Genomic DNA, 57402 nt, shown 5'->3' with positions numbered 1-57402 from the left:
ACCGGTCCGGGGATCAGAAAACTCACCAGCACGGTAATCGACAGCAGCCGCACCAGGTGCACAACGATGACTTTGCTCGACGCGCGCTCCGATTCGAGCAAGTCGAACACTGCCGCGAGGGCACCGGGGTAGACCGCGATCAGCGAGTCCTTGGCGTTCCAGCCCGAGACCTTGAACAGCCACAAACCGGCGAGGCTGATTTGCGCCATCAGGCACACAAACAGAAAACCCAGGCTGGGCAACAGCGCGGTGGCGGTCTGGCTGTCCCACGATTTGAACATCAGCCCCGTGGCGATCCCCAGCACGATTTGTACGTAGCCGAGGCTCAAGGGCAGGGTCGGCGAGAAGCGCAAATTGCTGGCGATCAGCGCGGTGCTGAGGATCGAGCCGAGCAGCAGCCCGTGGGGCAGGCCCTCGTACTGCAACGTGGCGCCGACCGCAATGGCGATCAGCAAACACAATAATGTCTTCATGAGTCGTCCTTGATCCGGGGGCAATCGGTAGCTTGCTTCCATTCTCGCCAGCACGTTCTCCCACTTATCGGCATTAAGCGTCAAGCGCCGTGTGCGTGCCGCGCAACAAAAAGCCCCGGCGCTTGAAGGGCGGCGGGGCTTTGACGGCTGGTCAAACCTTGTGGCGACTAACCAGAGAGTGCTTAGACGGTAGGTGCCGCATCGGCTTTTTCGGCCGGCGACGGAAAGTGCATTTCCTCGCTCTCGCCGATGGTGCTGTATTGCTCGCGCAGTGCACGCAATTCCTTGGTGCCCATTTTGTCGAGGCACAGCAAGGCGTTTTGCGCTTCCTGGCTGGCGCGCAGCAATTCGTCGATCTTCAAATGCAAAATGTCGTTGTCGCGGTTCTGGGTGTTCTGAATCAGGAAGACCATCAGGAACGTGATGATCGTGGTCGAGGTGTTGATGATCAGTTGCCACGTGTCGTTGTAATGAAAGAACGGCCCGGTGCTTGCCCAGACGACGATCAGCACGATGGCGAGAATGAAGGTTTTCGAACTGCCGGCCCAATTGGACAAAGATTGGCAGAATTTTGCAAAAGTCATAACGGTGAAATCCTGAAGAATGTCAGTCATGGACCGCAGGAGATTCTTGAAATTCTTTTTTACATTTTAAAAGTCCGACGAAAAGTCGTTTCTCGGCTTGAGCGCTCTATCTCGGCAGTCCCGGCCTCTGTAGGAGCGAGGCTTGCCCGCGAAGGCGTCGTCATGGTCAACATCTCCGGTGACTGATCTGTCGCTTTCGCGAGCAAGCTCAGCTCCTACAGGGGTTGGGTTGGGGGAGGTTGGGTTGGATTGGGTTAGACGTGGTTGGACGAGAATTACAAAGCGCCACCGATCAATCGCAGATACTCGGGGCTCTCGGAAATGGAGTTGTGGCCGACGCCGTTGATCACCCGCAGCGATGCCACGCCCGGCACAAAATGCCCAAGCAAGCGCTGCGTGCTCGCACGCGGAATCACCTCGTCATCCTGCGCCGCGATCAACAACGTCGGCACCCGAATGTGCGCGGCGTATTGCGCAGAATTGAAGGTGTCCTTCAACAACCACTTGATCGGGAAAATCGGATATTGCCGGGCGCCGAGTTCCAGCAGGCTGTTATACGGCGTGATCAAAATCAGCCGCGCCGCCGGGCGTTGACTGGCGAGGCGGATGGCGACGCCGGTGCCGAGGCTGCGACCTATCACCGCAACTTCTGAATGTTCGGCATAAACCCGGTCAAACAGATCCAGCGCATCGCGCGCAATCGCCTCTTCGGAAGGGGCGCCAGAGCTGCCGCCAAAGCCACGGTAGTGCAGCAAATACAAGGCGTGCTCCGGGAAAGCTGCGGCGAACGAAGGCAGATTCTGCGAGACGTCCTCGGCATTCCCGCCGAAATAAATCAGCGCTTTCGGACCCTCGCGCTGCCGCACGGACACCTGCAAATCCGCATCGGCGACGGCCAGCTTCAGCACGTTCTTGGCGGCACCTGGCGCACTCGGTTGCGGGAAATAAATCAGCGAGCGTTGAAACACGAACAACGCCAGGCAGATCAGCAAATACAGCGCTGCAATCGCGACAAGGACGTACACCAGAATGCGTGGCATGCGGCTGATTTTTCCTGAAGACATGGTTAACCGAGACCCTCAATCCACCCATCGCGGTTCACTGTGGGAGCAAGGTTTGCCCGCGATGACGGACGCAAGATCCCATTGGGGGCAAGCCATGCGCCTACAGATAACGCCTGAACCAGGCAATCGTCCGGTCCCACGCCAGATTCGCCGCCGCCTCATCAAACCGCGGCGTCGAATCGTTGTGGAAGCCATGATTGACCCCCGGATAAATGTACGCCTCATAGGTCTTGCCCGCCGCTTTCAACGCCTGCTCATAGGCCGGCCAGCCTTCGTTGATGCGCGTGTCCAGTTCGGCGAAATGCAGCAGCAGCGGTGCCTTGATTCGCGGCACGTCCTTGCTGTCGGCCTGGCGCCCGTAAAACGAAACGCCGGCGCCCAGTTCCGGATAGGCCACGGCCGCTGCGTTGACCACACCACCGCCATAGCAGAACCCGGTTATACCGACCTTGCCGGTGCCCGCGTCATCCTTCATCAGCCACTCGATGGCGGCGAAGAAGTCGTTCATGAGTTTTTCCGGGTCGACGGTCATTTGCAGCTCGCGGCCCTTGTCGTCATTGCCGGGATAGCCGCCCACCGAGGTCAAGCCATCGGGGGCGAGGGCGATGAAACCGGCCTTGGCCACGCGCCGCGCGACGTCTTCGATATACGGGTTGAGCCCACGGTTTTCATGCACCACCACCACCGCCGGCAGCTTGCCCGTGGCTTTTGCCGGGCGCACCCGATAACCGCGCACTTGCCCGTGGCCCTTGGGCGACGGATAGGTGATGTATTCGGCGATGATTTGCGGGTCGGTGAACGCGACTTGCTCGGCCATCGCGTAATTGGGGTTCAGCGAAGCGAGCAGGGCGGACGCGGTCAGGCCGCCCAAGGTGAACAACGCCGCGCGATCAAGAAACTCACGGCGGTTGATCTGGCCGTGCACGTAATAGTCGTAGAGTTCCAGCAACTCGGGGGCGAAGTCTTTTGCGGTCAAACGGGTCATTAGTCTTCCTTTTGATCAGTTTCAAGCATTCGAAACCTTGGCCGTGCGGATGAACAGCGCGCGGACCTTGTCCCAGAAGTTGCCGCCCAACACGAAAAAGCTGCCAACCAGCATCACGTCGCCGAGCAGTTGCAGTTGCCACAGGTTCGGGCGCAGTCCTGGCCAGAAGCTGTCGACATAGGGTTCGAGAAACGCCGAAATCAGCGGCAGACAAAACATTACCAGGCCGATCCGGTGCCGCAGCGGGCCGACTTCGGCATCCGCGCTGGGCGCCAGCGACGTCACGTAGCCAAACACGTTGCGCTTCAATTGCTGGAAACCGGCCTTGCCCATCACCGCGATCACCAGCAACAACAACACCTTGTTGCTGATAAACAGCACACCGGTCAGCGCCGCCACTTTGGAACCCGGCACTCCGATGACGGCGGCCAGCGGCACCATCAACCATGACCCCAGCATCACGCAGAGAATGATAATGCCCAGTTTGAAACGCCAGCCGGCGGAGTGGGATTGAGTGGTCATGTCGCTCGCACCTGTGTTGATGGAGAACCTTAATGGAGAGCCTTGATGAAGAGCCTTGATGAATTGCAAAGCGTAGCAGTTGCCGGATAAAAGCGAGCCGTTGCGGGTTTTGCCTGGCGGCGTCCCGGTTTGCTTCGGGCGGCTATGCTCCAGTCATCTTCCTTGGCCGGGAAATCGTTCATGCCCGCACGCGCCGCCATGCTCCTGTTTCTGCTGCCGCTGCTCGGCCTCTGCGGCTGCACGCGCGTTGGTCCGGACTTCCAGCCGCCCGGCGAGGAATGGGTCAAACACTGGAGCACGCCGGCGCTGCAACAATCCAGCGAACGCGGCGCGAGCCCGGATCTGCGCCAGTGGTGGCAGGTGTTCAATGACCCGGTGCTCGACCAGTTGATCAGCGCTGCCGACGCGCACAATTCGAGCCTGAAAATCGCCGGCCTGCGGGTGCTCGAAGCGCGCGCACAACTCGCCATCGCCCGCGCCGGGCGTCTTCCGCAATTCCAGCAGGCCAGCGTCGATTTGCTGCACGTCGAGCGGCGCCAGTACAAAGGCGACAACCCGCAGAACAGCCGTTTCTGGCAATTCAGCGAGGGGTTCGACATCGGTTGGGAACTGGATTTCTGGGGCCGTTTCAGCCGCGCCATCGAGTCTTCGGACGCCAGTTATTTCGCCGCCCAGGCCAATTACGAAGACGTGCTGGTACTGCTGCGCGCGCAAGTCGCCGACAGTTATTTTTCCCTGCGCACCACCGAAGCACGGCTGCGCGTTGCCCGCGACAACACCCGCCAACAACAGCGCAGCCTCGACATCACCCGCAAGCTGTTCAACAGCGGCCAGACCGCCGAGCTCGATCTGCAGCAGGCCAACACGCAATACCTTGGCACGCTCGCGAGCATTCCCAGCCTTGAGGATCAATTGCACCGCACCCGCAATGCCCTCGCGGTGCTGACCGGGCAGGCGCCGGGCGATTTGCCGCAAGTCACGGTCAACGAGGAACTGATCCCGCTGGTGGACCGCGCCGTGCTGCAGGAGGTGCCGGCCAATCTGCTGCTGCGCCGCCCCGATGTGCGCGCCGCCGAACTGAATGTCGCCGCGCAGTCGGCGTTGATCGGCGTAGCGCTGAGTGATCTGTATCCGTCGCTGAGCTTGCTCGGCAGCATCGTCTGGAGCGCCAATTCGCTGGGCGGCAGTTCCAACACGCTGGAGATTGTCGGTGGCCCGAGCCTGCGCTGGAACCTGTTCGATCACGGCCAGATCAGCAACAACGTGCGGGTTCAGGATGCGCGTTTGCAGCAACTGATCGAGGTCTATCGCGACACCGTGCGCCAAGCCGCCCGCGAGGCCGACGATGCCGCCAATGGTTTGAACAAAGCCCTTGAACGCGAGCGCATCCTCGCCCGGGCCGAAGTCGCCGCCCAGCGTTCGCTGGTGCTGGCGCGCGCGCAATACACCGAGGGTTTTTCCGACTTTCAGCGAGTGCTGGATGCGCAACGGGCACTGCTCGAATTGCAGGACAGCTACCTGATCAGCCGCAGCACGGCGGTGAGCAATCTGGTGGCGTTGTACAAGGCGCTCGGCGGTGGCTGGTATGCGGCGCAACCGCTGCTTGACCAGCCGACACGCAAGCAAATGGACAACCGCACCGACTGGGGCGGCCTGCTCGACGCCTCGGCGGACAGCCAAGCCGCTTTTCCGCAACCCTTGAAGGTGAATGACGATGAGTGAAGCCGTCCCGCCACCAATTGCCGAACCTGCGGCGGCCCCGGAGAAGAAGGCGATCAAGTGGGTGTTGCTGGTGATCCTGATCAGCCTCGCCTGGTATCTGCTCGCGGACCGCTTCACGCCTTACACGCAGCAGGCGCGGGTCGGCGCGTTTGTGATTCCGGTGGCGGCGGAAGTGGCGGGCCGGGTGGTGCGGGTCAATGTGCGCAATAACCAGGACGTGCGCGCCGGCGATATTCTGTTTGAAATCGATCCGCAGCCATATCAGATCGCTGTGGACCGCGCCCGCGCCGACCTCGAATCGACCCGTCGGCAGATCGGCGCCAGCACCGCCGGCATCGCTTCCGCGCAAGCCTCGTTGCGCGCGGCGCAGGCCAACGAAAACCGCATGCGCCAGGACAATCAGCGTCTCGAAAGTTTGTACCGCGCCGACCGGGGCACGGTGTCCGTGCGTTTGCTGGAAGTGTCGCGGGCCAATCTCGAACAAGCCTCCAGCCAGGTCGCCGCCGCCGAGGCCGAAGTGCTGCGGGCGAAAGAGCAGGAGGGCGGCAGCGAGGCGGAAAATGCCTTGCTGCGCAGCGCGGCGACGGCGTTGGCGAAAGCTCAACTGGACCTCGCCAACACCCGCATCGGCGCGCGTTCGGCCGGGTTGATTACCGACCTGCGCACCGACGTCGGCCAGTTTGCCGGCGCCGGCAGCCCGGTGATGACCCTGATTGCGATCCACGATGTGTGGGTCATTGCCGACATGACCGAAAACAATCTGGGCCTGATCCAGGCGCAGACGCCGGTCGCGATTGTGCTCGATGCGTTGCCGGGCGAGGTGTTTCAGGGCCGCGTGCGCAGCGTCGGTTATGGCGTCAGTGTCGGTCAGACGCCAGCGCCCGGGACCTTGCCGAGCGTGCAGAACAGCCGCGACTGGTTGCGCCCGGCGCAGCGTTTCCCGGTGGTGATCGAGTTTGATGAAGATGCGGCGAACCGCCTGCGCGACAGTCGGGCGATTCGTGCCGGCGGGCAGGCTGAAGTCATGGCGTTCCCCAGCCACGGCCATCCGCTGAACCCGCTCGGCCGGGTGTTTTTGCGGCTGATGAGCTGGATGTCGTATGCCTACTGAGCGCGATCATCGGGCGCAACGTTGTTTGCGTCTGGCCAGTGGCACCGCGCTGTGCCTGGCGGCGAGTTTCGGGCTCGATTTGCCATTGCCGTTTCTCGGCCCGGTATTGGCGCTGCTGTTGCTCGCCACGCGCAATCAGCCGTTGCCGCTCAAGGCTGGCGTGGTGTTAGCGCTGGTGGCGCTGCTGACCACGGGCATCGGCTTGCTGTTGATTCCGTTGCTAAGGTATTACCCGCTGAGCGGTTTGCTGCTGATCGCGCTCGGATTGTTGCTGGTGTTTCGTTTTGGATTGCGCGGCGGCAATAACCTGATCGTGACGTTTCTGGTGATCGGCCTGACGATGATTTCCGCCGCCGGCACCGCCAGTTTTGAATTGGCGCTGATGGTGATGGGGGCGCTGGTCAAGGGCTTGCTGCTGGCGGTAATCGTGGTTGCCGTCAGTCATGGGGTCTTCCCCGAACCGCTGAATGCGCCGCCATCAACGGTCGCTCCGAAACTCGCGGCGCAGGATGTTGACCGCGTGGCGTTGCGGGCGACGCTGATTGTGCTGCCGGCATTCCTGTTGGCGCTGATCGATCCGGCAAGTTATCTGCCGATCATCCTCAAAGCGGTCAGCCTTGGTCAGCAGAGTTCCACGCGCAACGCACGCGATGCTGGATTCGAACTGCTGGGGTCGACGCTGCTTGGCGGGTTGTTGGCGGTGGTGTTCTGGTGTGCGCTGAGTGTGTTTGTGCACTTGTGGATGTTCTTTTTGTGGATGCTGCTGTTCGCCCTGTTGCTCGGGCGCAAGCTCTATGCGCTGAGCCCGACGCGGTGCAGTCCGGGGTTTTGGCTGAATACGCTGGTCACGCTGCTGATTTTGCTGGGGCAGTCGGTGCAGGACAGCGTAGCGGGCAAGGATGTCTATAGCGCGTTTGCGGTGCGCATGGGGTTGTTTATTGCGGTGACGGTGTATGCGTGGGTGATGGTGTTGGTGCTTGATCGACCGCGCAAAACCGTTCACCTATAACCGGACTGCAAACAGTAAACCCTTGTGGCAAGCCCCCTCGCCACAGGGGCTGTGTCCGCTTTGGGCTGGAGGGGCTGGAGGGCCTGGTCAGTCGGCTTTCGCCCGGCGCAGTTCTTCAATGGCGTCGATCAGCGCGTCATACGACACCGGTTTTCCGAGATGTCGGTCGAAGCCGGATTTGCGCGATTTCTCGACGTCGCTTTCAGCGCCATAACCGGTCAGCGCAATCGCCGGGATCGGGCGAATGTGCGGCAGAGCCCGCAGCGCGCGCATCAGTTCATGGCCGCTCATGCCCGGCATGCCGACGTCGGAAACCACCACGTCGAATTTCCCGGTTTGCGCCGCCGCCAGCGCCTGGCGCGGTTCGGCGAAGGCGATGACATCGGCATCTTCCATTTCCAGAAGCATCTTCAGCGTCTCCAGCACCTCGCGCGAATCATCCACCAACAACACCGTCAAACCGGCGAGGCGTCCAGACTGTTCGCCTGCCTTGGCCGGCGGTGTGACCTGGTCGTCCGGTTGGCTCAATGGCAGCACCACAGTGAACGTGCAACCCAAGCCCAGCCCGGCAGATTTGACGTGGACGCTACCGCCATGGGCCTCGGTCAACTGGCGCACCAGCGACAGGCCGATGCCCAAGCCTTCGCGGTGATGCGTCGCGTGCTGATTGGCGGCCTGACCGAACAGGTCGAACACTTCGTGCAGGCTATCCGCACTCAGCCCCAGGCCGCTGTCCTGCACATCAAGCCGCGCCATCTCGCCTTCGCGCGAGGCGATCAAACGGATCTGGCCACCAATCGGGGTGAACTTCAGCGCGTTGTTCACAAGGTTCCAGACGATCTGCTCAACACGGGTCGAGTCGGCGTCAATCACCAATGCTTCGGGCAATTCAAGCTTCACATCGACGTTCGGATGAGCGTTGATTACCACTTGATAAACGTCCTGGAGCATCCGGTTCAAATCCACAGTGCTGCGCTTGAGCCGCAGCTTGCCGGTGCGCACGCGGGCGACGTCGAGCAAGTCATCGATGATCCGCGCCTGACTGCTCACGGCGTCGCAAATGGTGTTGACGGCTTTTTCCGCCGGCGCGGTGGATTTGATCAGCGGCAGACGCCGCAGCAATTCGGCGTTGAGCTGGATCAGGTTCAGCGGATGCTTGAGCTCGTGGGACATCACCGCGAAAAACTCATCCTTCAAATGGCTGTTGCTCTGGGTGTCGGCCAATTGCTGGTTTTGCTCTTCGTGCAGGCGCTTGTGGCCGGTCAGGTCACGAGCGATTTTCACGTAGCCTTGCAAATTGTCGCCGCGCAGGAGGGTGACTTCGCCGCTGCAATAAAAACGGCTGCCATCCTTGTGCAGGTGCCAGCGTTCGTCTTCGTTGCGACCGTGAATGCGCACCCGCGACAGCTCGTTTTCCGGGATGCCGGCGGCGCGGTCCTCGGCCGAGAAAATGAAGTCGTAATACGCGCCTTCGGCCTCGGCTTTGCTGTAGCCGAAAATTAGCTCCGCACCTTTGTTCCACGTGGTGATGATGCCCAATTCGTCGAGCGTGATGATCGCGTAGTCGCGGGTGCTTTCGGCGACCAGGCGCATGCGTTCTTCGCCCTGGCGCAACTCTTCTTCAGCGGCGTGGCGCTTGGTGATGTCGATGAACGTCAGCACGGTGCCGTCGATGTGATCGGCGCTGGAGCGGTAGGGCAACAGGCGCGCGATATACCAGCGATTGTCGGTGCTGCTGACTTCGCGCTCGATCATGTTCAGCGACTCGAATACCTGCGTGGCGTCGCCGGCGAGGTCGTCGTAATTGAGCCGGTGGGTGATGTCGAGCAACGAGCGCCCGGTGTCCACCGGCAGCATGCTGAAGATATCGGTGGCGCGCGGGGTAAACCATTTGATGCGCATGCTGCTGTCGACAAACACCGTGGCGATGTCGGTGGAGGCGATCAGGTTGGTCAGGTAATCGTTGATCTTGTCGGTTTCTTCGACTTTGGTTTTCAGTTCGAAGTTGACCGTCAGCAGCTCTTCGTTGATCGACTGCAACTCTTCCTTGCTGGTCTCCAGCTCTTCGGTGGCCGAGCGCAGTTCTTCGTTGATCGCCTGCATTTCTTCGTTGGAAGCCTTGAGCTCTTCGCTGGAGACTTCCGACTGTTCAATGGTGTCCTGCAACTGCAACTTGGTGCGCTGCAACTCGCGCTCGAGGTTGGACAGCACCTGATTTTCAGTTTGCAGCACGGTCGAGTTCGAGGCCTCGGACGGGTCGACTTCGACTTCGTCGAACATCAACAGGACCAGTTCGCTGTCGGTTTCCTCGTCGCGATACGGGTGGGCGATCAGGTCGACGCGGTAGCTTTGATCGTCGCGTTTGATCGCCACCGTGCGCGACTTGACCACCTGACTGCCCTGTTGCGCCTGGAACAGCGTGGTGCGCACTTCAAGGCGCAGGTCGGGGACAATCAGCGTCAGCAAATTACGCGATAACTCGCCACCGACATGGCGCAAATAGCGCCCGGCACTTTCGCTCATGTGCAGGATGTCGGCGTTGGTATCGACGATCATGCTCGGCGGCGCCGAGTGTTCTATTGCACGTTGGTGAATGTCGGCGAATGACAACTTGCGCGGCTTGTTGCTGGGCGGGACCTGGCGGGTAATGTCGGTGCGCACATAGCCTCCACGTGGCATGGTCGGCGCACGGCGGCTGCTGCCGGCGCCGGTTTTGGCGCGGAAGATCCGGTTGCGTTTGTCGACCGGGGCAAACAGGTCGTGGCAGGCGTCGGCACTTTCGGAGGTGCCCAGAAACAGGAAGCCGCCGGGACGCAAGGCAAAGTGGAACATCTGCAGGATTTCACGTTGCACTTCGCGATCCAGATAGATCAGCAGATTGCGGCAAACGATCAAGTCCATGTGCGAGAACGGTGGGTCGGACAACAGGCTGTGCTTGGCGAACAAAACCTTTTCGCGCAGCTCTTTGCGAATCCGGTAATGCTGGTTTTCCTTGCTGAAGTAATGCCGCAAGCGGGTCGGTGGCACGTCGGTGACGATGGCTTGCGGATACAAACCGCCACGCCCGACGCTGATTGCGCGTTCGTCGATATCGGTGGCAAACAGCTGCAACGCAGCCTGGCTGGCGTCGAGTTGCATCTGGTCGTTGAGCAACATCGCGAGGCTGTAGACTTCTTCGCCGGTCGAGCAACCGGCTGACCAGACGCGAATTTCTTCTTTCTCGGGGTGCGCCGAAACGGCGGCGGCAACCAGTTGCGGGATCACGTCGCGCTCCAGCGCTTCGAAGGCTTCGCGGTCGCGGAAAAAATTGGTCACGCCGATCAGCATGTCGGCGAGCAACGCTTTGGTTTCCTCCGGACTGGTCAGCAGGAAACGGTAATAAGCCGCGAGGTCGGGCTGCGCGGTGACTTGCATGCGCCGTTCGATGCGGCGCAGCACCGTGGCGCGTTTGTAGTGCTTGAAGTCGTGACCGGTGCCAGCGCGCAGTTGCACCAGAATGTCGCGCAGCAACTGTTCGGCAGCCACCGATTCGCGTTCGGCGACGGAGGCGATGGTTTGCAGGTCGGGATCATTGACCGGCGGCAGGCTGATTGCCTTGGCGTTGCGCCACAATTCGAGCAATTTTTGCGGCATCTCGACCACCGGCAACACCAGATCGACCATCTGCGTTTCAATCGCCGCGCGCGGCATGCCGTCGAACTCGGCGTCTTCCGGCGCCTGGGCCAGCGTCACGCCGCCCTGTTCCTTGATGCGCGACAAACCCACCGCGCCGTCCGAACCGGTGCCGGACAACACCAGGCAAAACGCGCGCTCGCGGTGCACGTCCGCGAGGTCGCGGAAGAACAGGTCGATGGCCGAGGTCCGGCCCAGGCGTGGGTCGGCAGGGCTGACTTCAAGCCTGCCGTCGTTCATTGCCAAGCGGTGCGCGGGGGAAATGACATAGACGTGATTGCGTTCGATCGCCACCGATTCGGTGACTTGCAGGACCGGCATCTTGGTCGATTCCTGGATGATCTTGTCGGCGATGCTTTCGTGGTCCGGCGACAGGTGCAGGATGATCACGAACGCCATGCCGTTGTCCTGCGGCATGTTCTCGAAAAACAGTTTGATCGCTTGCAAACCCCCGGCGGACGCGCCAATACCGACGACACCAAAGTCGAGTTGGTGCTGCGGTTGTTGCTTGGGTTGCGCAACGTTGGTTGATGCGTCAGGAGAAGTGGTCATGCCGGTGCCTTGGGAAGGCGACGTGCTACGCCGCGACAAAATTTATCAGGCTTGCGCCCGCCTCGAGAAACCATCGAAAGCGCCGTTTTATTACTGCAGCCGCGACCCGATAGATCCATCCGCCGGTGCTACGCAGCGGCGGTGAAAATCAGCATTCTAATCGTAAAACGGGTGGAGGTTTAAACGAGGAACCGAGTCGACTATTCAACGCGCCCTGGCGTACTGACTCAGTTGTTTAAGCTTAGTCGATTATCAAGTGATGAGTTGCGACGGGGAAGGTTCCCTGTCGCCCCGAAAACATGCTCGAAAATGCTCCCTGATGGCGAGCGAGCGTGCTCGCTCGCCACAGTTCCACAGCGGGGCGCGCCGTTGGTCTGAGCGGGTGTCAAGGCCCGCCGACCACCATGCTGCTGAACGGCGCTACATACGCCTGCAATGTCACCAGCCCGCCGACCAGAATCGCCAGCACAATCGAATGGAAGAACACGTAGCGCAGAATTTCGCCTTCATGCCCATACCAGCGCGTGGCGGTGGAGGCGACCACGATGGACTGTGCGTCGACCATTTTGCCCATCACACCCCCGGAACTGTTGGCCGCTGCCATCAACACCGGGCTGATCCCCAGTTGCTCGGCCGTGACCCGCTGCAAGCCGCCGAACAGCACGTTTGACGCGGTGTCGGAGCCGGTCAACGCCACGCCGAGCCAGCCGAGCAGGGTGCCGAACATCGGGTAGAAAATCCCTGTCGCGGCAAATGCCAGGCCCATGGTCGCGTCCAATCCGGAATAGCGCGTCAGGTACCCCAGCGCCAGCATCGCAACAATGGTGATCAGCGAATAACGCACCACCCACAACGTTTTCAGGTACTGGCGTGCCAATTGCGGGATCGAATAACCCATCAGCAATCCACCAAAAATCGCCGCGAAAAAAATCCCGCTGCCGGTCGCGGTGAACCAGGTGAATTTGTAGATCGCTTCTTCGGTTTTCGGCTGCGGCACCACCGGCGGCACTTTCTCGATTTGCTGGTGCAACGTGGTGAAGGTCAGGGCCGGGGCGAAGATCGGATTGGCTTCGCGCACTGGTTTGCCTTGCGGGTCGAGCCGCTGCGACTGGGTTTGCGGATCCACCACGGCGCGGGTATCGAACATGTTTTTGAAACCCTGCGTGCCCCAGGCAAACACGAACACTGTGAGGATGATCCACGGCATCCACGCGCGCATCACCGCAGGTTTGGCGTCCCCGGCAAACGTGCCGCTGGTCTCGGTTTTCTGCTCGTGTTCGGGGTCGATTTTCGAGTTGTCGACGCGTCCCGAGAGTGCCGCCGAGGTGTGGATGGTCGCTGGTTTCCAGACCTTGAGGAAACCGGTCAGGCACGCCATGGAGATCAGTGCGGCGATCACGTCCACCAGCATCGGCCCGTGGTAGTTCGAGACGACAAATTGCGGTATGGCAAAACTGACCCCGGCGATCAGAATCGCCGGCCAGATTTCGAGCATCTTGCGCCACCCGGCAAACGCCCAGATCAGCCAGAACGGCACCAGCACCGAGAAGAACGGCAGTTGCCGACCGACCATCATCGACAGCTCCATTTCATCCAGGCCGGTGACCTTGGCCAGCGTGATGATCGGTGTACCGAGGGCGCCAAACGCGACCGGCGCGGTGTTGGCGATCAGCGCCAGGCCCGAGGCGGCCAGTGGCGAGAAACCCAGGCCGATCAAAATCGCCCCGGTCACTGCCACCGGCGTGCCGAACCCGGCCGCACCTTCGAAGAACGCGCCAAAACAGAACGCGATCAGCAGCAGTTGCAGGCGCCGGTCGTCGGTGATTCGTGCGAGGGAATCCTGCAACACCTTGAACGAGCCGTTCTCGGTGGTCAGACGGTGCAGGAAAATGATGTTGAGGACGATCCAGCCAATCGGCAGCAAGCCGTTGGCCGCGCCGAACAATGCCGCCGAACCGGCCATGTCAGCCGGCATGCCGAAGGCAAAAATCGCGATCAACAGCGCCGAAGCCAAGGCCATTAACGCCGCCAGATGCGCCTTCACGTGGAAAAATGCCAGTGAAGCGAGCATCACCACCACCGGCACGGCGGCCATGAAGGTCGATAACAACGGATTGCCGAACGGGTCATAGATTTGCTGCCAGACCATGTTCCACCTCTGCTTTTTATTGTTGGAGGCGCAGATCCTTTGCGGGTTGACTGGGTGGAGTATAGGTGGCAATCCGCCGCTGTCCTGTTGCAGGTGATTTCGCGGGCAAATGAGGGATTTCGCGGCATATCGCTGGTCTGCATAGAAGCTACATTGAATAGCTACCAACGGTTTGAAACGTCAACGACACGAGGAGTAGGGCAATGACCGAGCGCCATTTGGTCCACACGGAAACCCTGTCGAACGGGTGCAGGATTGAAGTCAAAGCGAGGATTCTGCGCGATGGCTCGCTGCAGATGTTTATCGGCGTCTACCGGCCGGACGGTACGGTAATCAGTGAAGACCATGAGCCCAAGCCGCATCTGCTCGACATGGAGGATGCGTTTGAATGGGCCATCGAACAGGCGCGCACCCTCGGCAACTCGCAGCAGACGCTTTAGGCGTTGCTGCCAATGCCGCCGATCAGAAGGTGAACTGGCGCGACGACAGTTGGGCCAGCTCGGCGTCGAGCAGGTGTTCGACGAGTACGTCATTGAGAAAGCGGAATTGATCGTTGAGCCCGACCACTTCGTTGCTGAAGTGATTGGCGGCGGCGGGCATCAGCAAGGCTTCGAACTGTTTGTCGAACACCAGCGCGAGGTCTTTGCGCGAGACCACATGCTGCGAATAGTAGTTGCTGCCGAATACCGGGAAACTCACGGCCAGGTTGACGATGTGGATCATGACGAGTGCTCCTCGGTTTGACCGATGTCCAGGAAAAAACGGGCAAACAGGGTCAGGGTGACGGCGCTGAGGGCCAGGCAGGTCAGCAGATGAATCAACATGATGTGCCCCTCCGATGCGGGGATGCGTTGGCGATGGGGCTGATGGTGCATCGGGCGGTTTTTTTGCGGAAGGCGCGCGTGGCGATGGTGGTTATCGACGTGAGTGATGGTTGAGTAATGAGGGGTAGCGGCTGATCGCAAAACCTCTGAACGACGCCAATCCCTGTAGGAGTGAGCCTGCTCGCGATGCTGCTCCATTGCCCCATCAACCTCCACCCACCAGACGAACGGCAAAAACCCTCAACCTATACTCAACTCAATACCTTTATGAGCACCGGGCAGTCCGCCCGGCGTCGCCTGCAGGACACCGCGATCTTGGACCTGCGTTCGCTGATCGTCGCCGTGTTGTTGGTCTTGGCCGGATGCGCCACGCCTGCGCGCGCGCCGGTGGTTGCCCCGGCGGTTTTCGTCGCGCCCGCCACTTGGCAGCAGGTTGATCGGGAGATCGTCGCCGCGTCGCAATCGGCCACCGAACAGACCAAAATCTACGCCCGTGGCGCCATGGATTATTGGCGCACGCGGGTTTACCAATTGACCGAAGAAAACTTCATTCCCTGGTTCAGCAGCTATTGGACCCAGGAATGGCTGTCGATGAAGGTCAGTTGGTATTCGATCAGTTCGCAGGGTGAGCAGGATGCGTCGGCCAAGCGTTTGGCCGCGTATTTGCTGGAGCAATATCAGCAGCGGGTCTTGGCGCCGGCAGCCGTGGAAATTGATCCCGAGGCGATTCTCGGTTTGGCCACGGCGTTCTACGTCGACATCCTGCAGGAAGAATTGCAGCGCATTTCCCAGCGCCACGGCGTGCCGATGGCGCAACTCAATGGGCGCTTGCAGAAAGTCCCGGCGATTGCCCTCGGGCCGCCGCCGGCGCGCAATGCTTCGCTGTATCAGTTGATGCAAGCCGAGCCGTTGAACACGTTGCCGGCGTATGCGGCGCTGATCGACAAGATCCACAAGGCCGGTGGCGACAAAGGTGTGGATTCCACCGATACGGCGATGGCGCCAGTAGCCAAGCGCGCCAGCCAACGCATGGAAGCCGAAATGGCCCCGCGCGGCGCGGCGAGCGCGGTGGCAGCAGCGGCGGGGCGCTTTGCCGGCGGTTTGATTACGGTTGGCGTGGCGGGGATCCGCGCGATTCTTCAGGCCAATGACCGACCCGACAGTGAAGCGCTGATTCGCAGCAGTCTGGGCAATACCTTCGATAAAGCCTGGACCAAACTGGTGCAAAACCCGACCACCGGGGTAATGGCGGGGACGCTGTACATCGCCGGGCAGGTCGAGGGCAGCCTCGGCGGACGCGCTGAAGTATCGTCGGTCAGCTCAAACAGTGGCGCTGTCGATTGGAACCCGCCGCAAGCGACCAGTGAGCAGATGTCACCGTGATTGATGGCATTCATGGTTGAACCGACTTGTGAGGTGAGGCAGCTAATCTGAGCTGAGACAGGTTTGTGGGGTGAGTCAGCACCTGTTGGGTGAACCAGCTCCTGTTGGCTGAACCAGATTTCGTGAGGTGAACCAGATTATGAGGGGTGAACCAGATTCCTGTGGCGAGCGAGCTTGCTCGCGTTGGGCTGCGCAGCGGCCCCTGTTTGTTGGCCCTGAAAGAAGGGGAGTGCTGCGCACTCCAACGCGAGCAAGCTCGCTCGCCACAGGATTTGTTGTTGGCCAGAAACCGTGGTTTTGTCCTGGATCGTGAAGCAGATTATGTGAGGTAAACCAGATTATGTGGGGTGAACCAGATCCCTGTGGCGAGCGAGCTTGCTCGCGTTGGGCTGCGCAGCGGCCCCTGTTTGTTGGCCCTGAAAGATGGGGAGTGCTGCGCACTCCAACGCGAGCGAGCTCGCTCGCCACAGGTTTTGTTGTTGGCCAGAGACGGTGGTTATTTCCGGAATCGTCTGGCCAGACACAACCACCCGCGTCAATCCGCTGCTGTCCGATGGTGAACGGCTGATCTCTGGCGGGATCACTCCGCCGACGGGGTGATCCGGCAACTTTTGCGGTTGCGGATTTCGCTATCCGTCGGCCGCTCCCGCACAAACTCGAAACGCGGCTCACCTTCGCTATAGTGAACCAGCCAGCCCCAATCCAGCTCGGCTTCATCCTGGCCGGGTTGCGGCGGCATCGCCCACCACGGCTCTTTGCTGATGATCTGTCGCATGGCGCCCTCCGGTTGATGCGGTTGGTTCAACTATAACGTGCATGTCCGGAGGTGCCAGGCGTGAGCGACGAATCCCATGAGCCGAGCAAGCGGCTGTTCTTCGCCCTGAGCTGCGCGCCCGAGCAGCGCCGGGCGATTGCGCAGTGGCGCAGCGCCTTGCAACTGCGTCACGGACGCCCTGTGCCGGCAGAAAACTTTCACCTGACGCTGTTGTTTCTGGGCGACGTGGGGCTGGCGCAGATTGCTGATATTTGCAGCGCCGCAGCGAAGGTCCGCGTGCCGGGCGTGGCGTTGCGCGTCGCGCTGGATCGTCTGGATGCCTGGCGCAAATCCGCAGTGCTGGTGCTGGCCTCGGAGCAGGCGCCGCCGCCGCTGTTGCGGTTGGTGTATGCGCTGGAGCAGGCGATGTTGCCGTTTGGTTTTGCCGTTTTGCCGAAGGAGTTTCGCCCGCATTTGACCTTGATGCGCGACTATCGATTGCCGTTGCCTGAGGTTGCGGCGCCGCCGGAGTTCGTCCTGCGCGCCGAGCATTTCACCCTGTTCGAATCGCACAAGGGCCGCTATCGAGCGCTGGCCGAATGGCCGCTGCTGTCCTGAATATCCAGCAGGAATTTGATCGTTCCCACGCTCCGTGTGGGAATGCAGCCCGGGACGCGCCGCGTTCCATCCACTCCCGAACGCCGAGCGCGGAAACGATCAGTGAGGTGATTACTTGCCGAGTTTTACCCGCGTCCAGCCACGCGTCATGACGCGTTGCACGCCAATTGGCATGTCGGGAATTGCGTACAGCGTCGCCATCACTGCTAGCGACGGATACGAGCCCGGATCGTCGCGAATCGCTTCATCCACCAACGGCGTCGCGGCGGCATTGGCGTTGCTGTAGCCGATGTTGTTGGTGATCTCGGCGATGATGTCCGGGCGCATCAGGAAGTTCATGAACAGGTAGGCGTTGTCGACGTTCGCCGCGTCCCGTGGGATCGCGACCATGTCATAGAAGCTGCCGGCGCCTTCCTTCGGAATGCTGTAATCGATCTTCACTTTGTCGCCAGCCTCCTTGGCGCGCGCCTTGGCTTGCAACACATCGCCGGAATAACCGACCGCCACGCAGATGTTGCCGTTGGCCAAATCAGAGATGTACTTCGAGGAATGGAAGTACGCCACCGACGGCCGAATCTTCATGAACAGCGCTTCGGCTTCGGCGATTTGCGTTTTGTCCTGCGAGTTCACCGGGTAACCCAGATAGTGCAGCGCGGCCGGCAGCATCTCGGTCGGCGAATCAAGGAAACTGATGCCGCAAGCTTTGAGTTTTTCCGCGTTCTGCGGTTTGAACAGCAAGTCCCAGGAGTTGGTTGGCGCATCGGCCCCGAGCACTTCCTTGACCTTGGCCGGGTTGAAACCGATACCGATCGAGCCCCACATGTACGGGAAGGCGTGCGCATTGTCCGGGTCGCTGGCCGAGGCGTTTTTCAGCAGCACCGGATTAAGGTTTTTCCAGTTCGGCAGCTTCGATTTGTCCAGTTCCTGATAGACGCCAGCCTTGATCTGCTTGGCCAGGAAGCTGTTCGACGGCACGACGATGTCGTACCCGGATTTACCCGCGAGCAGGCGTGCCTCGAGGGTTTCATTGCTGTCGAACACGTCGTAGGTGACGCGGATACCGGTCTCGTCTTCGAACTTTTGCAGCGTGTCCGGGGCGATGTAATCCGACCAGTTATAAACGCGCAAAACCTTGTCGTTGGCCTGGGCAACCGTCGCCATGGCGCCCAATAAGGACAGTGTCAGCAGAGCCCTGCCAAACATTTTCATCGGTACAACTCCATTCTTTTTTATTCAAAACACAAGCGTGTGGCGAGTGAGCTTTCTGTGGCGAGGGGGCTTGACCCCGTTCGGCTGCGAAGCAGTCGTAAAACCAGTGAGCGCGGTGTACCTGATACACCTCGGTTGCAGGTTTTGGGGGCGCTTCGCGACCCAACGGGGGCAAGCCCCCTCGCCACAGGGTTGGTGTTCACTTGACCGATCAGCAGCAACCTCAGGCCGTCGCTCCGGCTCTTTGGCTGTTGGGTTGTGTCCACGATTCATTGGCCGTCTGGTCCATCGCTTCCTGGATCGCACGTTTGCGGTTGGCTTCGGCGCGGCGGCTGAAGTACCAGACCATGAACGTAACGATCGACACCGCCAACAGAATCAGGCTCGCCACCGCGTTGATCTCAGGTTTCACGCCCAGACGCACCGCCGAAAACACCTCCATCGGCAGCGTCGTCGAACCCGGCCCGGAAACAAAACTTGCCAACACCAGGTCATCCAGCGACAGCGCAAACGACATCATGCCGCCCGCCGCCAGTGACGGCGCGATCATCGGAATGGTGATTAAAAAAAACACCTTCAACGGCCGCGCGCCGAGGTCCATCGCCGCTTCTTCAATCGACAGATCCAGCTCACGCAAACGCGCCGAGACCACCACCGCCACATACGCTGCACAGAACGTGGTGTGGGCAATCCAGATAGTGACGATGCCGCGTTCCATCGGCCAGCCGATCATCTGCGCCATCGCCACAAACAGCAGCAACAGCGACAGACCGGTGATCACCTCCGGCATTACCAGCGGCGCCGTCACCAACCCGCCGAACAGCGTGCGACCTTTGAACCGCGTAACCCGCGTCAGCACGAACGCCGCCAGCGTGCCCAGCGCCACCGCCGCAATCGCGGTGTAAAAGGCAATTTCCAGCGAGCGCACGACCGAGCCCATCAGCTGCGTGTTGTCGAGCAAACCGACGTACCACTTCACCGACCAGCCGCCCCAAACCGTCACCAGTTTCGAGGCGTTGAACGAGTAGATCACCAGAATCAGCATCGGCAGGTAGATAAACGACAGGCCGAAAACCAGCATGAACTTAGAAAATCCGAAGCGTTTCATCCCCGTGCCTCCATCTCTTTGGCCTGGCTGCGGTTGAACAGCAGAATCGGCACAATCAGGATCAACAGCATCACCACCGCCAGCGCGGACGCTACCGGCCAATCGCGGTTATTGAAGAACTCTTGCCACAGCACACGCCCGATCATCAGCGTCTCCGGGCCGCCCAGCAGTTCTGGAATCACGAACTCGCCGACCACCGGAATGAACACCAGCATGCAACCGGCGATGATGCCGTTCTTGGCCAGCGGCACGGTGATTTTCCAGAAATTGTTGAAGTTGCTCGAACCCAGGTCCGACGCGGCTTCCAGCAGGCTGTTGTCGTGCTTGACGAGGTTGGCGTAGAGCGGCAACACCATGAACGGCAGGTAGGCGTAAACCACGCCGATGTACACCGCCGTGTTGGTGTTGAGGATCTCGATCGGTGCCGAGGTCAACCCGCTCCACATCAGGAATGCGTTGAGCAAACCGTTGTTGCTGAGGATGCCCATCCACGCATACACGCGGATCAGGATCGCGGTCCAGGTCGGCATCATGATCAACAGCAGCAGGACGTTTTGCGTTTCCTTGCTCGCTTTGGTGATCGCGTAGGCCATCGGAAAACCGATCACCAGGCACATCAAAGTACTCAGCAGCGCGACTTTCAACGAGCCGAGGTACGCCGAAACGTACAGCTCATCCTGGGTCAGCAGGCTGTAGTTGCCGAGGTTGAGCAGCAGTTCGAATTTCTGCTCGGCAAAGGTGTAGATCTCCGAGTACGGCGGGATCGCCAGCGCCGCTTCCGAAAAGCTGATTTTCATCACCAGAAAGAACGGCAGCATGAAGAACAGGAACAGCCAGATGAACGGAATCCCGATCACCACTTTGCGCCCGCTGGGGACCAGTCTGAGGAATTGCTGATTGAAGGTTTTCATGAGCGCAGTACCACGCCGCTGTCGTCTTCCCACCACACGTAGACCTGATCGTCCCAGGTCGGACGTGCGCCCCGGCGTTCGGCGTTGGCCATGAACGACTGCACGACTTTGCCGCCCGGCAGTTCAACGTAGAACACCGAGTGGCCGCCGAGGTAGGCAATGTCGTGGACTTTGCCGCGGGACCAGTTGTAGCGAAATTCCGGTTGGGTGGTGCTGACGAGCATTTTTTCCGGGCGGATGGCGTAGGTGATCGACTTGTCCTGCACCGAGGTGCTGACGCCGTGACCGACGTAAATCTTCTGTTCCAGATCCGGGCTGTGGATGATCGCGTGACCTTCCAGGTCCTCGACCACGGTGCCGTCGAAGGCGTTCACGTTGCCGATGAATTCGCAGACCATGCGGCTGACCGGCGCTTCGTAAATGTCCACCGGGCTGCCGATCTGGGCGATCCAGCCGAGGTGCATGATCGCGATGCGCTCGGCCATGGTCATGGCTTCTTCCTGGTCGTGCGTAACCATTACGCAGGTCACGCCGACCCGCTCGATGATCTGCACCAACTCAAGTTGCATCTGCGAACGGAGTTTTTTATCCAGCGCGCCCATCGGTTCGTCGAGCAGCAGCAACTTCGGCCGTTTCGCCAGCGAGCGGGCGAGGGCGACGCGCTGACGCTGGCCGCCGGACAACTGATGGGGTTTGCGTTTGGCGTATTGGGTCATGTGCACCAGACGCAGCATTTCTTCGACGCGAGCGTCGATTTCGCTGGCGGACAAACGATCCTGCTTGAGGCCGAAGGCAATGTTCTGCGCCACCGTCATGTGCGGGAACAGCGCGTAAGACTGGAACATCATGTTGATCGGCCGCTCGTACGGCGGCATGTCGGTGATGTCGACGCCGTCGAGCAGAATCCGCCCTTCGGTTGGCCGCTCGAAGCCTGCGAGCATGCGCAGCAGGGTCGATTTGCCCGAGCCGGAACCACCGAGCAGGGCGAAGATTTCGCCGTGATGGATTTCCAGGGACACGTCGTCCACGGCCACGGTTTCGTCGAACTTTTTGGTCACGCGATCGATTTTCACCAAGACCTTTTTCGGTGCCTGATGACCTTCAAGAGCCTTCCTGTAAGTGCTGGAGGCGTTTGCCATTTGAAACTCCCAACAGGTTTCAGTCGTCGGGCCAACGCGGCCTGACTTAATAGTTGATTGCAAGCCCTGCCGGTACGGATGTCCCTTGTAGGAGCAAAGCCTGCTCGCGATGAGGGCCTGGCAATCGACATCAATGTTGAATGTTCGACCGCCATCGCGAGCAAGCTTTGCTTCTACAGGGGTAATCCATACCGCTCGGGCTTATTCGGCGCCGCCATCCTGGCTGCCTGGTGGTGCTTGTTGTTGTCGTGTTGCGTTTTTTACGCGTGAAGAAGCAGCGCGCGTCGGCGCACCCGCCCGTTCACCGGGGCAGTTAAATCGATAGATGAGGGTTTAAGTCGTCAGCGTTTTTTACGCAGCGCCGCGCGTTGCCGGCACGCGTCGCCAAACGCCTGGAAAATTCTCAAATAAGCAGGGTTGTCCAGCACCTGCCATTCCGGGTGCCATTGCACGCCGAGCGCAAAAGCCTGGCTGTCCACGACCGAAATCGCCTCGATCAAACCGTCCGGCGCCACTGCCTCGCAGCGCAGGCCCGGTGCCAGTCGATCAATGCCTTGGCTGTGAATCGAGTTGACCTGAAACTCGGCCGGCAACTCCAGCGCTTCGAACACGCCGCCGGGCTGCACCGCCACCGCGTGGGCCGGTGCGTATTGCACCGCCAACTCGGGACTGTCCGCCTCGCGGTGATCGAGCATGCCGGGCAGCTCATGGACCTTCTGATGCAGGCTGCCGCCGAGCGCCACGTTCATTTCCTGAAAGCCACGGCAAATGCCCAGCACCGGAACACCGGCGGCAATCGCTGCGCGCAATAAAGGAAGAGTTGTGGCGTCCCGCGCCGGGTCGTGATCCGTGCCCGGAGCACTGGCGGGGCCTTGATAGTGGATGGGTTCAACATTGGACGGGGAGCCGGTCAGCAACAGACCGTCGAGCTGCGCGAGCAGGTCGTCGATTTCCGTCACTTGGCCCAGGGAAGGAATGACCACGGGCAACCCCAAAGCCGCGACGCTGACAGCACGCAAGTACTTGTCGCCGCTGACGTGGTAGGGGTGCGGGCCAATCTGTTTGACGCACGCTGTAACGCCGATCAATGGCTTGAATGCCATTTTTATCACCTCGAAGTTTCACACTTGAACGAGCTTTTCCGGAGCTTAGCCTTGTTGATTTTAATTAACAACTCTCATGTAAAAAATTCTAAACGCCGACCGTCCGATGCTCAGGATCTGCGCGGGTCTGGCGCCTTGATTGGCACTCTCGTGCCCATAAAAGGCCCGGGAATAAAGGTTGAAAGGCCAAGTGTTCGCTATTGACTTCACTTTGCCGTTCGGGTTGACTGGCCTCGCTACACCGTAGTGAACATAATAATTAACAGCTAATAGGTGCATCATGTCGGTCCCTCTGCGTACCGTTCAACTCAACGAAGCAAACGCATTCCTTAAGAAATATCCTGAGGTTTTGTACGTCGACCTTCTGATTGCGGATATGAACGGTGTGGTGCGCGGCAAGCGCATCGAACGCACCAGTCTTCATAAGGTTTACGAAAAAGGCATCAACCTCCCGGCGTCGCTGTTTGCTCTGGATATCAACGGTTCTACGGTGGAAAGCACCGGCCTGGGTCTGGACATCGGCGACTCAGACCGAATCTGCTACCCCATCCCCGACACCCTGAGCATCGAGCCTTGGCAGAAGCGCCCAACCGCGCAATTGCTGATGACCATGCACGAACTTGAAGGCCAGCCGTTTTTCGCCGACCCGCGTGAAGTTCTCGCGAATGTGGTGCGCAAATTCGATGAAATGGGCCTGACCATCTGTGCGGCGTTCGAGCTTGAGTTCTATTTGATCGATCAGGACAACGTCAACGGTCGTCCGCAATCGCCGCGCTCGCCGGTGTCGGGCAAGCGTCCGGTGTCGACTCAGGTGTATCTGATCGATGACCTCGACGAGTATGTCGATTGCCTGCAAGACATTCTCGAAGGCGCGAAAGAGCAGGGCATTCCTGCCGACGCGATCGTCAAGGAAAGCGCCCCGGCGCAGTTCGAAGTCAACCTGCATCACGTCAACGACCCGATCCAAGCCTGCGACTACGCGGTGTTGCTCAAGCGTCTGGTGAAGAACATCGCCTACGACCACGAGATGGACACCACGTTTATGGCCAAGCCGTATCCGGGCCAGGCGGGCAATGGTTTGCACGTGCACATTTCGATTCTCGACAAGGAAGGCAACAACATCTTTGCCAGCGAGGATCCCGAGCAGAACGCCGCACTGCGTCACGCGATCGGCGGTGTGCTCGAGACCCTGCCGGCGCAAATGGCTTTCCTCTGCCCGAACGTCAACTCGTACCGCCGTTTCGGCGCGCAGTTTTACGTGCCGAACTCGCCGAGTTGGGGCATCGACAACCGTACCGTGGCGGTGCGCGTGCCGACCGGCTCGCCGGACTCGGTGCGCATCGAGCACCGCGTGGCGGGTGCAGATGCCAACCCGTACTTGTTGATGGCGTCGGTGCTGGCCGGGATTCACCACGGCTTGACCAACAAGATCGAGCCCGGCGCCCCGGTTGAAGGCAACAGCTACGAGCAGAACGAGCAGAGCCTGCCGAACAACCTGCGCGACGCACTGCGCGAGCTCGACGACAGCGAAGTCATGGCCAAATACATCGACCCGCTGTACATCGACGTATTCGTCGCGTGCAAGGAAAGCGAGCTGGCCGAGTTCGAGAACTCCATCTCCGACCTTGAGTACAACTGGTATCTGCACACGGTTTAACGGGGTGGGCTGTTGGGTTTGATGTTGGATGTGATGGCCTCATCGCGAGCAAGCTTTGCTCCTACAGTTTTGCGACGTGCACAATTTCTGTGCCCGACACAAACCCGTAGGAGCAAAGCTTGCCCGCGATGACGGCCGCGCTATCACCACTGCAATCACCTGACACGCCATGTCCCAACGATCACTCATTCCCCCGCGTCGAGTCACAACAATGACAAACACTCGCAGTGACTGGGAGCAACGCTTTCAGTCCTTATCCATCGAAGGTCGGGCTTTCATCGACGGCCAATACCGCGATGCACTCAGCGGTGACAATTTCGAATGCATCAGCCCGGTTGACGGCCGTTTTCTGGCCAATGTCGCCAGCACCGACGAAGCCGACGCCAACGCCGCCGTCGCCGTCGCGCGGCGGACCTTCGAGTCCGGCGTCTGGGCGCGCCTCGCACCCGCCGAGCGCAAAACAATCCTCATTCGATTCGCCGATCTGATCCTCGCCAACCAGCAAGAATTGGCGCTGCTCGAAACCCTCGACATGGGCAAACCAATCAGCGATTCGATGAACATCGACATCCCGGCGACCGCCAATGCGATCCGCTGGAGCGCCGAGGCCATCGACAAAATCTACGACGAAGTCGCCGCCACGCCGCACGACCAACTCGGCCTCATCACCCGTGAACCTGCGGGCGTGGTCGCCGCCATCGTGCCGTGGAACTTCCCGTTGATCATGGCCAGTTGGAAGTTCGCCCCGGCGCTCGCGGCGGGCAACTCGTTCATCCTCAAACCGTCGGAAAAATCCCCGCTGACCGCGATCCGCATCGCGCAGTTGGCACTCGACGCAGGCATTCCGAAAGGCGTGTTCAACGTCCTGCCAGGTTACGGCCACACCGTCGGCAAGGCGTTGGCGTTGCACATGGACGTCGACGTGCTGGCCTTCACCGGCTCGACCGCGATTGCCAAGCAACTGCTGATCTACGCAGGGCAAAGCAACATGAAACGCGTATGGCTCGAAGCAGGGGGGAAGAGTCCAAACGTGGTGTTCGCCGACGCGCCGGATTTGCGCGCGGCAGCACAAGCAGCGGCGGGCGCGATTGCTTTCAACCAGGGCGAAGTGTGCACCGCCGGTTCGCGGTTGCTGGTCGAGCGTTCGATCCGCGAGCAGTTCATTCCGCTGCTGGTCGAAGCGCTGCAAGCGTGGAAACCGGGGCACGCACTCGACCCGGAAACCACCGTCGGCGCGGTCGTCGATCAGCGCCAATTGGACAACGTTTTGCGCTACATCCAGGTTGGCAAGGACCAAGGCGCGCAACTGATCGCGGGCGGCAGCCGCACCCTCGAAAGCACCGGTGGCCTCTACGTGGAACCGGCGATTTTCGACGGTGTGACCAACGCCATGACCATCGCCCAGGAAGAAATCTTCGGCCCGGTGCTGTCGCTGATCACCTTCGACACCTTCGATGAAGCGCTGGCGATTGCCAACGACAGCATCTTCGGTCTGGCGGCGGGCGTGTGGACCAGCAACCTGAGCAAGGCCCACACCTTCGCCCGTGGTTTGCGCGCCGGCAGCGTCTGGGTCAATCAGTACGACGGCGGCGACATGACCGCGCCGTTTGGCGGGTTCAAGCAGTCGGGTAATGGTCGGGACAAATCGCTGCATGCGTTCGACAAATACACCGAACTCAAAGCGACCTGGATCAAGCTCTGACACCTCTACAACGGCGGCCGCCGGCGATTGCCGACGGCCATCGGAGAACTTTATGAAGCACACCACACATGTAAACAGCTACTACGCCGCCACCCGCAATTTCACCGGCGATTTTCCGGTGCTCGAACAAGCGGTGGACTGCGACGTCTGCGTGATCGGCGCGGGTTACACCGGTTTGTCCTCGGCACTGTTCCTCGCCGAAGCGGGCTACAGCGTGACCGTGCTCGAAGCCGCCAAAGTCGGCTTCGGCGCCAGCGGTCGCAACGGCGGGCAACTGGTCAACTCGTACAGCCGCGACGTCGACGTGATCGAAGAACGTTACGGCGACAAGACCGCCGAAGTCCTCGGCAGCATGATCTTCGAAGGCGCCGACATCATCCGTTCGCGCATTCAGCACTACGACATCCAGTGCGACTACAAGCCCGGTGGCATTTTCGCCGCGCTGAACAAAAAGCAACTCAAAGGCCTGGCCGAGCAGAAAAACAGTTGGGAGCGCTACGGCAACAAGAACCTGCGAATGCTCGACGCGGCGGATATCCAGCGCGAAGTCGGTTGCGACAACTACGTCGGCGGTTTGCTCGACATGCAGGGCGGCCATATTCATCCGCTGAACCTGGCGCTCGGTGAAGCCTCGGCGATCATCGGCCTGGGCGGCAAAATCTACGAACAGTCGGCAGCGGTGGAAATCACCTACGGCGAGCCGATCACCGTGCGCACCGCCAAAGGCCTGGTCCGCGCCAAGTATTTGCTGATCGCCGGCAACGCCTATTTGCCGCAAGACCTCGACAACCGCGTGACACGTAAAAGCATGCCCTGCGGCTCGCAAATCGTCGTCACCGAACCGCTGTCCGAGCGAGTCGCGCGCAGCCTGATCAAAAACGATTACTGCGTTGAAGACTGCAATTACTTGCTCGATTACTACCGCCTCACTGCCGACAACCGATTGCTGTACGGCGGCGGCGTGGTCTACGGCGCGCGTGAGCCGGACGACATCGAGCAGTTGATCAAGCCGAAAATCCTCAAGACCTTCCCGCAGTTGAAGGACGTGAAAATCGACTACCGCTGGACCGGCAACTTCCTGCTGACCATGTCACGCATGCCGCAATTCGGCCGCATCGAGAAAAACGCCTACTACATGCAGGGCTACAGCGGCCACGGGGTGACGTGCTCACACCTGGCCGGAAAACTGATCAGCGAAATGATCCGCGGCGACGCTGAACGCTTCGATGCTTTCGCGTCTCTACCGCACATGCCGATGCTCGGCGGCCGCACCTTCCAGGCCCCACTCACCGCCATGGGCGCCGCCTACTACGCCCTGCGCGACCGCTTCGGCATCTGACCACGCAATATCTGTAGGAGCTGGGCTTGCTCGCGAAGACGTCGGTACGGTCAGAATTGCTGTCTCCTGACCCACCGCCATCGCGAGCAAGCTCAGCTCCCACAGAATCTCCATGCCAAACAAAAAACTGCGCCCAACCACGGTCAATCTGTGGGAGCTGAGCTTGCTCGCGAAGACGTCGGTACAGTCAGAGTTGCTGTCACCTGACCCACCGCTTTCGCGAGCAAGCTCAGCTCCTACAGAATCTCCATGCCAAACAAAAAACTGCACTCAGCCACGGTCAAACTGTAGGAGCGAAGCTTGCTCGCGAAGACGGCGGTACAGTCAGAACTGCTGTCACCTGACACACCGCCATCGCGAGCAAGCTCAGCTCCCACAGGATCTCCATGCCAAACAAAAAACTGCACCCAACCACGGTCAATCTGTGGGAGCTGAGCTTGCTCGCGATGAGGCCCTGTCAGTCACCATCAATCCCGCTAGAGCCGCCAAAATCGCAACCTGACTCAACCCCGCCAGGCTTTTTTACCCCCCACCCATCGAACCTGCTGAGCAACACCCGCAAACGTGATTTAATACCCGCCTTTCACGTTTCTGGGACAGGGAAGCGGCGTACCTCGCGGCCAAAAGTCGCCCGCCATCCACCCCCATAACCCCTTAAGTCGTTCACACATAAGGCTGTCATGGACACGGGCTCACGACTCAAATTAGTACGCGAAAGCTACAAACTGTCCCAGCGCGAGCTGGCCCGGCGTAGCGGCGTCACCAATGCCACCATCTCCCTGATCGAACAGAATCGCGTCAGCCCCTCCGTCAGCTCACTGAAAAAACTGCTCGAAGGCATCCCCATGTCCCTCGCAGACTTCTTCACCTTCGACCAGCCGCCGCGCGAGCACCAATACGTATTCCGCGCCAATGAACAACCGGATCTCGGCCGTCATGGCCTGCGATTGCTGCTGATCGGCGCTTCCGTGCCGAGTCGGCAGATGCGCTTGCTGCGCGAGCAATACGCGCCGGGTGCGAGCTCGGGTGAGGAACCCATCGTGCACGCTGAAGGCGAGGAGTGCGGGCTGGTGACGCGCGGGACGGTTGAGTTGACCGTGGATGGGCAGATCAGCGTGTTGAACGCGGGCGATGGGTATTACTTCCCGACCACGCTGCCGCACCGGTTTCGCAATATTGGCCAGGATGAAGCGGAAATTATCAGCGCGAATACGCCGGCTAACTTCTGATATGTATTTGATGTAATGCCCCAAGGCCCCGCCAGCAATGGACGGGGCTTTTTAGTTCTCCGTCCACGGATGGTAAATGGAGATTGAGATGTTCGACATCAGACGTGCCGTTCACAGCGATGCTCAAGTCGCGTTCGACATACGCCTTCGCGCGATCCGCCATCAATGTATCGGTGCGTACACCGCAGAACAGATGCTGGCCTGGACGGCTGGCGCTGCCGAGGATGGTTACGACGTTTTGATGGATAAGTATTTTTATCTGGGATGTGTGAAGGGTGAGCCGGTGGCGACCGGGATGCTGGATTTGGAGGGCAGGGAGATTGGGGCAATCTTCGTATCGCCGGAGTTCATGGGGCGCGGGATCGGCCTGAAAATCCTCAATCATTTGGAAGCACTGGCGCGGGATCTGGGACTAGCCGAAGTGAAACTGGACGCAACTTTAAATGCAGCGGATTTCTATCGCAGATGCGGGTACGTTGGCCAGGAAGTGTCTATTTACCATTCGCCTTCTGGGCTTCGGTTAGCTTGTGTGCCAATGGTGAAAGAGCTCGTAGGTTAAGTTGATGCGAAAAGTTTATAGGTCGATTTGAATGTACTGATCTGTCGCTTTTTTTGGTGGTTAATACTTTAAAAAGCGAAATATCTTACATACATCTCCTTTTGGTGGCATGGGCATGTGCGATTAGCAGGATAATTCTGTAAGACCATTCTGATATTGCAGAGATAAGGGTTTTTTCTGCATTACACAAATCAATTGAGGTTAAAATTCAGCGGCATAGCGAGATGTTGCGTCCAGAGTTTGTATTTTGCTTGTCGGAAATATTAATTTCAATAGTGTGAGAATAAATTCGTGCGTATCAAAAATACTGTGGATGCAGTTGTTATATTTTCCTTGTCGCTTATCCTCTGTTGGGTTTATACAATTTTCTTTATCTGGTTGCTCAGAAAACTTGTACCTCTCGAAGGAATGATTCTGCAAGCCATGACAGTCTTGATGTTTCTGATATTCGGAGTTATGCATTATTTTTATTATGCGCCAGCGCTAAAGGCTCATTTGACAGGGCTTTCAGGGCCTCCTAAAAAGTCACCGTTGTTTGTTATATGTTTTGACATGGTGGGTGGTTCGATGCTGTCTACATTTTTCATTATGGCATTTGTTGAAGAATTTTTTTTCTTGGATGAGGCCATGCATATAGTTGTAACCTATTCGGTATTCGTCGTTTTAATATCAACTTTATTTATGAGATTCAAAATGAAGCTTGGGCCCCCTCGTCGGCGATGAGCTAAAACGTTGAGTGTGTTCGCTTCTGTCGGGAAGTGATCTGCTCTTTCTGATAGCTCTGATTGGTTGACGCTTAGAGGTAATTAAATCCACTATCGTCCATGCTTGGTCCTCTCTATGAAATTACGGAATATCGGCAATTATATTAGAATGCTCCCGTTGATATTATTGTGCACAGGTTTCTGCACGATGGTGATCATGTCGTTGATACGCAAGTTGGTGCATCTAGAGAATTTTTACCTAGTGATTACTTGGGTGATAATTCATATGGTTTTAATTGCTTTCGCATTTGCCTACGATGTTCCAAAGATGCATCACCTTTGGTTCGGTGGATCCGGAAAAATTAAGAGAACAAGCACCTTTGCGTCTTGGGTTGGAATTTTTTTTGGTTCGGCAATGCTTACACTGGTCTTTATTTCGCTAGTGGAAGATATGGCTTTATTATTCGGAATTCCGTTCTACTTGTTTGTTTGTGGTGCGTTTCTCATTTTCCTAGGTTTCATGATCGTCGTCAGTTTTGGTCTGTTGAATCGAATACGCAAATAGTTAGATATGCTCAATGTTCGCTAGCTTGCTGACGAGGCTGCGCGGATTTGCTTTCATCTATTAACGTTTTGATTGTCAATGAGTCTACCAAACCTTCGAACGCCAAAGTCAGCTTTCCCAATTGCTTGTAGGCGTGCTTATAGTTTAGTGGGTCATGGGTGAATAATTCAGTTGAATCTCGTCTGCGGACTAGTTTTAGCATGCCATGCATGGACAGTATTAGATCGGCAGAGTAGTAAGCGATGTTGCCGTTTTGAATGCTCCCGAATTGCATCTGATAAAATTTCCGGACAGGCCCAACTGCATTAGGTGCATCAGGACCGTGGTAGATATTTCCCGCGCCCTCGTAAACGTTATTGACGCCGTGGGCAATGTACGGGATGCCAAACATCGCGCTGGCCCCTCTGGAAGTGCCTATGATTGAGAGGCCTGATTGAACTTGCATGGCCCCTGCAGCAACGGTCACGCTGTTTTGAGCATAAAATGTTGCCTTCGCTGACAACTCCGCGCATTCCAAGCTGATTTCTTGTAAGGCCTCCTGCGCACTGATAATTCCTTCGTCTACCGCGGCGATGATTTCATTCGCGTAAGAAGAAACAATCGAACTGAATTGAATCTGCATAAAGCTATCGAAAAACTGAGTCGCGCCCAGTGTGCAACCGAACGCGACCAGGTCTGACGCGGCTCTTGTTACGTCATGTATGTCGCACGTTGACTCATTCACTCTGGTTGCCCCAAGTGCTGTAAGCGCTTGTGCCTGCCTGAATGTGTGTCCAGCTGATATCGCGGTATCTGATGGAGACCACTTCTTGAGGTTGGGCTTCATTCATATGGAGGGCGTGGGGGACTTGCAGGGTGATGTGGGCAATTCGTGCGCCGGTCAGTTTGATTGCATAGTATTTATCCTGGCCGCCGGCCGGGGAGGTTCTGTAGAGGTTGATGGTGCAGTCGACTTCTTCTTGTTCGTGCAAGGCGGTTGCCAACAGTGGTGAGGCTTTATCAATGTTTTTGGTGATTATGATGGGCATGTGTTGACCCCGCCCATTTGAGGTGCCGCCATCGTTGCCCGCGATCATGTTGTGCGAGTAGGCCAGCACCATTATTTCGTCTTCATGGCCGATTTGGCATTTGTTGCCAATGGAACTGACGCTGGAACAACCGGCGGAAATCAGACCTTGTCTGTTACCCGTTATGCTCATGTAACTAATGCTCGCCACGAATATATCCTTTTAGTAAGTGACCATCGTGCATCAGGAGATGCTCGGAGACAGGAGCTTATGGGGTTTATCTGTTGAGTTGGCTGTTGAGATGGAAATCAGAACCGTCTTACGGTCACTCGGATAATCCGACTACAGAAGTTGCCCATGGATAAACCCATGCACGCAAAAAACCCGCAAAGCTGCGGGTTTTGTATGACTTGAATGTCCGATGATTAGGTTAATTCTGTAAGACCATTCCCATGTTACAGGCATGAGTATTTTTTCTGTTTTAAATAGCTTAATAAGGGTTAAAATCCAGCGCCGCAGCGATACCCGTTTCGTCCTGCTGCCAATTTTTTTTGATAGTTGCAACTATTGACGGGTGGGAGGTTGATCATGATGAAAACGAAAGATATTCGATATTACATATGGGTGTGCTCCATGGTATTTGGATGTGCGGGATTTTATATGGTGATAATCGTCGGAGGCGTGAAACAATTCATTTCGGTGGATAGCAGTTTGTTTCAGATGATCCAAATAGTCGCATTCCTGATAATGAGCGTTTGCGGATTGTTTTTCTATATCCCCAGGCTACGCAATGTATGGTTAGGCGGGACAATGGAGGAAAAATATCTAAGCCTTCCGGGATCCTGGATTGGGATCGTGCTTGGCTCAGCAACTGGAACGATGATTTTTCTTCCGCAAGTTAAAAAAATACAAATTGTGAGTCATGTGCCTGTAGTGTTAATGACTGCTATGTTGTTTTTTTTCTTTGCGCTAATTCTGATGGTGGTCAGTTTTCGTAATAAAGCTTCTCGGCGGGCTCGCTGAACCATTTTTTATTTGTTTTCAGTTAGAGCATTAGCTGTATTAATTTCGTTAATAATTGATGTAGTAGTTATCCCATCTATAATTGCCTCGAACGCTAGTGCTGGCTTTCCTAGCTGTTTATAGGCCATTTGATAATTGAGTGGGTCGCGGCCAAACAACTGCACCGAGTTAGGTCTGCGGACGAAGCTGGCCAACCCCTGGATCGATAAATACAAGTCGACGGAGTAGTAAGCCATATTACCCGTCTGGGGATCTTCCAATTGCTCCTGGTATATTTTGCGAATAGGGCCTACGACGCTGGGTGCTCCTGGGCCATTATAAATATTTCCAACCCCTTCATAGATATTGTTAACTCCATGTGCGATCAGCGGTCCGCCGACTATCAGACCCAAACCTCTGGTATTCCCTAGCTTGGATATTCCTGATTCCAGTTGCATAGCGCCTGCGATAACCCCGGCGCCGTTTTGCGTATAAAACAGCGCTTTCGAAGATAGCTCCGCGTATTCCAAGCTGATTTCTTGCAAGGCCTCCTGCGCACTGATAATTCCTTCGTCTACCGCGGCGATTATTTCATTCGCGTAAGAAGAAACAATCGAACTGAATTGCCCATGGATTAACGCAGGCACGCAAAAAACCCGCAAAGCTGCGGGTTTTTTATGACTTGAATTTAGTTACTTTGGTTCTGATTCATCAAACCCACGCTGCTCAATCACGCGAAATACGTCGTTGATATCCTGGAGCAAAATCCGCGCGATGTTGGTGACGGTGTTGATGTCGTGTTCGGCGTAGTCGGGGAGGCTGGTGCAGGCCATGAGGTTGAGGTATTTGAGCACGGCGTTGAGGCGTTCGCTGAGGCAGTTATGCAGTTCCCGGATGGGCGCGTTGGCGTCGATGTGGAGCACAGGGTAGTCGGTTGCGAGTTGGGACATTGGGGTGAAACGGCGGGGCGAATTATTAGTTGTCATAGGTTCGATTCTGTATGAAGGAATTAACTGTCACCTCTTTGCTGCGAAACAATTGGGTGGCAACTGTGCGCGGGTTCGCAGACCGAGGCGAATCAAACCCGGCAGACCCTAGGGCCTCCCACGCACAGCCGCCATAAATAAGGCTCAGGCGCAGTCCGCCTGGATGTCCTATGACGGAGCAGGAGTGATTCTATTCGGTAGGGCTGCGAAACCCTATCGCCAATTAGGTCAGCGACGGATCGAATATAGGTACCCAACCACCCACTCACAACCCGGCGGCAGAAGGCCTGTACGACCAGTGTGGCGATACCAGTCTCCCACCCTGAGCCCGTGCCGCCCTTATAAACCGGCCATTACAACCCCTCTTCGGAAATCGGCGACAGAACATTGCGGACACTTCGCAGCCCAACACACACAAGCTCCCTCATCGCAGAGGCTGTTTTCCTACAACATTTTCAGACGTTGATCTAAGCAATCTCACCGGTATCGGAACGTATTTCCCTGGCGCGCAAAAAAGCCATCAACGCCTAAGCTCCGCCACTGGAACTATTCCTGCGGCTGATGTCAATCTGATAGCCTTTCGCGGCGCTCAGAAATGCAGTTAAAGCAGTGCCAGGCTGTTCCTGGTTAATCATGGAAGTGTGAAATGAGACTAGTCCTTGCCGTTCTATTGATGTTCAGTGGTTACGCTTTTGCCAGTTGCGGCAACATTGCTGACAACGATCAGCGGGCTTACTGCATGGCGAAAAACAATGGCCAGAGCTGCGGCAATATCCAGAACTCGGATTTGAAAGCGGCGTGTGTTGCCGAGATGAATGGCGGCTCCTGCGGCAACATCAGCGACAATGACCAGCGCGCTTACTGCATGGCGAAGAACAACGGCCAGAGCTGCGGCAATATCCGGGATTCGGATTTGAAAGCGGCGTGTGTTGCCGAAATGAATGGCGGTTCGTGCGGCAATATTTCCGACAATGACCAGCGTGCGCTGTGCGCGGCGAAGCAGGACGGTCAGAGCTGCGGCAATATTCGTGACAGTGATTTGCGCAGTCAGTGTGAGGCGCAGAAGTAGGCAGGGAAGATGGTGGTGGCGAGAGGGTTTCGGGGCGTTTCGCGACCTATCGGGGGCGAGCCCCCTCGCCACAGGTTTGATGTTCGCGGAAAGATTTGAGCAGGCATAAAAAAGCCCCGGATTAACGGGGCTGTTTTTTATGTGCTTGGGCTATTGCGCACGGTGGGTGCTGTGTTTCGGCCCGGCGAGTGCCCAGGCGATCAGGCCAAACAGTGGCACAAACACGATCACGACGATCCACACGCCTTTGTTGTCGACCTTGCTGCCGCTCTTGATCACTTTGTTGATTGCCCACAATTCAATAATTACCAGTACTGCCGCGAGCGCGATCCAGACGTATTCGATTTGCATTAGCCACCTCCTGAGTGTCATGTCGTTAGGTAGGCGAAGGCGGGCAGGGTTCATTAAATTTGTGAATTGAACGCGAGTTTCGGGGGTTGGAAGGCAAATCCCCCAAGACAACCTCAACCCTGTGGCGAGCGGGCTTGCCCGCGTTGGGTCGCGCAGCGGCCCTGATACATGCAACCGCGGAGCGTCAGTTGCACCGCGGGCAATGGTTTTGCGACTGCTGCGCAGTCGAACGGGGGCAAGCCCCCTCGCCACAGGGTGTTTATGTTGCTGCAGACGTGCGTTTAGCCAGCGGAAAGTGCCGGGGTACGCGGCGGAATCTGGCGTTTTGACCCGGTCGCCTCAAACGCTGCAGCCAACCGCAACAACACCGAATCATCGTAAGCACGCCCGGCAAATGTCAGCCCGACCGGCATGCCAATATCCGCCATCACACCCATCGGCACGGTCACCGTTGGCACGCCCAAATGGCGGATCGCCAAATTGCCGTTGGCCACCCAAACGCCGTTGCTCCAGGCAATGTCCGCCGACGCAGGGTTCACATCGGCATCCGCCGGCCCGACATCGGCCACCGTCGGGAACAACACCGCGTCCAGCCCCAACCCATCCATCCAGTCTTCGAGGTCGAGCTTGCGCGTCTGCTCCAGTCCGCGCAGGCCGTCCGGCACGGTGCTGATCTGGTCCCACGGGGTGATGCCACGCTCGGCCATGCGCACGTATTCGTCCATGCCCGCCGCCAAGTCGCCCTCGCGATTGGGCAGGGTGCCGGGGTCGTGCGGGAAAATCAGCGGGCCATCGACGTCGGCCAGACGGTTCAACTTCGGATCACCGTTGGCCTGCAGGAAATCATCAAACGCCCACGCCGTCAGGTCCCACAATTCATGGTGCAAAAACTCCTTGGACACGATGCCGCGATTGAACACGGTCGGCGCGCCCGGACGATCGCCTTCGCAGTTGGACACCAGCGGAAAGTCGACTTCAATCACTTCAGCGCCAGCCGCTTCGAGCGCCTGACGGGCCTGTTTCCACAAGTCGATCACCGACTCGCGCGTGTTGATCCGCTGCCCCGTCGGGCCGCCGATGCCCGGCGCCTCGGAGGTGCCCGCGTCGGCGTCAGCATTGATGTACATGCGCGGCACGCCGAGGCGTTTGCCGGCCAGCGCTTCGGGTTTCGCGGCAAGTTCGGCGTACGACGCCGGGCGCACCGAAGCCACGCTCGGGATCGGCACCCACGGCTGCATGCGCCACAAGTCGCCACGGGTTTCCGTGTCTTCGGCGACCACCACATCCAGCACTTCCAGCAGGTCGGCCATGGTCCGGGCGAACGGCACGACCACGTCCATGGTCGGCGTCAACGGCCAGTTACCGCGCACCGAAATCACCCCGCGCGAAGGCGTGTAGGCGCACAGGCCATTGTTGGAGGCCGGGCCGCGACCGCTCGACCAGGTTTCTTCCGCCAGACCGAACGCAGCGAAACTCGCGGCAGTCGCGGTGCCGGCGCCATTTGACGAGCCCGAGGCGAACGGCGCAGTCAGGTAATCGGCGTTGTACGGGCTCTCGGCGCGGCCATAAACCCCGCGCTGCATGCCGCCATTGGCCATCGGTGGCATGTTGGTTTTGCCCAGGCAAATCGCCCCGGCGCCGCGCAGGCGTTCGACGGTAAAGGCATCGCGATAGGCGACCAGATCGGCGAAGGCCGGGCTGCCGGACGCGGCGGTCAAACCTTTGACCAAATAGCTGTCCTTGGCCGTGTAAGGAATGCCATCGAGCGGGCCCAGCGTTTGACCTTTGGCGCGACGGGCGTCGGCCGCTTTTGCCTCGTTGAGGGCTTCGGGGTTGCGCACCACCACGGCATTGAGGGCAGTGGCGGTGGCGGCGCCATCGTAGGCGTCGATTCGCGCCAGATAGGCCTGCACCAACTCAACGGCCGTGGTCTGCCCCGATTCGAGCGCAGCGCGCAGCTCGGCAATGGAAACCTCGGTGACCTCGATCATGTTGTTCTCTCAAATGGGCTGTTCGTAAAGGGACGGGTGCACCGCGTGGGGTGCCAGCGTCCGGGAAATCTCAGTGCGCTATTTAACACCAAGCCGCGCGATAGAGGCAGCACCGTGAGGGCAGAGGGAGTTGTGTCACATGAAGATACAAAACCGTCGCATTTGTTAACAATTGCTGTTCACAAATGAGAATGATTCGTTAATATGCCGGCCTACACGTAAACCCTTTGCCCCACTTCAAGTGCCTTCTCGCCTGAACGCTGGCCTGCAAAGTCGATACGTCTCCTTTCCCTTTGCAGGATCTTCGAGATGCTTCGTTCGTTCACACCCAAGTTCACCGGTGCTCTGGCGCTCAGCTTTTCCGCGGTTGTCATGGCCGAGACCCCACCGACGGAACCGCCCAAACCCCAGGATGGCGCGGGCCAGTTGACCCTCGGGAACGTGAACATCAACGCCGAAGCGGGCATCGCCGGCAGCTCCACCACCGAAGGCACCGGTTCCTACACAACGGGCGCGATGACCACCGCGACCAAACTGCCGTTGTCGATTCGCCAGACCCCGCAATCGGTCAGCGTCATCACGCGCCAGCGCATGGATGACCAGGGCATGAACGACGTCAACGACGTGGTCAAATACGCGCCCGGCCTGACCCTGCGCAAGTTCGGCGGCGACCGTCAGCAGTTTCTCGCGCGCGGTTTCACCATCGATAACCTGATGTACGACGGCCTGCCGACCAGCCTCAGCACCTTCACGCTCGACACCATTACCGGCGCTGACCTGGCAATGTACGACCGCGTCGAAGTGGTGCGCGGCGCGACGGGCCTGATGACCGGCGCCGGTAGCCCCTCGGCAACCTTGAACCTGGTGCGCAAGCGTCCGACCGCGACGCCGCAAGTCAGCATCACCACCAGCGCTGGCAGTTGGGATCGCTACCGCACCGAAGTCGACGCCTCGAACAAACTCAACGAGGCCGGCACCCTTCGTGGTCGCGTCGTCGCAGCTTATGAAGACGATAAAAGCTACATCGACGTCCGCGACAAACAGCGCCAAACCTTTTACGGCGTGCTGGAAGCGGACCTGAGCGACTGGACCACGTGGACCCTCGGCGCCTCCAAGCAGCGTGACGACGCCACCTCCGACTGGGGCAGCCTGCCTTCCGGGCGCAATGGCGAAGACTTGAACCTGCCGCGCTCGACGTTCCTCAGCAACGACTGGGCGTACTGGGATCGCGACAGCGTTTCGATGTTCACCGACCTGACCACGCGCCTCGACAACGGCTGGACCTCGAAACTCGCGTTCGCGAAGATCTGGGCCGAATCCAACACCTTCTCCAGCTACTTGAACCCGGCGGCCGGCGGCGGTTTTACCCAGTCTTCGGGCCAGTACGACACCACCGACGTGCAAACCAACCTCGACGGCTCGCTGTCGGGTCCGTTTCAATTGTTTGGGCGCGAACATGAGCTGACGATTGGTGCGAGCCGTCGGCAGGAGAAGTTCGATCAGAAGGGTGGTTTCTGGAACGCGGCGACGCCGGTCGATATCTACAACTTCGATCACAGCGTGATTGAAAAGCCTGACATCGCCAATCGCCAACCCTACGAAAGCCGCAACACCGCGACCGAGCAAGGCATTTACGCGGCCGCGCGCTTCAACCCGATCGACCCGTTGCACGTAATCATCGGCAGCCGTTTGAGCTGGTACGACTACGACAACCGCTCGGGCGCCGGCGACTACAAAGTCACCCAGGAAGTCACGCCGTACGCCGGCATCATCTACGACCTGAACGACACCTACTCGGTCTACGCCAGCTACACCGAAATCTTCAAACCACAAACCCAGCAAGACGTCAGCGGCGCCGTGCTCGACCCGATGACGGGCGAGAGCTACGAAATCGGTCTCAAAGGTGAATACTTCAACGGCGGTTTGAACGCTTCTGTCGCGCTGTTCGACATGACCCAGGAAAACCGCGCCTACGCGATTCCTGATCAACCGGCGAGCTGCCGCGCCACCAACCGCACCTGCTACGAAGCAGCCGGGGAGGTTCGCAGCCGTGGTATCGACACCGAAATCAGCGGCGCGCTCACGCCTAACTGGCAAGCCTCGGCGGCGTACACCTTGGTGCTGAGCCAATACGTCAAGGACCGCACTTATGACAAAGGCGAGTTGTTCGCGCCGAATCAACCGAAGCACTTGTTCAAAGCCGCGACCACTTACCACTTGCAGGGCAACCTGGAAAAGGCTCGCATCGGCGCCAACGTACTTGGGCAGAGTTCGACCTACGGCCGCGTCGGCACCGGCCACGCCGAGCAGGACGCGTATGCCGTGGTGGGCCTGATGGCCGGCTACGAAATCGACGAGCACTGGGATGCGCGGGTCAACCTGAACAACGTCTTCGACGAGAAATACTGGCAGGGCATCCCGACCGCCAGCGGCAGCGGCACTTATGGCGATCCGCGCAACGTGATGTTCTCGTTGAAGTGGACGCTTTGATGAGATGCAGAGTTATGAATTAACAAGCTAGCGCGGCAACTTCAGAAACCCCGGTCATTGATCGGGGTTTCTTTTTTTAAGCGGGGCGGGGGATTTCTAGTCGGGGGAAACATTGGCGCTAACCGCCTCGAACCAATCCGCATAAGGCGTATTGCGCACCTGTCGCCGATTGAAGTCAGGCGCACCGTCCGCCCACCAAACCGGCCCGCGCTCGCCGAGCGCCACTTTGGCCGTCTGCACACCTGCCCGCGCAGCTTTCATCTGCGCAGGGTCGCCAGATACTTTCGCCGCTTTGACCTCGCGCCGCGCGGCCATCAAATCGTCCACCAGACTTTGCCGTACGGTTTCATCGAGCGAAGGATTGCTGCAGCGCCACAACTGGCCTTTCACCACAAAATAACGCCCGTCAGGCGTGGTCGGGTGCATCAGCGTCGGTACATCAATTTGAACTCAGGCTGACCGCCCAGCCTCGGGCCATCGGCAGGCGGCGTTCGCGATAAACACTTACGGCAACAGGCGGTTGATGACGGCGTGCGATTCGCAGCACTCCCCACAACATCGCCAAAGCTACTGCCATCCAGGCCGCGATCATGCTGAAGATTGTCATTGCAAGGCTCATAAATTCCTCCACTGCTTTGTCGTCTTCTTGCTCTCCTTATAGGTGACCCTGGGTTTTTCAGGGGATTCAAATTTTCTGCGCCGCGTCAGCGCATCAGCTCAAATCGCTCGTGCGAGAATCGCCTGCGCCCGCCCGATGACCGGGGCATCGACCATTTGTCCGTCAAGCACAAATACGCCTTCGCCACTGCTTGCCGCGTCCATGATGCGTTGCGCCCACTGCAATTCTTCGAGGCTCGGCTTGAGTGCCTGGTGGATGACGGCAACTTGGCCGGGATGGATGCACAATGCGCCGCCAAAACCCATGTCGCGCGCAAATTGTACGGCGCTGTGCAGCCCGACTGTGTCATCGATGGCGGGGAAAACGCCGTCGAGCGCCGGGGCGAGGCCGGCGACGCGCGTGGCGAGCAACACTGCATAGCGGGCGTGGCTGAGAAATTCGTCTGCCGCGCGGCTGCCCATGCTCAGATTGAGGTCCAGGCCCAAATCGAGGCTGCCGAACGACAGCCGCTCGACGCCACGCGCCTCGGCAATCGCGCGGATGTCGGCCAAGCCCTTTGCACTCTCGATGATTGGCCAGATTGGCTTGCCAGTGGTGCGCGCGGTGTGCACGTGGGCGGCGGATTCGGCTTTGGGCAGCAGAATGCCGATGACCCCGGCATGTCGGGCGCATAGCGCCAGATCCGCTGCATGCGCCGGATGCTCGGGGGCGTTCACCCGCACCAGCATCCTTGCCGTCGGGTGTTCACTCAAGAAGCCTTCGAGGTTGTCGCGCGCCTGTTCCTTGAGGCTTTCCTGCACGGCATCTTCGAGGTCGACAATGACCCGGTCCGCGCCGCTGGCAATTGCTTTGGGGATGCGCTCCGGACGAGTCGCCGGCACGAACAGCGCAGAGCGCACAATGCCTGGGTTCAGGACATTGTTCATGGCAGTCTTCATAGCAGTGATCATGGTGTGAGGTCCTCGAATTCGACTTCGCCGAGCTGCGCAGTGCCGTCCTGATTGCCTGCCCAGAGTTGAGCTTTACCGGTGTCGACAAGGCGCCCGCCAACCTCGAAAGGCTGCGGTGCAATCAGCGGTCTGAGGCCTCGGAAACTGAAGCGCTTGACCCGCATATGTGGATGCGCGTTGCTGAAAGCGCGCAAGTTCAGCGTGGCAATCAATGGTCCGTGCACGACCAGTCCCGGATAACCTTCGGTTTGCGTGACGTAAGGCCAGTCGTAGTGAATGCGATGGCCATTGAAGGTTACGGCGGAATAACGAAACAGCAAGGTCGGGGAGGGCTCGACGTGTTCCTGCCATTGCCCCTGCGGCAACGCCTCGGTGCCGCTGAGTTTCGGCGGAGTCGGTTCGCGGTAGACGATGTCTTGTTCGTCTTGCAGAACGCGTTGCCCGTCCTGGAAATATTCGTGGCGCACAGTGACAAACAGCAAGGAACCGCTGCGCCCCTGTTTCTCTTCGACGTTGAGAATGGTCGAAATGCAAGTCACTTCGGCCTCGACGCGCAACGGCTGGTAAAACTCGAGGCGGCTGCCTGCCCACATGCGATTGCGCTTGTGCGCCGGTGGCAGAAATCCGCCGAGTGCCGGATGCCCATCCGGGCCGAGTGCGTCGGCGGCTACCGGATCCTGAAAAAACGCCCAATGCCACAGCGGCGGCAGCGCTTCGCCGGCTTTTGGGGCGGGTTCGCCCAGCGTCGCGGCGATGCGTTTGACCAAGGTAAAACTGATCCGGTCATGGCATTCCTGACGCCGACCAATCCACGCAGAAAAATCGCTAGTGCTCATGGTTATTGCTCCTGTCATCAGGCGAGGGCGGACAGCTCGGGGATTGCTTCGAACAGGTCAGCGACCAGGCCGTAATCGGCCACCTGGAAGATCGGCGCTTCTTCGTCCTTGTTGATCGCAACGATCACTTTGGAGTCTTTCATGCCGGCCAAGTGCTGGATCGCGCCGGAGATACCGACCGCGATGTACAGCTGTGGCGCAACGATTTTGCCGGTCTGGCCCACCTGCATATCGTTGGGTACAAAACCTGCGTCGACTGCGGCGCGCGAAGCGCCAACAGCAGCGCCCAGCTTGTCGGCCAGCGCGTACAGGTGTTTGAAGTTGTCACCGTTCTGCATGCCGCGACCGCCGGAAACGACGATTTTGGCAGCGGTCAGTTCCGGACGATCGGACTTGGCCAGTTCTTCGCCAACGAAGCTCGAGATCGCAGCATCGTGAGCAGCGCCAACGGCTTCAACAGCCGCCGAACCACCTTCAGCGGCAACCGGGTCGAAACCGGTGGCGCGCACGGTGATCACTTTGATCGCAGCGTTCGATTGCACGGTAGCAATGGCGTTACCGGCGTAGATCGGGCGCTTGAAGGTGTCAGCGCTTTCGACCGAGATGATCTCGGAGATCTGGTCAACGTCCAGCTGAGCGGCAACGCGCGGCAGGATGTTTTTGCCGTTGGAAGTCGCGGCAGCCAGGATGTGGCTGTAGCCCGAAGCCAGCTCAGCTACCAGTGGCGCAACGTTTTCCGGCAGCTGATGCGCGTAAGCGGCGTTGTCAGCGTTCAGGACTTTGCTCACGCCAGCGATTTTCGCAGCGGCTTCAGCCACGGCGCCAGCGCCTTGACCGGCGACCAGAACGTGGATGTCACCACCGATTTTGACGGCAGCAGCGACGGTGTTCAGCGTGGCCGGGGCCAGCACTTTGTTGTCATGCTGGTTCATTGAATAGTCGGCGATTACCAAGATAGTCATGATTCGGCTCCTTAATTCAAAGCACCTTCGCTTCGTTTTTCAGTTTCTCGACCAGTTCAGCCACCGACTTGACCTTGATACCCGCGCTGCGTGCAGCAGGCGCTTCGACTTTGACGGTCTTGTTGGTGGAGGCGGTGGAAACGCCCAAAGCGTCTGGAGTCAGCACTTCAAGAGGCTTCTTCTTGGCTTTCATGATGTTTGGCAGGGACGCATAACGCGGCTCGTTCAAACGCAGGTCGGTGGTGACGATGGCCGGCAGTTTCAGGGAAACTGTCTGCGCGCCGCCGTCGATTTCGCGAGTTACGGCAACGCTATCGCCCGACACTTCGACTTTCGAAGCGAAGGTGCCTTGGCCGTAGCCGCTCAATGCAGCGAGCATCTGGCCAGTCTGGTTGTTATCGCTGTCGATCGCTTGTTTGCCAAGGATCACCAGCTGTGGCTGTTCCTTGTCGACAACGGCTTTCAACAGTTTGGCAACGGCCAGGGAAGTCAGATCTTCAGCGGATTAGACGAGGATGGCGCGGTCGGCACCCAGAGCCAGCGCGGTGCGCAGTTGCTCTTGAGCAGTGGACGGGCCGATGGAGACGACGACGATTTCAGTGGCGATCCCGGACTCTTTCAAGCGTACCGCTTGCTCCACGGCGATTTCGCAGAACGGGTTCATCGACATCTTCACGTTGGCGAGGTCGACGCCAGACTGGTCGGCTTTGACGCGAACCTTGACGTTGTAATCAACCACGCGTTTGACCGCTACAAGAACTTTCATTGGGCAGTGTTCTCTGAATAAAACGTTAATCATGACGGGCACGCGGCGGGTGTGAATTTGCCGCTAAATCGCCCCGGCCGCGCGCATCTGCGCAATGCGCTCGCTGCCCAGCCCCAACTCTTTGAGTACCTGCTCGGTGTGCTCGCCGAGGCCTGGCACGGCATCCATGCGCGGTTCGAAAGCGCTGTTGCTGGCGGGCGGAAGCAGGCTCGGAACGCTGCCGGCAGAGGTCTCGACGTCGCGCCAACGGTCCCGTGCACGCAGTTGCGGATGATCCCAGACGCCTTGCATGTCATTGACCCGCGCATTGGCAATTTGCGCATGCTCCAGGCGGTCGATGACCGCATCGAAATTCAGCGTAGAAAACGATTCAACAATCAGTGCGCGCAGCGCGTCGCGGTTTTCCACGCGTTTGAAATTTGCCGAAAAACGCGGATCCGTCGCCAGTTCCGGCATCAGCAGGACCTTGGCGCAAAACAGCTGCCACTCGCGTTCGTTCTGCAAACCGAGCATCACCGTGGTGCCGTCGCCGATGGGGAAGGGCCCATAGGGATAAATCGTCGCGTGCGCAGCGCCGGCTCGCGGTGGCGGCGGTGCACCGGCGTAGGCGTAATACAGCGGATAGTTCATCCACTCGACCAGGCTTTCGAGCATCGACACATCGAGGTGGCTACCTTCGCCAGTGCGCTCGCGCAGCAGCAGCGCTGAAAGAATCCCGGTGTAGGCGTACATGCCGGCGGCGATGTCGGCAATCGAACAACCGGCCTTGGCCATCTGGTCCTCGCCGGGGCCGCCGGTCACCGAAAGAAAACCGCCCTCGCTCTGAATCAACAGGTCGTAAGCCTTTTTCTTTTCATAAGGACCACCGGCGCCATAGCCGGAAATGTCACAGACAATCAGCCGCGGAAAACGCTGGTGCAACGCCTCAAACGACAACCCCATGCGCGCCGCGGCGCCGGGCGCGAGGTTTTGCACCAGCACATCGGCCGTGGCCAGCAAGCTGTCGAGCACCTCGCTGGCGCAGTCCTGTTTCAGATCGAGCGTCAGGCTTTCTTTCGAGCGATTGGTCCAGACGAAGTGCGAGGCCAAGCCATTGACGCGCTGGTCGTAGCCGCGCGCGAAGTCGCCGCTGGCGGGGCGTTCGACCTTGATTACGCGGGCGCCGAGGTCGGCCAATTGGCGGGTGCAAAAGGGCGCTGCAATGGCATGCTCGAGGCTGACCACGGTCAAGCCATCGAGCGGGCGGAGGCCTTGGGGCTGGCTCATGAGGTATCTCTCTTGTTATTAGAAAGAGCGCGGCAGCTCGAGCAAATGTTCAGCCACGTACGACAAGATCAAGTTGGTAGAGATAGGCGCGACCTGGTACAGCCGGGTCTCTCGAAACTTGCGCTCGACGTCGTATTCGCAGGCAAACCCGAAGCCGCCGTGGGTCTGCAAACAGGCGTTCGCCGCTTCCCATGAGGCTTTCGCCGCAAGGTATTTGGCCATGTTCGCGCTGGCGCCGGCATTGATGCCGCTGTCGTATTCCTCGCAGGCACGCCAGCGCATCAAATCAGCGGCTTCGATCTCGATGTGTGCTTCAGCGATAGGGAATTGCACGCCCTGGTTTTGCCCGATCGGCCGGCCGAACACCACGCGGTCGCGGGCGTAGGCGCTGGCCTTCTCGATAAACCAGCGACCATCGCCAATGCACTCGGCGGCAATCAGTGTGCGTTCGGCATTCAGGCCGTCGAGGATGTAGCGGAAGCCTTTGCCTTCTTCGCCAATCAAGCTGTCAGCGGGGATTTGCAGGTTGTCGAAGAACAGCTCGTTGGTTTCGTGGTTGACCATGTTGGCAATCGGTTGCACGGTCATGCCGTTGCCGATGGCTTCACGCAGATCGACGAGGAAGATCGACATGCCTTCGGACTTTTTCTTTACCTCCGCCAGCGGCGTGGTCCGCGCCAGCAGAATCATCAGGTCGGAATGCTGGACCCGCGAGATCCAGACTTTCTGCCCGTTGATCACGTATTTGTCGCCGTGCTTGATCGCGGTGGTTTTGATTTTCGTGGTGTCGGTGCCAGTGGTGGGCTCGGTGACACCCATCGATTGCAGACGCAGTTCACCGCTGGCAAGTTTGGGCAGGTAATAGCTTTTCTGCGCGTCGCTGCCGTGGCGCAGCAAGGTGAACATGTTGTACATCTGGCCGTGAACGGTGCCGGAATTGCCGCCGCAACGGTTCACTTCTTCAAGGATCACCGACGCTTCCGCCAGCCCCAGGCCCGAGCCGCCGTACTCCAGCGGAATCATCGCTGCCAGCCAACCGGCGTCGGTCAGGGCTTTGACGAAGGTTTCCGGGAAACCTTTTTCTTCATCGACCTTGCGCCAGTAGGCGGCATCGAATTCAGCACAGAGGGCGCGCACGCCATCGCGGATGGCATTGAGTTCTTCACAGTTGCGGTCAGTCATTATTATTCTCCTCAACGCGTCACGCCTGGCGTCGGCCGTGCGTGAGCGATTCCGGGCAAAAAGCGATCAGAGCGGGTTGAAACCGAGGGCCGCGCGAAAGCGATTCTTGATGTAGTGACCATCGCGCGGTGGCAGCACACGAGGCGGGTTTTCAGCTTTGATTTTGATCGTCGCAAGCTTGACGCCGTCGCGGCTGCCAAAGCGCTCACGCAGTTCGTGGACGCCTTGCATGTCGCGGATTTCGTCAGTCCAACTGAAACCGCAGGTTTTGGCGACTTGATCCAGAGAAATCCCGAACCCGGCATGGCTGACCTGCATCCCGGTTTCACCGAAGTGACCGTTGTCGAGCACAGCGATGGTCAGGTTGGACGGTTTCTGCAACGCAACGGTTGCCAGCGCGCCGAAGCCCATCAGCAGTTCGCCGTCACCGGTGACCACCACCACCGACTTATCCGGTTGCGCATTGGCGAGGCCGAGGCCGACGGTGATCGCGCTGCCCATGGCGGCCCAGAGGTAATAATTGAGGTCATGGTCGCCGGCAGCCATCACGTCATAGGACGCGGAACCGAGCCCGGTCACCACCAGCACGTCTTTGCGATCGGCGAGCAAGGCCTTGACCACGTCGCGGCGGTCCAGCGTGTGGTTTGCGCTTACTTGACCCATTTCTTTTCTCCAATCAGGCGCTGACCGAGCAGCAGGGCAGTGGACGAATCACCGTTGAACGCCATGGTTGCGGCGCCATGCAGCAGCGGAGCGACGTCTTGTGGCACGTCGGCGCGCCAGGTCATGACGTTCATCAGCTTCAGCGATGCTTCGGTGGCCTGGCCCATCGGGTTTTGCCAGGCGTTGAATTCGGCCCAGTCGCCGCGCATGGTGATCACCATCAGCAGCGGGAAACCCGCGCACACTTGCAGCGCCAAGGTGTTGATGCAGTTGCCGACGCCGCTCGATTGCATCAGCAGTGCGCCGCGTTCGCCGCCCAGCCATGCGCCGGCCAGATAGCCGATGCCTTCTTCTTCGGTGGTGAGGACGACAGCCTTGATGTCCGGGTCGGCGTACGACATGCGGATCGCCGCCGAGTGGCCGGCATCCGGGACGAACACCACGTGTTTGACGTCGTGGGCCTTGAGCACGCGAAACACGTCCTCTTGCCAGCCCTGCCCTGCGGTTTGTTCAGCTTCTGTTGACATGCCCATCTCCCAAGCAGTGCTGCTTTTGTGTTTTCACTCATTCTGGGAGGGTTGGCGAGGAACGACGACTACCGTTTTTGTCTTTGAGATATGCCCAATTTGTATCGCTCGTCGGCGAAAGCGCGGGATAGGGCACGGCGGCGATAGCCACGGATTATCGCTGGTGCAGTTATCAGCGATTGTCAGTGAAAAAAACCCGGCCGCAGCCGGGTGATTCCAGTCGGTTGAGCCTGCCCAATCCTGTGTTGGGCTGCGCAGCAGTCTTGGTCGTCAGGTGTGCACGGCGTCAGCGCAGCGCGTTGCAGAACTGGCGAATCGCCTCGCAGGCCTTGCGCAACGACTCGTCATCGAGGGCGTAGGCGATTCTCAGGTACGGGCCGAGGCCGAAGGCGCTGCCGTGCACCACAGCGACGTCGGCTTCGTCGAGCAGCGCGAGGGCGACGTCTTCGTCGCTGTGCAGCGCCCGCCCGCCGGCGGAAGTACGACCGATCAAACCCGCGCATGAGGCAAAAACATAAAACGCCCCGGTCGGGCTGACGCAGCTTAACCCCGGTGTGGCGTTGAGCAACGCCACCATCAAATCGCGCCGCGACTGGAACGCGGTGCGGCTGGTGTGCAGGAAGTCCTTGGGCCCGGCCAGTGCGGCGAGCGCAGCCTGTTGTGAGATCGCGCATGCGCCCGATGTCTGTTGTCCTTGAAGTTTCTCCATCGCCTCGAGCAACCAGCGCGGGCCGGTGGCAAAACCTATGCGCCAGCCAGTCATAGCATAGGCTTTGGACACACCGTTCATGGTCAAGACGCGCGGCGCCAATCGAGGCTCGACCTGGGCCAGGGTGAAAAACGCCTCAGCGTCGAAGATCAAGTGCTCATAAATGTCATCCGCCAGGATCAGTACGTGCGGATGGGCCAGCAATACCTGCGCCAACGCCTGTAGTTCTTCGCGGCTGTATACCGCGCCGGTCGGGTTGGATGGCGAATTGAGAATCAGCCAGCGGGTATGCGCGGTGATCGCTGCGGCGAGCGCCGCCGGGGTCAGTTTGAAACCACTGCTGGCGTCGCACGTGACGATTTTCACCTCGGCACCGCACAGCTCGACCATCTCCGGGTAACTGACCCAATAGGGCGCCGGGACGATGACCTGATCACCCTCGTTCAGGGTGGCGGCCAGGGCGTTATGAATCACCTGCTTGCCGCCATTGCAAATCAGCGTGTCTTGCCATGTCACGTCGAGGCCGTTCTCATTACGAAACTTGGCCGCGACCGCCTCGCGTAATGAACGCACGCCGGCCACCTGGGTGTAACGCGTGTGACCGTTCTCGATCGCCTGAATCGCAGCTTCGCGGATGTGCTGCGGGGTATCGAAGTCGGGTTCGCCGGCGCACAGCGAGATAATGCTCGCGCCTTGTGCCCGCCGTTGCGCCACACGGTCGATGATCTGGTAAGTCGCTGAAGGCTGGGCGCGCGCCAGACGCTGGTTGAGTCGCTGAATATTGGCGCTCATGCGCGGCTTCTCCATTCGGTCAGATTCATCAGTTCCAGAGTCGAGCGACCCTCCGTCAGCGCCTGCATCATCTGCGCTTCCTTGCTGGCGCGGGCCTCGCCTTCAGCGAGGGTGCGGGCCGCGTCTGCCAGTGGAATGATGATCACCCCGTCATCGTCCGCCACCACCCAATCGCCGGGCGCGACGTCGACGCCGTTGAAATTGAACGGCTGGCCGACCGAAGGCACGCTGCTTTTGAGCGTGCCGCGCACCGAGACCCCACGCGCAAACACCGGAAACCGACGTTTCTTTAGTGCAGCGATATCGCGCACGCCGCCATCAATCACCAGGCCCACTACGCCCGCCGCTTCGGCCGCGACCGTCAGCACTTCGCCCCAGTAACCGGCGATGAAATTGCCGGTGCCGACCACCAGCACACTGCCGCGCGGCACGCGCTCCAGGGCCAGATGTAACGCCAGGTTATCGCCCGGCGAACACTGCAGCGGGTAAGCCGGCGCGCCGATAAAAGCGCCGTCCCACACCGGGCGAATCGAGCTATCGACCGCGCAGGGCAGGTGCGAGGCTTCATACAGTGTGGAGCTGCCGAGGGCTTTGGCCCGTTCTGGGAAATTCAACGGCACGGGAAGCGAAGTCATCAGTTTTTCCTCTGCAAGCTGTGGTAGCCCAGCAATGCGCGGGCCTCTTTGAGGGTTTTGCCCTGGCGGATCAGTTGCCGGATGTCGGCTTCGACCGCTTCGATTTGCCGGGCGCACGCCGCCACTTCTTCGGCGCGCGCGCGTGGCACGATCACCACGCCGTTGGCGTCGGCAATCACGATGTCACGCGCACAGACCCGCGTCGTGCCGATGGAAATCGGCTGATTGACCGACTGCACCTGGACCCGGTCTTTACCGGTGCGCATGAAACGTCCTTTGCTGAACAGGGGATAGCCGTCGCCCAACGCTTTGCTGACGTCGCGGCACACGCCGTCAATGACCGTAGCGGCAATTTTTCGGTTACCGGCGTATTCGGTCATGATGTCGCCCCACACCGTGCAATCGGTACGGCCGCCGTTGTCGATCAGCACCACATCGCCAGGTCGCACGTCTTCGATGAAGTCGCCAACAGTACCGGGCGGCACGCTGGCCGAAACGTATTGCACGGTGAACGCCGGGCCGACCACCACCGCGCGGTAGTTATCCAGCGGCGCGATGCCCAGGCATTGGCCGGGCAGCCCGAGTTTGTCCAAGGCGTCGGAAACGCCGGGCGTGTCGAGACCCTCGAACAGGGCAACGATGTTTTGGTCTTCGAGGGTCATTCGGCAGGCTCCTGATTGATCGCCTCAAATTGGCTGTCGTGCATCACCTCGGCCACCGAGCGGCCGCTGCGCACCGCAGCGACCATTGCGTCTTGGCGGCGGGCAATGCGCTCGCCGAGGTCGAGGACTTTTTCGATAAAGGCTCGGGCGATGAACACCGCGCCGCAGTTGTCGGCAATGACGTAGTCGTCTTCGCTGACGGTGACTCCGGCCACGGTGATAGGGACGGCGGCGTCGATTTGCACCACGCGATTGCGCGCGCTGATCATGGTCACGCCACGGCCGAACACCGGGTAGCCAATCGCCGCGCTGCCGTCGATGTCACGGCTGAAACCATCGATCACCGTACCGCGCACCTGCTTGCCTGCGGCGGCATTGGCCAGAATGTCGCCCCAGCAGGAAATACCCTCGATGCCGCCGGCAATCACCAGAATTCGCTCATCGCTGGCAATCTGTTCAACCACCGGCGTGATCAAGTGCACGCTGGGCACGTTGTCGGATTTGGCGGCGAGCAACACCGTGCTGGCGCGCCCGACAATTTTTGGGCAGTTCCACAACGGACGCAGGCCGACCGTGGCGCCCGGCAGACCGAGGAAGTCCAGCGCGTCGGACACGGTGTTGGTGTCCAGCGCGGCCAGACGCTCCAGAACTGTTGGACGATTATTGGGCGGGTTAGCGGTGTGAGGGTGAGTCATCTGAAAGCCCCGGTAATGGCTGAGGCGCTCAGTGTCGACAACCCGGTTTGATAGGTATATTACGAATCGCAGAAGCTTCAGATACGTTCAACCTATGGATAAATCATGATCAACTTCCGTCTGATCCGGCATTTATGGCTGTTCCTCGCGGTGGCCGAAGAGCAGAATTTCGGCCGCGCGGCCAAGCGTCTCGGCATGTCGCAACCGCCACTGAGCGAGCAGATCCAGATTCTCGAGCACGCGCTCAAGGTCAAGCTGTTCGAACGTTCGCGGCGTGGCGCCAAACTGACCCCGGTGGGCGCGGCGATCCTGCCCGCCGTGCGCAAATTCGCCGAGCAACTGGAACGCCTGGAACTGGCCGTGGAAGAAGCGGTGGCGGGTCAGTCGGGGATGTTGACCATCGGCGCGATCTCCACGGCCATGTTCGATGTGTTGCCGGGGCTGATCGAACAATTGAAAGTCGATTACCCGCACCTGACCGTGTCGGTGCGCGAAATCGACAGCGTCGAGGCGGTTCCGGCGCTCGAGACCGGCGACATCGACTTGGCGTTCGCGCGCCTCGACGGGGATTTGGGCGACTCGCTGAAATCGCTGCCGCTGGTGGAAGACCGCTTGGTGGTGGCGTTGCCCGGCGATCATCCGTTGGCCGCACGCACGCGCATCAGCTTGCCCAGCCTGGCCAACGAGCCGTGGGTGATGTTTTCGCGCAAAGTCAGCCCGGTGTATTTCGACAATTTGATCGCGACGTGCCGCGCCAGCGGTTTTTCCCCGCGCGTGCTGCATGAAGTGCGCTCGGTAGCCTCGCAAATCGCCTTTGTCAGTTATGGTCAGGGCATCGCGCTGGTGCCGGCGTCGCTGAAAAAAATGGCCCCGGACAACGTGGTGTTTCGTGCGCTCAGCCAAAAACTCAATGTGGTGACCACGGCAGTGGCGTGGAACGCCGATCGTCCCCACCCGGTTGTCGACGCGGTGATCGCGCGGTTCGCCGACAAGTCCTGAGCAGCCATGGCAAACCTCGGTTGATAGGTTTGGCGTATCAGAACCTTCGTTGATCGGTCATTTACATCTGGCCCGAATCGTCTGAAATTGCCCGGCTGCCGGCAACTCCGAGTTCACGGCGTTGTTTATGCTCAAGGAGATTTTTAACGTGTCTTCATCGCAATCCTTCGCTCATACCTCACTGCCGCTGACGGTCGGCAATGTCCAGGTGAACATCGCCACACTTCACCGCGAAGGAGAGCGGACGCCGATTGTATTCCTGCATGGTTTTGGCTCAACCAAGGAGGATTACGCCGACCTCGTTTTGCATCAGTCATTTGCCGGTCATGCGTTTCTTGCGTACGACGCGCCGGGGTGCGGCGACAGTCAGTGCAGCGACCTGTCGAGCCTATCCATCGAAATGCTGGTTGAGACGGCGCTGCAGGTTCTGGCGCATTTCAAGATCGAGCGCTTTCACCTTGTTGGTCACTCGATGGGCGGTTTGACCGCGTTGATGCTGGCCCACCGTTGCCCGCAACGGGTGATCAGCTTCGTCGACATCGAGGGCAATATTGCCCCGGAGGATTGCTTCCTCAGCCGGCAGATTGTCGATTATCCGAGCGACGATCCCGAGGCGTTTTTCACCGGGTTTATCGAGCGCGCTCGCCACGCGCCGGCGTTTGCCAGCGCGTTGTATGCAGCGAGCTTGCGCCGCAAGGTACGTGCGGGAGCGGTGCGGGGGATTTTCCAGTCGATGGTCGAGCTGTCGGATAACGCCGACCTGATGGGCAAATTCCTCGGTTTGCAGTGCCCACGGATGTTCAAGTACGGCGAGCAGAATGCCTCGCTGTCGTACCTGCCGCATATTCAGGCACACGGCGTGCGGCTGGCGCAAATTGCAGCGTGCGGGCATTTCCCGATGTACTCCAACCCGATGGCGATGTGGGCGCAGATTGCCGATTTTCATGCGAGTTGCGCTCTCGATTGACCGAGCAAAAAAAAGGCCCATGAGTGTTCATGGGCCTGAAGGTTCTGTAGCGCTGCGATCAGGCGCGTGCGGCGTTTTGCCTGGCGCAACCCTTCAACCCGGTGCGCTCTTCGATTTCGCCCGAGCCGCTGATATAGCCGTACTTCGAGAGGTTCGGCATGAGCATCGAGGCAATAAACGTGATGCTCACAATCGCCGCCACGTAGAAGAAAAAATACTCCTCGATCCCCTGTGAGCGCAGTGACAGCGCCACGTATTCCGCCGTGCCGCCGAACGCCGCGTTGCCCACCGCATACGGGAAACCGACGCCGAGGGCGCGCACGGCGGGCGGGAACAGTTCGGCTTTGACGATCCCGGCAATCGGCGTGTACAGCGACGCGATGGCCAGACCGCCGAACACCAGCAAAAACGCAGTGAACGGGTTGCTCACCGATTGCAGCGAATACAGCAGCGGGATCACCAGCACCATGGCGAATCCGGAGAACATCAGCATGTGCAACTTGATGCCGATGCGGTCAGCGAGCAAGCCGAACAGCGGTTGGCAAAACATGAAGCCAACCAATGCTGCGGTCATGATGAAACTCACGGTTTCCGGGCTGAACCCGGCCGAGATCACCAGAAACTTCTGCATGTAAGTGGTGAATGTATAGAAGTACAGCGAGCCGCCAATGGTGAAGGCGACCACCAGCGCCACCGCGCGCTTGTGCTTGAACATGCCGCGCAACGAACCGGCGTCCTTGCGCTTCATTTCACTTTTGCTGGCGGTTTCATGCATGGCGCGGCGCAGATACACCACCACGATCGAACTCAGCGCACCGATGAAAAACGGAATCCGCCAGCCCCACTCGCGCAGCTCTTCGCCGGTCAGCGTTTGCTGAAGAATGACCACGGTCATCAGCGCCAGCAACTGCCCGGCAATGATCGTGAAGTATTGGAACGAGCCATAAAAGCAGCGCCGGCCGGGCGTTGCGATCTCACTGATGTAGGTGGCGCCGGTGCCGTATTCGGCGCCCACCGACAAGCCCTGGATCAGGCGCGCAATCACCAGCATCACCGGTGCCGCGACGCCGATGCTTTCGTAGGTCGGCATGACAGCGATCAGCAGCGAACCGGCGCACATCATGAACACTGAAATAATCATCGAAATCTTGCGGCCACGGGTGTCGGCGATCCAGCCAAAAATCCACCCGCCCAGCGGCCGCATGAAGAAGCCGACGGCAAATACCCCGGCCGTCGCCAGCAGTTGGCTGGTGGTGTCGCCCTTGGGGAAGAACGAAGCGGCGAAGTAAATCGCGGTGTAGGCGTAGATGAAAAAGTCGTACCACTCGACCAGGTTGCCCGAGCAGGCACCCATGATCGCTTTGACCCGATTGGGGCTTTTTGGCGTTGAGCTGTTGCCCGCAAAATCGCTGGATTTAGTGAGGGAGTTAGGCATGGTTGTTCACCCTTTTTTCAAGGCGAGGCGATACGAGCAGCGCACTTGGGCGCCGCGACGTTGCTGGCTCGACGGGTTGAATGAATTAACGCAGGCAGGCAAACCCGTCGATGATCGGGTCATTCGGGGCAGACGTAGCGGGGGGATGAGCGCTGAAGGCCGACAGTGTGCGGCGGGCGTGACGCGCACGCTCCAGGTCGGGAGAGACGTTGCAAAACATGGCGAAAGCCCTCGTATCTTATTCTTGTAGTGAGTCGGTCACGCTAAGCGCCGACGTTGCAAGCAAACTACCGCACAGTGGCCGAGGGTATAAGCCGGGTGCCGGGCCTAACTGATATAGCGAAATTTTATAGCTCGGCGCACCGCCGCAGCCGGCATGCGTCTGGCGCTGCGACGTGCAAGCAAAGCCTGATGGGAGCGAGACGCCTGGCCGGACAAATGCGTTTACACTCACCGAACCTTTCGCCGCATGTCGCGCCGAGCATTATTTCGACTGGTTTGGGAATGGATGTCGTCCAACTGAAAACCCTGATTCACGTGGCCGAACTCGGCAGCCTCAGCAAGGCTTCCGACCGATTGCACATCGCACAACCGGCGCTCAGTCGGCAGATCAGGTTGCTCGAAAAAGAGCTCGGCACCTACTTGTTCGACCGCCATGGCCGAGGCATGGAAATTACCGATGCCGGGCGCGAAGTACTGGCGCATGCCACGCGCATCATGGAAGAAATGGAGTCGATCCGCAGTTCGGTGGTGGGCGGGAAATCATCCTTTCGCGGCTCGGTGGTGATCGGCACCACGCCGACCGTGGCGCAAATTGTCACCGTGCCACTGGTGCGCAAAATCAAGCAAGCACACCCCGACCTCGCCATCCGCTTTTCCTCGGCGTTCAGCGGTTACTTGCTGGACTGGGTGCAGCGCGGCGAACTTGAGTTGGCGATTTCCTACGATCCACAGCCGCTGCACACATTGCGAATTTTGCCGGTGATGATGGAAAACCTGCTGCTGGTGGGCCCCGCCAGCGCTCATTTGCGCATCGATACGCCGGTGTCCTTCGCATCGCTGGCGGAGCAAGCGTTGGTGCTGCCGAGCGCGCGCCACAGTTTGCGGGTGATCCTCGATGATTGCGCGCGCGAAGTCGGGATCAAACTCAAGACCAGCGTCGAGGCGGATTCTTTCGGCGCGATGATCGATCTGGTCCGCAGCGGTTTTGGCCTCACTGCGCTGCCGCTGGCATCGATCTACGCGCACATTGAATCCGGGGTGTTATCGGCGGCGCCGCTGGTCGATCCGATCCCGATGCGCAAACTGGTCCAGGTATTTCCCGCCGACCGCCGGGTCAGCCCGGCAGCGAAGTTTGTCGGCGAGGCGTTCATCGAGATCGCCGCCGACCTGGTCAGCCGCAACATCTGGGCCGGGCATATGCTCTGAGCAACCAGAGACTAACGCGCCCGCGCCGTACTCGCGCGCAACGTCACCTCGAACGGCAATACCACGTGCCGCTGCGCAATCGGGGTTTTCTCGATCAGCGCGATCAGCATTTCCACGGCTTTCTCGCCGAAGACTTCGGCGGGTTGGGTGATGGTGGTCAGCGGCGGGTCGCAGTAAGCGGCGAATGGGATGTCGTCGAAGCCGACCAGTGAAACGTCTTCGGGCACGCGCAAGCCTTGTTGTTTGATCTGCTTCAGCGCGCCGATGGCCATTTCATCGTTTTCGCAGAACAGCGCGGTAGGGCGCTCGGGCAATCGCAACATCGCCGCCGCGCCGTCGTCGCCGGCCTGCAAACTGAAGTCGCCGTGGCAGATCAGTTCGGGGTCGCACGCGAGTCCGGCGTCGCGCAATGCATCCTGGTAACCGGCGACGCGCTCGCGGGTCAGCGGGCTGCTTTTCGGGCCTTTGATCAGGCCGATGCGCCGGTGTCCGAGGCTGATCAGGTGTTCGGTCATGGCTTTCGCGGCGGCGCGGTTGTCGAGGCTGATGGTCGGGTGGCGGCCGTCCTGAATCACTTCGCAGGCGTTGACGATCGGCGGCAGTTCGGCGTCGGGCGCGGACGCTTCGAATGGGTCGTAGGCGCGCAACTGGATCACGCCGTCGGCCTGGTGCGCGTACACCAGCGCGGCGAATTCACGTTCTATTTCTTCACGGCCCTGGGTGTCGCACAGCAGCAACCGATAGCCCGCCGCTTGCGCCGCTTGTTGCGCGCCGCTGATGACCCGGGCGAAGAACACGTTGGCAATCGCCGGCACCAGAATCACCAGGTTGCCGGTGCGCCGTGAACGAAATTGCACTGCCATCAAGTTCGGTCGGTAGCCGGCCTTCGCCACGGCGGCGTTGACCTTGTCCCGCGTGTCGGGCAGCACGCGCTCGGGCGATTTCAGGGTTCGCGACACCGTGGCCACCGAAACCCCGGCCAGTCGGGCTACTTCACGGATATTGGACAAGCTCACCTCGATTTCGAACAGCGCGGCCGGCGAGCTTACCGCAGGTCGGCGTTGCGCTGAAATGTGCGGGTTTTTTAGCCCCGGGGGTTTGACACCTTGGCGAACTCAGCCTAAATTTCCGCCACGATGTAACCGGTTACATCATAGCCAGTTACCAGTCGCTTTCAACCGAGCGCCGCAAAAGAGAACTAACGCGATGAACCTGCCAGCAGCAAAAATACGAATGGGTTTTGTCGGCGGCGGCGAGGGCGCTTTCATCGCCCAGGCGCACCGTCAGGCGGCCGGGCTCGATGGCCGTTTCGAGCTGGTGTGCGGAGCCTTCAGCCGCAACCCGCAAAACACCCAGGACACCGGCGCGGCGCTCGGTTTGCCGGCATCGCGCTGCTACAGCGACTGGCAGCACATGCTCGCCACCGAGCGCACGCTGCCCGAAGCACAGCGCATGCAACTGGTGGTCATCGTCACGCCCAACCACCTGCACGCCCCCGTTGCCAGCCAAGCGTTGAGCGCCGGTTTTCACGTGTTCAGCGAAAAACCGGCGGCGCTGAATCTGGCCGAGCTGCTTGCGTTGAAAGACGTGGTGCTGCGCAGCAATCGCCTGTATGGGCTGGCCCACACGTACCTCGGTTACCCGATGGTCTGGGAGGCGCGCGAGATGGTCCGCAGCGGCGTGATCGGCGCGCTGCGCAAGGTGATCGTCGAATACCCGCAAGGCTGGCTCAGCGCCGATGTGGCCGGGCAGGGCAACAAGCAAGC

At 59.3% G+C, this 57402-nt stretch carries 54 protein-coding genes and 1 pseudogene (2 of these 55 only partly in view); 19 read left to right on the top strand and 36 right to left on the bottom strand.

The window, feature by feature from the left end; genetic code table 11:
• The 5 genes from FBY12_RS06795 to FBY12_RS06775 all read right to left on the bottom strand — a co-directional run.
• A protein-coding gene (locus FBY12_RS06795; protein WP_145252226.1) for an AbrB family transcriptional regulator crosses the window boundary here: on the bottom strand, positions 1–473 show its start. It extends 550 nt beyond the left edge of the window; 473 of the gene's 1023 nt are visible here — the first part of the coding sequence; its start codon is at positions 471–473; its stop codon lies beyond the left edge, outside the window.
• 182 nt (positions 474–655) lie between these two features.
• Positions 656–1057, bottom strand: coding sequence for a low affinity iron permease family protein (locus FBY12_RS06790; protein WP_092280314.1), 402 nt, complete (start codon positions 1055–1057; stop codon positions 656–658).
• Positions 1058–1332: 275 nt separating this feature from the next.
• On the bottom strand, positions 1333–2097 hold the full coding sequence (locus FBY12_RS06785) for an alpha/beta hydrolase (RefSeq protein WP_256663272.1): 765 nt from the start codon (positions 2095–2097) through the stop codon (positions 1333–1335).
• Positions 2098–2221: 124 nt separating this feature from the next.
• Positions 2222–3106 carry a YghX family hydrolase gene (gene yghX, locus FBY12_RS06780; protein ID WP_145252222.1) on the bottom strand — a complete coding sequence of 295 codons (885 nt, stop codon included), beginning with the start codon at positions 3104–3106 and terminating at the stop codon, positions 2222–2224.
• A gap of 21 nt (positions 3107–3127) precedes the next feature.
• The gene (locus tag FBY12_RS06775) at positions 3128–3628 is read right to left on the bottom strand and encodes a transporter suffix domain-containing protein (protein ID WP_121734430.1); all 501 of its coding nucleotides are present in this window, start codon (positions 3626–3628) and stop codon (positions 3128–3130) included.
• 180 nt (positions 3629–3808) lie between these two features.
• On the opposite strand from FBY12_RS06775, the gene FBY12_RS06770 reads away from it, so the two are divergent.
• Genes FBY12_RS06770 through FBY12_RS06760 form a run of 3 tightly spaced genes read left to right on the top strand, consistent with a single transcriptional unit; the run spans position 3809 to position 7470 of the window.
• Positions 3809–5350, top strand: coding sequence for an efflux transporter outer membrane subunit (locus FBY12_RS06770; RefSeq protein ID WP_145252220.1), 1542 nt, complete (start codon positions 3809–3811; stop codon positions 5348–5350).
• Positions 5343–6461, top strand: coding sequence for an HlyD family secretion protein (locus FBY12_RS06765; protein ID WP_145252218.1), 1119 nt, complete (start codon positions 5343–5345; stop codon positions 6459–6461). Before FBY12_RS06770 ends, FBY12_RS06765 begins: the two co-directional genes overlap by 8 nt.
• Entirely contained in the window at positions 6451–7470 is a 1020-nt protein-coding gene (locus FBY12_RS06760; protein WP_145252216.1) for a DUF2955 domain-containing protein, read from the top strand. The genes FBY12_RS06765 and FBY12_RS06760 overlap by 11 nt, the downstream gene beginning before the upstream one ends.
• A gap of 87 nt (positions 7471–7557) precedes the next feature.
• Here the strand turns inward: FBY12_RS06760 and FBY12_RS06755 are convergent, their stop codons facing one another.
• Together FBY12_RS06755 and FBY12_RS06750 are read right to left on the bottom strand one after the other, a co-directional pair.
• A complete protein-coding gene (locus FBY12_RS06755; RefSeq protein WP_145252214.1) occupies positions 7558–11694 on the bottom strand; it encodes a CheR family methyltransferase in 4137 nt (1378 codons plus the stop codon).
• Between the two features lie 385 nt (positions 11695–12079).
• Positions 12080–13843 (bottom strand): L-lactate permease, encoded by a 1764-nt coding sequence (locus FBY12_RS06750; RefSeq protein WP_145252212.1) that lies wholly within the window; start codon positions 13841–13843, stop codon positions 12080–12082.
• A gap of 203 nt (positions 13844–14046) precedes the next feature.
• Here FBY12_RS06750 and FBY12_RS06745 point away from each other — a divergent pair, with 203 nt between their 5' ends.
• Entirely contained in the window at positions 14047–14283 is a 237-nt protein-coding gene (locus tag FBY12_RS06745; RefSeq protein ID WP_145252210.1) for a hypothetical protein, read from the top strand.
• A 22-nt stretch (positions 14284–14305) separates the two neighbouring features.
• On the opposite strand, the gene FBY12_RS06740 is transcribed toward FBY12_RS06745, so the two are convergent.
• Positions 14306–14566 carry a hypothetical protein gene (locus FBY12_RS06740; protein ID WP_145252208.1) on the bottom strand — a complete coding sequence of 87 codons (261 nt, stop codon included), beginning with the start codon at positions 14564–14566 and terminating at the stop codon, positions 14306–14308.
• A gap of 416 nt (positions 14567–14982) precedes the next feature.
• Between FBY12_RS06740 and FBY12_RS06735 the strand changes: the two genes are divergently transcribed.
• Positions 14983–16050, top strand: a complete 1068-nt coding sequence (locus FBY12_RS06735) for a hypothetical protein (protein WP_145252206.1) — start codon at positions 14983–14985, stop codon at positions 16048–16050.
• Positions 16051–16630: 580 nt separating this feature from the next.
• Here the strand turns inward: FBY12_RS06735 and FBY12_RS06730 are convergent.
• Positions 16631–16825, bottom strand: coding sequence for a hypothetical protein (locus FBY12_RS06730; protein WP_145252204.1), 195 nt, complete (start codon positions 16823–16825; stop codon positions 16631–16633).
• A 60-nt stretch (positions 16826–16885) separates the two neighbouring features.
• Here FBY12_RS06730 and thpR point away from each other — a divergent pair, with 60 nt between their 5' ends.
• A complete protein-coding gene (gene thpR, locus FBY12_RS06725) occupies positions 16886–17422 on the top strand; it encodes an RNA 2',3'-cyclic phosphodiesterase (RefSeq protein ID WP_145252202.1) in 537 nt (178 codons plus the stop codon).
• Between the two features lie 111 nt (positions 17423–17533).
• Here the strand turns inward: thpR and FBY12_RS06720 are convergent, their stop codons facing one another.
• The 5 genes from FBY12_RS06720 to FBY12_RS06700 form a co-directional block, all read right to left on the bottom strand.
• Complete coding sequence (locus FBY12_RS06720) at positions 17534–18631, bottom strand: polyamine ABC transporter substrate-binding protein (protein WP_121734424.1); 1098 nt, start codon at positions 18629–18631, stop codon at positions 17534–17536.
• Between the two features lie 223 nt (positions 18632–18854).
• Positions 18855–19739 carry an ABC transporter permease subunit gene (locus FBY12_RS06715; protein ID WP_145252200.1) on the bottom strand — a complete coding sequence of 295 codons (885 nt, stop codon included), beginning with the start codon at positions 19737–19739 and terminating at the stop codon, positions 18855–18857.
• Positions 19736–20650, bottom strand: coding sequence for an ABC transporter permease subunit (locus FBY12_RS06710; protein ID WP_121734422.1), 915 nt, complete (start codon positions 20648–20650; stop codon positions 19736–19738). The genes FBY12_RS06715 and FBY12_RS06710 overlap by 4 nt, the downstream gene beginning before the upstream one ends.
• Positions 20647–21789, bottom strand: a complete 1143-nt coding sequence (potA, locus tag FBY12_RS06705) for a polyamine ABC transporter ATP-binding protein (protein ID WP_145252198.1) — start codon at positions 21787–21789, stop codon at positions 20647–20649. The genes FBY12_RS06710 and potA overlap by 4 nt, the downstream gene beginning before the upstream one ends.
• A gap of 341 nt (positions 21790–22130) precedes the next feature.
• Entirely contained in the window at positions 22131–22892 is a 762-nt protein-coding gene (locus tag FBY12_RS06700; protein WP_145252196.1) for a gamma-glutamyl-gamma-aminobutyrate hydrolase family protein, read from the bottom strand.
• A gap of 280 nt (positions 22893–23172) precedes the next feature.
• On the opposite strand from FBY12_RS06700, the gene FBY12_RS06690 reads away from it, so the two are divergent.
• The 6 genes from FBY12_RS06690 (at position 23173) to FBY12_RS06665 (ending at position 30101) form a co-directional block, all read left to right on the top strand.
• On the top strand, positions 23173–24549 hold the full coding sequence (locus tag FBY12_RS06690) for a glutamine synthetase family protein (protein WP_145252194.1): 1377 nt from the start codon (positions 23173–23175) through the stop codon (positions 24547–24549).
• A gap of 211 nt (positions 24550–24760) precedes the next feature.
• A complete protein-coding gene (locus tag FBY12_RS06685; RefSeq protein WP_145252192.1) occupies positions 24761–26251 on the top strand; it encodes an aldehyde dehydrogenase in 1491 nt (496 codons plus the stop codon).
• Between the two features lie 52 nt (positions 26252–26303).
• Positions 26304–27590 carry an FAD-binding oxidoreductase gene (locus tag FBY12_RS06680; RefSeq protein WP_121757459.1) on the top strand — a complete coding sequence of 429 codons (1287 nt, stop codon included), beginning with the start codon at positions 26304–26306 and terminating at the stop codon, positions 27588–27590.
• 680 nt (positions 27591–28270) lie between these two features.
• Positions 28271–28819, top strand: a complete 549-nt coding sequence (locus tag FBY12_RS06675; RefSeq protein ID WP_008068184.1) for a cupin domain-containing protein — start codon at positions 28271–28273, stop codon at positions 28817–28819.
• Positions 28820–28907: 88 nt separating this feature from the next.
• Entirely contained in the window at positions 28908–29378 is a 471-nt protein-coding gene (locus FBY12_RS06670; RefSeq protein WP_145252190.1) for a GNAT family N-acetyltransferase, read from the top strand.
• A 291-nt stretch (positions 29379–29669) separates the two neighbouring features.
• Positions 29670–30101, top strand: coding sequence for a hypothetical protein (locus FBY12_RS06665; protein ID WP_145252188.1), 432 nt, complete (start codon positions 29670–29672; stop codon positions 30099–30101).
• A gap of 556 nt (positions 30102–30657) precedes the next feature.
• Here FBY12_RS06665 and FBY12_RS06660 read toward each other — a convergent pair.
• Positions 30658–31269, bottom strand: a complete 612-nt coding sequence (locus FBY12_RS06660; protein WP_256663271.1) for a DUF4225 domain-containing protein — start codon at positions 31267–31269, stop codon at positions 30658–30660.
• 94 nt (positions 31270–31363) lie between these two features.
• The gene (locus FBY12_RS06655; RefSeq protein ID WP_145252185.1) at positions 31364–31864 is read right to left on the bottom strand and encodes an Hcp family type VI secretion system effector; all 501 of its coding nucleotides are present in this window, start codon (positions 31862–31864) and stop codon (positions 31364–31366) included.
• Positions 31865–32242: 378 nt separating this feature from the next.
• Between FBY12_RS06655 and FBY12_RS06650 the strand changes: the two genes are divergently transcribed.
• Positions 32243–32677, top strand: coding sequence for a hypothetical protein (locus FBY12_RS06650; RefSeq protein WP_145252183.1), 435 nt, complete (start codon positions 32243–32245; stop codon positions 32675–32677).
• Positions 32678–32685: 8 nt separating this feature from the next.
• Here FBY12_RS06650 and FBY12_RS06645 read toward each other — a convergent pair whose 3' ends face one another.
• Positions 32686–33303, bottom strand: coding sequence for a DUF4225 domain-containing protein (locus tag FBY12_RS06645; protein WP_256663270.1), 618 nt, complete (start codon positions 33301–33303; stop codon positions 32686–32688).
• A 45-nt stretch (positions 33304–33348) separates the two neighbouring features.
• Positions 33349–33642, bottom strand: a complete 294-nt coding sequence (locus FBY12_RS06640; protein ID WP_145252179.1) for a fructose-bisphosphate aldolase — start codon at positions 33640–33642, stop codon at positions 33349–33351.
• A gap of 646 nt (positions 33643–34288) precedes the next feature.
• Between FBY12_RS06640 and FBY12_RS06635 the strand changes: the two genes are divergently transcribed.
• Positions 34289–34711, top strand: coding sequence for a hypothetical protein (locus FBY12_RS06635; RefSeq protein ID WP_145252177.1), 423 nt, complete (start codon positions 34289–34291; stop codon positions 34709–34711).
• Between the two features lie 150 nt (positions 34712–34861).
• Here the strand turns inward: FBY12_RS06635 and FBY12_RS06630 are convergent, their stop codons facing one another.
• Together FBY12_RS06630 and FBY12_RS06625 are read right to left on the bottom strand one after the other, a co-directional pair.
• Positions 34862–35062 (bottom strand): PLD nuclease N-terminal domain-containing protein, encoded by a 201-nt coding sequence (locus FBY12_RS06630; RefSeq protein WP_092280366.1) that lies wholly within the window; start codon positions 35060–35062, stop codon positions 34862–34864.
• A gap of 281 nt (positions 35063–35343) precedes the next feature.
• Positions 35344–37053, bottom strand: coding sequence for an amidase (locus FBY12_RS06625; protein ID WP_145252175.1), 1710 nt, complete (start codon positions 37051–37053; stop codon positions 35344–35346).
• A gap of 309 nt (positions 37054–37362) precedes the next feature.
• Between FBY12_RS06625 and FBY12_RS06620 the strand changes: the two genes are divergently transcribed.
• Positions 37363–39543 carry a TonB-dependent siderophore receptor gene (locus FBY12_RS06620; protein WP_145252173.1) on the top strand — a complete coding sequence of 727 codons (2181 nt, stop codon included), beginning with the start codon at positions 37363–37365 and terminating at the stop codon, positions 39541–39543.
• Positions 39544–39639: 96 nt separating this feature from the next.
• On the opposite strand, the gene FBY12_RS06615 is transcribed toward FBY12_RS06620, so the two are convergent.
• From FBY12_RS06615 to FBY12_RS06550, 14 genes and pseudogenes are all read right to left on the bottom strand, one after another.
• On the bottom strand, positions 39640–39969 hold the full coding sequence (locus FBY12_RS06615) for a hypothetical protein (RefSeq protein WP_145252171.1): 330 nt from the start codon (positions 39967–39969) through the stop codon (positions 39640–39642).
• A gap of 13 nt (positions 39970–39982) precedes the next feature.
• Positions 39983–40162 (bottom strand): hypothetical protein, encoded by a 180-nt coding sequence (locus FBY12_RS06610; protein ID WP_145252169.1) that lies wholly within the window; start codon positions 40160–40162, stop codon positions 39983–39985.
• A 98-nt stretch (positions 40163–40260) separates the two neighbouring features.
• Positions 40261–41076 (bottom strand): CoA ester lyase, encoded by an 816-nt coding sequence (locus FBY12_RS06605; RefSeq protein ID WP_145252346.1) that lies wholly within the window; start codon positions 41074–41076, stop codon positions 40261–40263.
• A 32-nt stretch (positions 41077–41108) separates the two neighbouring features.
• Positions 41109–41948 (bottom strand): MaoC family dehydratase N-terminal domain-containing protein, encoded by an 840-nt coding sequence (locus FBY12_RS06600; protein ID WP_145252167.1) that lies wholly within the window; start codon positions 41946–41948, stop codon positions 41109–41111.
• Positions 41949–41965: 17 nt separating this feature from the next.
• Entirely contained in the window at positions 41966–42910 is a 945-nt protein-coding gene (locus FBY12_RS06595) for an electron transfer flavoprotein subunit alpha/FixB family protein (RefSeq protein WP_145252165.1), read from the bottom strand.
• Between the two features lie 16 nt (positions 42911–42926).
• A pseudogene (locus FBY12_RS06590) lies at positions 42927–43676 on the bottom strand (electron transfer flavoprotein subunit beta/FixA family protein).
• A 63-nt stretch (positions 43677–43739) separates the two neighbouring features.
• Positions 43740–44942 carry a CaiB/BaiF CoA-transferase family protein gene (locus FBY12_RS06585; protein WP_145252163.1) on the bottom strand — a complete coding sequence of 401 codons (1203 nt, stop codon included), beginning with the start codon at positions 44940–44942 and terminating at the stop codon, positions 43740–43742.
• Between the two features lie 18 nt (positions 44943–44960).
• Positions 44961–46124: an acyl-CoA dehydrogenase family protein gene (locus tag FBY12_RS06580; RefSeq protein WP_121732019.1), complete on the bottom strand. Its 1164-nt coding sequence runs from the start codon at positions 46122–46124 to the stop codon at positions 44961–44963.
• A 66-nt stretch (positions 46125–46190) separates the two neighbouring features.
• Positions 46191–46787 (bottom strand): thiamine pyrophosphate-dependent enzyme, encoded by a 597-nt coding sequence (locus FBY12_RS06575; protein ID WP_145252161.1) that lies wholly within the window; start codon positions 46785–46787, stop codon positions 46191–46193.
• Complete coding sequence (locus FBY12_RS06570) at positions 46775–47314, bottom strand: thiamine pyrophosphate-binding protein (protein WP_145252159.1); 540 nt, start codon at positions 47312–47314, stop codon at positions 46775–46777. The genes FBY12_RS06575 and FBY12_RS06570 overlap by 13 nt, the downstream gene beginning before the upstream one ends.
• 286 nt (positions 47315–47600) lie before the next feature.
• A complete protein-coding gene (locus tag FBY12_RS06565) occupies positions 47601–48815 on the bottom strand; it encodes a pyridoxal phosphate-dependent aminotransferase (RefSeq protein ID WP_145252157.1) in 1215 nt (404 codons plus the stop codon).
• On the bottom strand, positions 48812–49450 hold the full coding sequence (locus tag FBY12_RS06560; protein WP_145252155.1) for an RraA family protein: 639 nt from the start codon (positions 49448–49450) through the stop codon (positions 48812–48814). Before FBY12_RS06560 ends, FBY12_RS06565 begins: the two co-directional genes overlap by 4 nt.
• Positions 49450–50112 (bottom strand): RraA family protein, encoded by a 663-nt coding sequence (locus tag FBY12_RS06555; protein WP_145252153.1) that lies wholly within the window; start codon positions 50110–50112, stop codon positions 49450–49452. The genes FBY12_RS06560 and FBY12_RS06555 overlap by 1 nt, the downstream gene beginning before the upstream one ends.
• Positions 50109–50807: an RraA family protein gene (locus tag FBY12_RS06550; RefSeq protein ID WP_145252151.1), complete on the bottom strand. Its 699-nt coding sequence runs from the start codon at positions 50805–50807 to the stop codon at positions 50109–50111. The genes FBY12_RS06555 and FBY12_RS06550 overlap by 4 nt, the downstream gene beginning before the upstream one ends.
• A 105-nt stretch (positions 50808–50912) precedes the next feature.
• On the opposite strand from FBY12_RS06550, the gene FBY12_RS06545 reads away from it, so the two are divergent.
• Both FBY12_RS06545 and FBY12_RS06540 read left to right on the top strand, forming a co-directional pair.
• Positions 50913–51806 (top strand): LysR family transcriptional regulator, encoded by an 894-nt coding sequence (locus FBY12_RS06545; RefSeq protein ID WP_145252149.1) that lies wholly within the window; start codon positions 50913–50915, stop codon positions 51804–51806.
• Between the two features lie 148 nt (positions 51807–51954).
• Entirely contained in the window at positions 51955–52773 is an 819-nt protein-coding gene (locus FBY12_RS06540; RefSeq protein WP_256663269.1) for an alpha/beta fold hydrolase, read from the top strand.
• A 58-nt stretch (positions 52774–52831) separates the two neighbouring features.
• Here FBY12_RS06540 and FBY12_RS06535 read toward each other — a convergent pair whose 3' ends face one another.
• The gene (locus tag FBY12_RS06535; protein WP_256663284.1) at positions 52832–54127 is read right to left on the bottom strand and encodes an MFS family transporter; all 1296 of its coding nucleotides are present in this window, start codon (positions 54125–54127) and stop codon (positions 52832–52834) included.
• Between the two features lie 585 nt (positions 54128–54712).
• Here FBY12_RS06535 and FBY12_RS06530 point away from each other — a divergent pair.
• Entirely contained in the window at positions 54713–55636 is a 924-nt protein-coding gene (locus FBY12_RS06530) for a LysR substrate-binding domain-containing protein (RefSeq protein ID WP_121732010.1), read from the top strand.
• Positions 55637–55647: 11 nt separating this feature from the next.
• Here the strand turns inward: FBY12_RS06530 and FBY12_RS06525 are convergent, their stop codons facing one another.
• Positions 55648–56646, bottom strand: a complete 999-nt coding sequence (locus FBY12_RS06525; protein ID WP_145252145.1) for a LacI family DNA-binding transcriptional regulator — start codon at positions 56644–56646, stop codon at positions 55648–55650.
• Between the two features lie 196 nt (positions 56647–56842).
• On the opposite strand from FBY12_RS06525, the gene FBY12_RS06520 reads away from it, so the two are divergent.
• Positions 56843–57402 carry the beginning of a Gfo/Idh/MocA family protein gene (locus FBY12_RS06520; protein WP_145252143.1) on the top strand. 619 nt of this gene lie beyond the right edge of the window, so 560 of the gene's 1179 nt are visible here — the first part of the coding sequence; its start codon is at positions 56843–56845; its stop codon lies off the right edge, out of view.

The sequence above is a fragment of the Pseudomonas sp. SJZ131 genome (assembly GCF_007828705.1).
Taxonomy (GTDB): domain Bacteria; phylum Pseudomonadota; class Gammaproteobacteria; order Pseudomonadales; family Pseudomonadaceae; genus Aquipseudomonas; species Aquipseudomonas prosekii.
Note: the sequence above shows the minus strand (reverse complement) of the source record. Positions and strands in the feature narration are given on the sequence as shown.

Coding starts and splice junctions, on each gene's coding strand:
- FBY12_RS06790 (WP_092280314.1), bottom strand. CDS start 1,057: ATGACTTTTGCAAAATTCTGCCAATCTTTGTCCAATTGGGCCGGCAGT.
- FBY12_RS06785 (WP_256663272.1), bottom strand. CDS start 2,097: ATGCCACGCATTCTGGTGTACGTCCTTGTCGCGATTGCAGCGCTGTAT.
- yghX (WP_145252222.1), bottom strand. CDS start 3,106: ATGACCCGTTTGACCGCAAAAGACTTCGCCCCCGAGTTGCTGGAACTC.
- FBY12_RS06775 (WP_121734430.1), bottom strand. CDS start 3,628: ATGACCACTCAATCCCACTCCGCCGGCTGGCGTTTCAAACTGGGCATT.
- FBY12_RS06770 (WP_145252220.1), top strand. CDS start 3,809: ATGCCCGCACGCGCCGCCATGCTCCTGTTTCTGCTGCCGCTGCTCGGC.
- FBY12_RS06765 (WP_145252218.1), top strand. CDS start 5,343: ATGAGTGAAGCCGTCCCGCCACCAATTGCCGAACCTGCGGCGGCCCCG.
- FBY12_RS06760 (WP_145252216.1), top strand. CDS start 6,451: ATGCCTACTGAGCGCGATCATCGGGCGCAACGTTGTTTGCGTCTGGCC.
- FBY12_RS06755 (WP_145252214.1), bottom strand. CDS start 11,694: ATGACCACTTCTCCTGACGCATCAACCAACGTTGCGCAACCCAAGCAA.
- FBY12_RS06750 (WP_145252212.1), bottom strand. CDS start 13,843: ATGGTCTGGCAGCAAATCTATGACCCGTTCGGCAATCCGTTGTTATCG.
- FBY12_RS06745 (WP_145252210.1), top strand. CDS start 14,047: ATGACCGAGCGCCATTTGGTCCACACGGAAACCCTGTCGAACGGGTGC.
- FBY12_RS06740 (WP_145252208.1), bottom strand. CDS start 14,566: ATGATCCACATCGTCAACCTGGCCGTGAGTTTCCCGGTATTCGGCAGC.
- FBY12_RS06730 (WP_145252204.1), bottom strand. CDS start 16,825: ATGCGACAGATCATCAGCAAAGAGCCGTGGTGGGCGATGCCGCCGCAA.
- FBY12_RS06720 (WP_121734424.1), bottom strand. CDS start 18,631: ATGAAAATGTTTGGCAGGGCTCTGCTGACACTGTCCTTATTGGGCGCC.
- FBY12_RS06715 (WP_145252200.1), bottom strand. CDS start 19,739: ATGAAACGCTTCGGATTTTCTAAGTTCATGCTGGTTTTCGGCCTGTCG.
- FBY12_RS06710 (WP_121734422.1), bottom strand. CDS start 20,650: ATGAAAACCTTCAATCAGCAATTCCTCAGACTGGTCCCCAGCGGGCGC.
- potA (WP_145252198.1), bottom strand. CDS start 21,789: ATGGCAAACGCCTCCAGCACTTACAGGAAGGCTCTTGAAGGTCATCAG.
- FBY12_RS06700 (WP_145252196.1), bottom strand. CDS start 22,892: ATGGCATTCAAGCCATTGATCGGCGTTACAGCGTGCGTCAAACAGATT.
- FBY12_RS06690 (WP_145252194.1), top strand. CDS start 23,173: ATGTCGGTCCCTCTGCGTACCGTTCAACTCAACGAAGCAAACGCATTC.
- FBY12_RS06685 (WP_145252192.1), top strand. CDS start 24,761: ATGACAAACACTCGCAGTGACTGGGAGCAACGCTTTCAGTCCTTATCC.
- FBY12_RS06680 (WP_121757459.1), top strand. CDS start 26,304: ATGAAGCACACCACACATGTAAACAGCTACTACGCCGCCACCCGCAAT.
- FBY12_RS06675 (WP_008068184.1), top strand. CDS start 28,271: ATGGACACGGGCTCACGACTCAAATTAGTACGCGAAAGCTACAAACTG.
- FBY12_RS06670 (WP_145252190.1), top strand. CDS start 28,908: ATGTTCGACATCAGACGTGCCGTTCACAGCGATGCTCAAGTCGCGTTC.
- FBY12_RS06660 (WP_256663271.1), bottom strand. CDS start 31,269: ATGCAGATTCAATTCAGTTCGATTGTTTCTTCTTACGCGAATGAAATC.
- FBY12_RS06650 (WP_145252183.1), top strand. CDS start 32,243: ATGATGAAAACGAAAGATATTCGATATTACATATGGGTGTGCTCCATG.
- FBY12_RS06640 (WP_145252179.1), bottom strand. CDS start 33,642: ATGACAACTAATAATTCGCCCCGCCGTTTCACCCCAATGTCCCAACTC.
- FBY12_RS06635 (WP_145252177.1), top strand. CDS start 34,289: ATGAGACTAGTCCTTGCCGTTCTATTGATGTTCAGTGGTTACGCTTTT.
- FBY12_RS06630 (WP_092280366.1), bottom strand. CDS start 35,062: ATGCAAATCGAATACGTCTGGATCGCGCTCGCGGCAGTACTGGTAATT.
- FBY12_RS06625 (WP_145252175.1), bottom strand. CDS start 37,053: ATGATCGAGGTCACCGAGGTTTCCATTGCCGAGCTGCGCGCTGCGCTC.
- FBY12_RS06620 (WP_145252173.1), top strand. CDS start 37,363: ATGCTTCGTTCGTTCACACCCAAGTTCACCGGTGCTCTGGCGCTCAGC.
- FBY12_RS06615 (WP_145252171.1), bottom strand. CDS start 39,969: ATGCACCCGACCACGCCTGACGGGCGTTATTTTGTGGTGAAAGGCCAG.
- FBY12_RS06610 (WP_145252169.1), bottom strand. CDS start 40,162: ATGAGCCTTGCAATGACAATCTTCAGCATGATCGCGGCCTGGATGGCA.
- FBY12_RS06600 (WP_145252167.1), bottom strand. CDS start 41,948: ATGAGCACTAGCGATTTTTCTGCGTGGATTGGTCGGCGTCAGGAATGC.
- FBY12_RS06595 (WP_145252165.1), bottom strand. CDS start 42,910: ATGACTATCTTGGTAATCGCCGACTATTCAATGAACCAGCATGACAAC.
- FBY12_RS06585 (WP_145252163.1), bottom strand. CDS start 44,942: ATGAGCCAGCCCCAAGGCCTCCGCCCGCTCGATGGCTTGACCGTGGTC.
- FBY12_RS06580 (WP_121732019.1), bottom strand. CDS start 46,124: ATGACTGACCGCAACTGTGAAGAACTCAATGCCATCCGCGATGGCGTG.
- FBY12_RS06575 (WP_145252161.1), bottom strand. CDS start 46,787: ATGGGTCAAGTAAGCGCAAACCACACGCTGGACCGCCGCGACGTGGTC.
- FBY12_RS06570 (WP_145252159.1), bottom strand. CDS start 47,314: ATGTCAACAGAAGCTGAACAAACCGCAGGGCAGGGCTGGCAAGAGGAC.
- FBY12_RS06565 (WP_145252157.1), bottom strand. CDS start 48,815: ATGAGCGCCAATATTCAGCGACTCAACCAGCGTCTGGCGCGCGCCCAG.
- FBY12_RS06560 (WP_145252155.1), bottom strand. CDS start 49,450: ATGACTTCGCTTCCCGTGCCGTTGAATTTCCCAGAACGGGCCAAAGCC.
- FBY12_RS06555 (WP_145252153.1), bottom strand. CDS start 50,112: ATGACCCTCGAAGACCAAAACATCGTTGCCCTGTTCGAGGGTCTCGAC.
- FBY12_RS06550 (WP_145252151.1), bottom strand. CDS start 50,807: ATGACTCACCCTCACACCGCTAACCCGCCCAATAATCGTCCAACAGTT.
- FBY12_RS06545 (WP_145252149.1), top strand. CDS start 50,913: ATGATCAACTTCCGTCTGATCCGGCATTTATGGCTGTTCCTCGCGGTG.
- FBY12_RS06535 (WP_256663284.1), bottom strand. CDS start 54,127: ATGGGTGCCTGCTCGGGCAACCTGGTCGAGTGGTACGACTTTTTCATC.
- FBY12_RS06530 (WP_121732010.1), top strand. CDS start 54,713: ATGGATGTCGTCCAACTGAAAACCCTGATTCACGTGGCCGAACTCGGC.